A 55891-nucleotide genomic window follows, 5' to 3' on the forward strand; every position below is an offset into this window, starting at 1 on the left:
GCGACGAACAACGATGCCAGGAGTATCCCCGCTGGTTGCACACCTACAATCACCACCGCGGCCACACAGCACTCGGCGGTCAACCACCAGCCAGCCGTGTACCTAACCTCTCAGGTCAGTACAGCTAGCCTGGCACCGTGACCGACGAACTCTGCGTCGACCTGTCGGGTGCTCCGCAGACCATGCTCGCGACGCTGTACGCCAAGGCGCTGGACGCCGAGTCGCCGCGCTCGCTGCTGCACGACACCTGGGCGCGCGACATCGTCGCTCGGCTGGACTACGACTGGGCTAGAACGACGATCACGCCGCGGACTGCGCCGGCGGTTTCGACTCGCGCTGCGCACTTCGACACCTGGGTGCGCCAGTTCCTCGCCCTGCATCCGCGGGCGACGGTGCTGCATCTGGGCTGCGGTCTGGACAGTCGCTATTTCCGCATCGCTCCGGGACCCGACGTCGAGTGGTACGACGTCGACTTCCCTGACGTCGCCGCGCTGCGGGTGCGGCTCTACCCCACCGCCGAGCACTGCCACGTCGTCGCGGCGTCCGTCACCGACCCCGGCTACCTCGCCGACATTCCCGCCGACCGGCCGACGTTGATCCTGGGCGAGGGTCTCACGATGTACCTCACCCGCGACGACGGCATCGCGCTGCTTCGCCGGGTCGTCGACCGATTCCCTTTGGGCGAACTGCAATTCGACGCCTTCAATCGGTTCGGCATCAGGACGCAGTGGACCAACGCCGTCGTCCGACGCGCCGGTGCCACGCTGTACTGGGGGATCGACGGACCCGCCGAGATCCTCGCCGCGGTGCCGGGCACACGCCTGCTCGCCTGGCTCTCGGTGTTCGAGTCGGACTCGTTCCGCGGGATCCCCGGCCCGTACCGCGCGATGGGCAAGGCGATGTCGGTGCTACCCGCGCTGCGCTACATGGCGCAGTACCACCGCTACGCCTTCGGCCGGCCGGGTTGACGCCCGCGGATGCCCAGCACCGGTTGAATACGTCCGCCGCCATCGAAGTCCGGTCCCCACGGCCACCGACGCCTATCATCGGCCCAGACGAGCTGGATCGCTCTGATATCAGGACCTTCGACGGCGATGGCCATGTTCATGTGAGCGTCGGGGTGAGTCACTTCAACGAGTTCAAGTCGCGCTCCCGCGGGTAGCCAGACCTGGTTTCCCGGCACGGGTGTCTTCCCGGCCAGCGTCCGCCTGGTGAAGGTGTTCAGCACCCATGTCGCCTGATGCGCGCTCACGCCGGTGACGAGGAACTCGGGAAGGCCTCGCCGGTGCAAACCGATCGTGTACGCGTAGGGCGCTCGGTCGTCCTCGACGTACTGCACTAGCCATCCCTTGATGGAGATGTCGGCCCGGAGTGTGGCCAGGTAGTCGTCGAGTGTCTTGTCGGGGTTGTCGCATTGCCAGCACATGGCTCGAAGCGTGCGCTGCGACTCCGACGGAGATCGCATGTGCGGCGGCGGTTATCCCCAGTCCGCGATTAGTCCACAGCCCTAGGCGCTGAGCGCCTCCACCACCTCGCCGTACAGTCGCGCCTTGATGGCGCCCATGGTGAAGCCCGCCTTGGCAGCGCGCTCATCGGCCCGCGCCACGGCGATGTCGAGCACCTCGTCCTCGGTGCCCACCCCCGCGACGATCCCGGCGTGGTGCGCTTCCTCACCGCCGTAACGATGCGCGGTGGTCATCGCCTCGTGCGCGGTCGCGATGGGTAACCGAGCCCGGATCAACGCGTTCATGCCCGGTGTGAACGGGATGCCGAGATCGACCTCCGGCAGACAGAAGTAGCCGCGGTCCGAACGCATGACGGCCAGGTCGTGCGCCAGCGCCAGCATCGCCCCCGCCGCGAACGTGTGGCCCTGCAGTGCCGCGACGATCGGCGCCGGAAACGTCAGCACGCGCGCGAACAACGCGTGTACCTCACGCAGATTCGCTTCCGCCGCATCGGGATTGGCGCCCATGAAGTCGAGGTCCAACCCGTTCGAATAGAACTTCCCGACGCCGGTCGTCACCACCGCTTTGGGGCCCTCGACCGCCTCGACCTCATCCAACGCGGCGTTCACGGCCGTCAGTCGATCGGGATGGAAGCGGTTCTCGTCATCGCCGAGCGTCAGCACGAAGACGTTGCCGCGGCGCTCGAGGCTCGTCATGACGCCGCTTCGGCCTTCGCCTTGAGCCGTTGGAGCGTCATGCGGATGTGGTCGGCGTTGGCCGAGTCGCGGTCCTTGACCCCCGTCGCCATCCCGGCGATGCCCTTGAACCAGCCGGGCCGCTTGTCCCAGGTGCGTTCGGTGACCGTGCACCCCCCGTCGGCCGCCGCGATGTCGTACCGCCAGTGGGCGACGGGGATCACGAGGCTCTTCACGTCAAATGCGAACGCGCGGGCGGGTTCGGCATCGGTGACGGTGCAGGTGGTGGTCCACGTCTTGCCGCCGTTGCTGTTCTGCCCCGTGAAGACGGCACCCGGAGTGCAGGCACCGCCCTTCCGCCAGGTCATCGCGGTGGTTTCCTCGGCCAGTTCCGCGAGCGTCGGCAGATCCGTGATCAGCGCGTACACCGCGTCGGGAGCGGCGGCGATGGTGACAGTGGCCTCGGCGGAGGCCGGCCCGGAGTTGGTCATTCGGCGATCGTAGTCAGCCATTCCGGAATCCAAGGGCGTACCGCGCACGTTGGTCACAGCATGACCAGTCGCGACGTTCGCCAGCCCTCGGCAGCCCACCCCATCACCGTCGAACCCACGGGACGACGTGTCACCGTCAGGATCAACGGCGAGGTGATAGCGCAGACCGCCGCCGCCCTGACCCTGCAGGAGTCGACCTACCCGGCCGTGCAGTACATCCCGCTGGCCGACGTCACCGCGAGCGCACTGCACCGCAGCGACACCACGACCTACTGCCCCTACAAGGGCGACGCCAGCTACTACGACGTCACCGCGGCCGGTGAGACGGTGGCCGACGCCATCTGGACGTACGAGCGGCCGTACCCGGCGGTCTCCGCCATCGCCGGGCACGTCGCCTTCTACGCCGACAAGGCCGACGTGGACGTGGCCTAACCTCGACGATGTGACCACTACGGCGAGCGTCGAGTTCGACGGCGTCGCCGCGCCCGCGATGACGCTCTCACCGCTGCGCCGCGGCCCCGGCGACCCGTGCTACCGCGCGGTCGACGGCGTCATCTGGAAGACCACGCTGATGGCCAGCGGCCCGGTCACCGCGCGCATCGTGAAGTCGGCGACCGACACCGTCGACTGCGAGGTGTGGGGAAGCGGCGCAACGGAGTTCATCGAGCAGTTGCCCGCGTACCTCGGGCTGCACGACGATCGCACGGGCTTCGCGCCGACCGAGCCGACCATCGCCGCGGCCCATCGCAAGGCACCGCAGCTGAGGCTCGGGCGCACCGGCCGCGTCATCGAGGCGCTGATCCCCGCCGTGCTCGAGCAACGCGTCGCCGGTAAGGATGCGTTCCGAGCCTGGCGGCTGCTCGTCACCAAGTACGGCGCCCCCGCGCCCGGCCCGGCGCCCGCCGGGATGCGCGTGCCGCCGCCCGCGGACGTGTGGCGTCGCATCCCGTCGTGGGAGTTCCACCTCGCCAACGTGGACCCCGGCCGGGCCCGCACGCTCGTCGGATGCGCCCAGCGCGCGGAGTCGATCGAGCGCCTCACCGCACGGTCGCCGGAGGACGCGCGGGCCGCCCTGCAGTCGCTGCCCGGTGTCGGGATCTGGACCGCCGCCGAAACCGCGCAGCGCGCGTGGGGGGACGCGGACGCGCTGTCGGTGGGTGACTACCACCTGTCGAACGTCGTCGGTTCCACACTGCTCGGCCATCGCATCGACGACGCCGAGATGCTCGATCTGCTGGAGCCCCTGCGGCCGCATCGCCACCGCGCCGTGCGACTGCTCGAGGTAAGCGGAATGGCGCGCAACCCCCGGTTCGGCGCGCGCATGGCGATCCCCGATCTCAGTTCGATGTAGAAGATGTCGATTAACCCACCGTAGGCGCGGGTAGGACACACGGTGACCAAGCCGAAGGAGGCCACCCCATGCCCGAATTCACCCTGCCGGGGCTATCCGAGAAGAACGGCGCTGAAGTAGCCGAGCTGCTGCAGAAGCTGCTCAGCACCTACAACGACCTGCATCTGACCCTCAAGCACGTGCACTGGAACGTGGTCGGACCGAACTTCATCGGCGTCCACGAGATGATCGATCCGCAGGTGGAACTCGTCCGCGGATACGCCGACGACGCCGCCGAGCGCATCGCCGCCCTCGGCGGCTCGCCCCAGGGCACGCCCGGCGCGATCATCAACGACCGCACGTGGGACGACTACTCCGTCGGCCGCGACACCGTGCAGGCCCACCTCGCCGCACTCGACCTCGTCTACACCGGCGTGATCGAGGACGCCCGCAAGGCGATCGACCGACTCGACGATCTCGACCTGGTGTCTCAGGATCTGGTGATCGGACAGGTCGGCGAACTGGAGAAGTTCCAGTGGTTCGTCCGTGCCCACCTGGAGAACTCCGGCGGGCAGCTCGTGAACGCGGGCGCGACGTCGGAGAAGGGTGCCGCGAAGGCGGCCAAGAAAAAGGCTCCGGTTAAGTAGCTAGCCGGGAGCGGACCCGCGCCGTCGTCACGACGGCGCGGGCCCGACTCTCCGTTAAGACGATTACGAAATGTCAGTTAGTCGGCTCCCTCCAGTGCGTCGTCTCGAACTGGCCGGTCGGCCAGTTCCTCGTTCCTGCCGAACAGGAACGGGTATGCGATGCCGGCGATCGCCGCGCCGACAAGCGGAGCGAGCCAGAACAGCCACAGCTGCGCCGGTGCTCCATCACCGTTGAAGAACGCCACCGCCGTGGACCGTGCGGGGTTCACCGAGGTGTTCGAGATCGGGATCGAGATCAGGTGAATCAGCGTCAGCATCAAGCCGATCGACAAGCCCGCGAAGCCCTTAGGTGACCGGTCGTCCGTTGAGCCGAGGATCACCAGCATGAAGATCGCGGTCAACACCACCTCGGCGATCAGCACCGCCGTCATGGAGTAGCCGCCCGGTGAGTGGTCGCCGTAGCCGTTGGCGGCCATGTTCCCGGTGGCCGACCAACCGTCCTGCCCACTCGCGATCAGGTAGATGATCAGGCCGCCGACCAGTCCGCCGAGGACCTGCGCGATCCAGTACACCGGCAGCGCCACCCATTCGACGCGCTTGGCCAGTGCGGCGCCCAGCGTCACGGCCGGGTTGAAGTGGCCGCCCGAGATGGTGCCGAACGCGTACACGCCGGTCAGTACGGTCAGGCCGAAAGCCAGTGAGACACCGAGGAATCCGATCCCCAGCGAGGTATCGCCTGACATGAACTTGGCAGCGAAGACGGCGCTGCCGCAGCCGCCGAGCACCAGCCAGAGCGTGCCGATGAACTCGGCAGCCAATCGGTGAAACATCGTGGGTGCGGACATGGTGTCAGACCTTTCTCGGCCCCTCGCCCTTGAGGTGGCTGGAGGGTCAGAGTGACACGGCACACACATGTCAGCGCCCGTCGTTGCCGAATATCGGCTGAACGGTGACCGGCCGCTATCGAGCCGTTACCGTCCCTCCGCTTAGTGGCCGAGGCGCGCGCACACCCACTCGACCAGCGGTCGAGTCGCCTTCCAGTCGGCGCGGACCACACCGACGAGCTCGGGGGTGTAGATGATCGGCTCGAAGCCGTAGTGCTTGCCGATCGTCAGCGAGCGGTGCCGCAGCAAGTCGATCCGCGGGTGGTCGGCGTCGTACCCGCGCGGCGAGGTCTTGAGCCGATCACCGCCGACCTCGAACCCGGCCCGCCTCAGCTTGGCCAGGATCTTCTCCAGTTGCGTGCCCTTCGTCTCGTCCGCCATCGCCGCTCGGATCTCGGCCAGGTCCGCCGCGCTCGCGTCGTAGAAGCCTGCGCCGGTGCGGAATCCGCGGGCCGCGATCTCGATGTACCAGCCGCACGCCGGACCCGCGGCCACGAACGCGCCCTGGTGCGTCTTGTACGGAGTCTTGTCCTTCGCGAACCGAACGTCGCGGAAGGGCCGAAAGATCTTGGCCGCACCGAAATCCGGCTCGAGCGCATCGGTCAGCGCGACCATGGGTCCGCGCACCGCCGTCTGATACTGCTCCCTGTGCGCTTCCCAGAACGACTTCGTGTTGTCGACCTCCAGGTCGTCGTAGAAGTCGAGGGCCGCTTCGGTGAAGCCGGTGAATCCGTCGGCCATCATCAGGTCCCTTCTAGTAGCGGTAGGCGGTCAGTCGGGCGGTGATAGCGACTTTGCCGTCGGCCCCGATCGCCTGCGCGTCCGCGATGCCGCTGCTGCGACCCACCCGCAACGGGGTTCCCACGTAACGGGATTCGGCACCGGCGAGAAACGGCCGGATGAAGTTGACGCGCAGCGAGGCGGTGACGAGCGGATCGGAGCGCCCGGCGTTGACCGCCGCGGAGGCCACCACCTCGAGGCCGGTCGATGCGATGCCGCCGTGCACGACGCCCATGGTGTTGTTCAGCACCGGGTCCGGCAGCTGCGCCAACGTGACCGTGCCGCCGTCGTCGTCGTCGGCGGTGCCGGCGTTCATCAACTCGGCCAGCCCCACGGGCGGGGACACGGAGTCCGGCGGTTCGGCCGGGAAGTCGTCGGATCCCGCTGCCGGCGCCGCCACGAAGAACGAGCGAACCGTGCCTGTGCCGACCACGACGTCGGCCACGGTGAGCTCGCACTCGCCCAGCGCGGTCGTCGTCCGCGATCCCACGGGTCTCGCCCTGCCGAGTACCGGGACATCCGGATGGGCGGCGATCACGTCGACTGCCTCCGGGGACGTCTCCAGAGCCAACTCGCTGGACACCGCCCAGATGTCGGCGGTCCGGCGGCGATGGTTGACCAGTCCCGCCACGTGGTCGACGAGGACCGCCAGCGGACCCACGCTCGGGGCCCCGGTGATCGGGTTGACCAGGTGCGCGACCGGCATGGTCGCCACGCAGCCGTCGACGTCGTCGTACATCGTTTCGACGCCGAACCGGCCGATTGGGGTGTGAAGTGGGTGTCGCATCAGCCCCGAGCTTTCCGCGTCCCCGGTGGGGGTTGGGCGTCAGGGTCCTCCCGGCGGCGTCTCTAAGAAACCGATTTGGCTTTCCAGCAAACGAGAATCTTGAAGCATCCAGCGAAAACGTGGTCGTCCAGCAAAGGCTACGAAGCCGGGTACGTACGTGCGGTCACGCCGCACTCGGCGGCGTTCTTGGCTGTCTCTGACGCGGATGCGCTGAGCCGCAACGGATTTCACGTGCCGGTGGCTCGGTGCCGAGGTACCGCGGCACTGGTCGGCGGCCATCCTAGTTAGGTATGACTAAGTTGGCATGTCAGCCACTGTTTGTCATATCGTTTCACCACTCGCGGCGAATGGGACAAAAGCCCGTCGTTCAGTGCTGCACACTGGCACCCCTTCGCCCGCAGGCAGAAGCCGAAGCAAACGGCTGCCTATCAGGACTTTCGAAGACGGTGTGAAGGGGTCAGGTGGGATGCCGATGGGAGCAGTGCCCAGCGGGCTGTACAACCCCGCGTACGAGCACGACTCGTGCGGTGTCGCCATGGTGGCGGACATCCACGGGCGGCGCAGCCGCGACATCGTCGACAAGGCCATCACGGCGCTGTTGAACCTCGAGCACCGCGGTGCCCAGGGTGCCGAGCCGAACACCGGCGACGGCGCGGGCATCCTGCTGCAGGTGCCCGACTCGTTCCTGCGTCAGGTGGTCGACTTCGACCTGCCCGCGGAGGGCTCGTACGCCACCGGCATCGCGTTCCTGCCGCAGTCGTCGCGGGACGCCGCCGCGGCCTGCGAATCCGTCGAGAAGATCGCCGAGGCCGAGGGCCTGACCGTGCTCGGCTGGCGCGACGTCCCCACCGACGACTCATCGCTGGGTGCACTGGCCCGCGACGCGATGCCGACCTTCCGGCAGGTCTTCCTCGGCGGGGCGTCGGACATGGAGCTCGAGCGCCGCGCCTACGTCGTGCGCAAGCGCGCCGAGCACGAGCTCGGCACCAAGGGGCCGGGCCAGGACGGCCCCGGACGCGAAACCGTCTATTTCCCAAGCCTTTCCGGCCAGACCTTCGTGTTCAAGGGCATGCTCACCACCCCGCAGCTGCGGGCCTTCTACCTCGACCTGCAGGATGAGCGGCTGGAAAGCGCCCTCGGCATCGTCCACTCGCGGTTCTCCACCAACACGTTCCCGTCGTGGCCGCTGGCCCACCCGTTCCGCCGGGTCGCCCACAACGGCGAGATCAACACCGTCACGGGTAACGAGAACTGGATGCGCGCACGGGAGGCGCTCATCAGGACCGACGTCTTCGGGACCGAAGCGGATCTGGACAAGATCGTCCCGGTCTGCACCCCCGGCGCCTCGGACACCGCGCGCTTCGACGAGGTGCTCGAACTGCTGCACCTCGGTGGCCGGAGCCTCGCGCACGCGATGCTGATGATGATCCCGGAGGCCTGGGAGCGCAACGAGTCGATGGACCCCGCGCGCCGGGCGTTCTACGAGTACCACGCATCGCTGATGGAGCCGTGGGACGGACCGGCGTCGGTGTGCTTCACCGACGGCACCGTCATCGGCGCCGTACTGGACCGCAACGGGCTGCGGCCGTCGCGCATCTGGGTCACCGACGACGGGCTCGTCGTGCTGGCCTCGGAGGCCGGCGTGCTGGACGTCGACCCCGCGAAGGTCGTCAAGAAGATGCGACTGCAACCCGGCCGCATGTTCCTGGTCGACACCGCGCAGGGCCGGATCGTCTCCGACGAGGAGGTCAAGGCCGAACTCGCCGCCGCGGAGCCCTACCGCGAGTGGCTCGACGCCGGGCTCTTCCACCTCGACGAGTTGCCCCCCGGCGACTACGTCCGGATGCCGCACCACCGCGTCGTGCTGCGGCAGCAGATCTTCGGGTTCACCTACGAGGAGCTCAACCTGCTGGTGGCGCCCATGGCGCGCACCGGTGCCGAGGCGCTCGGCTCCATGGGCACCGACACCCCGGTCGCCGTGCTGTCCGCGCGTCCACGCATGCTCTACGACTACTTCCAGCAGCTGTTCGCGCAGGTCACCAACCCGCCGCTGGACGCCATCCGCGAAGAGGTCGTGACGAGCCTGCAGGGCACGGTCGGCCCCGAGGGCGACCTGCTGAACCCGAACGCCGACTCGTGTCGCCAGATCGTGCTGTCGAACCCGATCCTGCGCAACGCCGACCTGTCGAAGCTCGTGTGCGTCGACCCCGATCACGAGATCCGCGGCCACAAGCACGGCCTGCGCGCCGCCGTCGTCCGCTGCCTGTACCCCGTCGCGCGCGGCGGGCAGGGCCTCAAGGAGGCGCTCGACGACGTCCGCGCGAAGGTCAGCCAGGCCATCCGCAACGGCGCCCGCATCATCGTGCTGTCGGACCGCGAGTCCAACGAGTCGATGGCGCCCATCCCGTCGCTGCTGAGCGTCTCCGCCGTGCACCACCACCTGGTCCGCGAGCGCACCCGCACCCAGGTCGGACTGGTCGTCGAGGCCGGGGACGCCCGCGAGGTGCACCACATGGCGTGCCTCGTCGGCTTCGGCGCCGCGGCCATCAACCCGTACATGGCGTTCGAGTCGATCGAGGACATGGTCGACCGCGGTGTCATCGCCGACATCACCAGCGACAAGGCCAAGGCCAACTACGTCAAGGCCGCGGGCAAGGGCGTGCTGAAGGTGATGTCGAAGATGGGCATCTCCACGCTCGCCTCTTACACCGGTGCGCAACTGTTCCAGGCCATCGGCATCAACGAGCAGGTGCTGCAGGAGTACTTCACCGGCCTGTCCTGTCCGGTGGGCGGCATCGACCTCGAGGACATCGCGGCCGACGTCGCCACCCGCCACGCGCTGGCCTACCTGGACCGGCCCGACGAGCGCGCACACCGCGAACTCGAAGTCGGCGGCGAATACCAGTGGCGACGCGAGGGCGAGTACCACCTGTTCAACCCGGACACGGTGTTCAAGCTCCAGCACTCCACGCGCACCGGGCAGTACTCGATCTTCAAGGAGTACACGAAGCTCGTCGACGACCAGAGCGAGCGGTTCGCCTCGCTGCGCGGTCTGCTGAAGTTCCGCGAAGGGGTGCGCGAGCCGATCTCGATCGACGAGGTGGAGCCGGCCAGCGAGATCGTCAAGAGGTTCTCGACCGGTGCGATGAGCTACGGCTCGATCTCCGCCGAGGCGCACGAGACGCTGGCCATCGCAATGAACCGCCTTGGGGGACGGTCGAATTCGGGTGAGGGCGGCGAGAACGTCAACCGCTTCGACTACGACGAGAACGGCGACTGGCGACGCAGTGCCATCAAGCAGGTGGCCTCCGGTCGCTTCGGTGTGACGTCGCACTACCTGACCAACTGCACCGACATCCAGATCAAGATGGCCCAGGGCGCGAAACCCGGTGAGGGCGGCCAGCTTCCAGGGCACAAGGTGTATCCGTGGGTGGCCGAGGTTCGGCACTCGACACCCGGCGTCGGCCTGATCTCGCCGCCGCCGCACCACGACATCTACTCGATCGAGGATCTCGCACAGCTGATCCACGACCTGAAGAACGCCAATCCGGCTGCGCGCGTGCACGTGAAGCTCGTCTCGGAGAACGGCGTCGGCACGGTCGCGGCCGGGGTGTCCAAGGCCCACGCCGACGTCGTGCTCATCTCGGGGCACGACGGCGGCACCGGCGCCACCCCGCTCACCTCGCAGAAGCACGCGGGCGCCCCGTGGGAGCTGGGGCTCGCCGAAACGCAGCAGACGTTGCTGCTCAACGGACTTCGCGACCGCATCGTCGTCCAGGTCGACGGCCAGCTGAAGACCGGCCGCGACGTCGTGGTCGCCGCCCTGCTCGGCGCCGAGGAGTTCGGCTTCGCCACGGCGCCGCTGGTGGTCGCGGGCTGCATCATGATGCGGGTCTGCCACCTCGACACCTGTCCCGTCGGCGTCGCCACCCAGAACCCGGTGTTGCGGGAGCGGTTCAACGCCAAGCCGGAGTTCGTCGAGAACTTCTTCCTCTTCATCGCAGAAGAGGTCCGGGAACTCATGGCGCAGTTGGGCTTCCGCACCGTCAACGAGATGGTCGGACAGGTCGGTGCGCTCGACACGACCCAGGCGGCTGAGCACTGTAAGGCCCACAAGCTGGACCTCTCGCCGGTGCTGCACGAGCCCGAGTCGGCGTTCATGAACCAGGATCTGTACTGCAGCTCGCGGCAGGATCACGGCCTGGACAAGGCGCTCGATCAGCAGCTGATCACGCAGTGCCGTGAGGCGCTGGATTCGGGCACACCGGTTCGGTTCCACACGACCATCGCCAACGTGAACCGCACCGTCGGCACCATGCTCGGCCACGAGGTCACCAAGGCCCATGGCGGACAGGGGCTTCCGGACGGCACCATCGACATCACGTTCGACGGGTCGGCGGGCAACAGCTTCGGCGCGTTCCTGCCCAAGGGCATCACGCTGCGTGTCTACGGCGACGCCAACGACTACGTCGGCAAGGGTCTCTCGGGTGGCCGCATCGTGGTGCGGCCGTCCGACCACGCCCCGGCGGACTACGCCGCGGAGGACAACATCATCGCGGGCAACGTGATCCTGTTCGGCGCCACCAGCGGGCAGGCGTTCCTGCGCGGCCAGGTGGGCGAGCGGTTCGCCGTGCGCAACTCGGGCGCGCACGCGGTGGTCGAGGGCGTCGGCGATCACGGCTGCGAGTACATGACGGGTGGCAAGGTCGCGATTCTCGGACCGACGGGACGCAACTTCGCCGCCGGCATGTCGGGCGGAATCGCCTACGTGTACGACCCGAACGGGGCGCTGCCCGACAATCTGAACGCCGAGATGGTCGACCTGGACGAACTCGACGGCGACGACATCGAGTGGCTGTCGGACATGGTTCATGCGCACGTCGACGCCACCGATTCGGCTGTCGGCCAACGGATTCTGTCCGACTGGGATGGGGAGATCAAGCACTTCGTGAAGGTCATGCCGCGCGACTACAAGCGCGTACTCGAAGCGATCGCCGAGGCGGAACGAAACGGCGAAGACGTGGACACCGCGATCATGGCGGCCGCCAATGGCTGACCCGCGCGGCTTCCTCAAGATCACCAAGCGCGAGACCCCGGAACGCCGGCCCGTCCCGCTGCGGCTGAACGACTGGAACGAGGTCTACGAGGACTTCTCTCACGACGTCCTGCAGAAGCAGGCCGCCCGCTGCATGGACTGCGGGATTCCGTTCTGCCACAACGGCTGTCCACTGGGCAACCTGATCCCCGAATGGAACGACCTGGTCTACCGCGACCGGTGGCGCGACGCCATCGAGCGGCTGCACGCCACCAACAACTTCCCCGAGTTCACCGGCCGGCTGTGCCCGGCGCCGTGCGAGGCGTCGTGCGTGCTCGGCATCAACCAGGATGCGGTGACCATCAAGCAGGTCGAGGTCGAGATCATCGACAACGCCTTCGACCAGGGCTGGGTGGTGCCGCTGCCGCCGGACAAGCTGACCGGCAAGAAGGTCGCCGTCGTCGGCTCCGGCCCGGCCGGACTGGCCGCCGCCCAGCAGCTCACCCGCGCGGGCCACGCGGTGACGGTGTTCGAACGCGCCGACCGCATCGGCGGCCTGCTGCGCTACGGCATCCCGGAATTCAAGATGGAGAAGCGCCACATCGACCGCCGGTTGGCGCAGATGGAGGCCGAAGGCACCCTGTTCCGGCCGGGGGTGAACGTCGGCGTCGACATCACCGTCGCGCAGCTGCGGCTGAACTACGACGCCGTGGTGCTGGCCGGTGGCGCAACCGCGTGGCGCGATCTGCCGATCCCCGGCCGCGAGCTCGAGGGCATCCACCAGGCCATGGAGTTCCTGCCGTGGGCCAACCGCGTGCAACAGGGCGACGACGTCCTCGACGAGAGCGGCGAGCCGCCGATCACCGCGAAGGGCAAGAAGGTCGTCATCATCGGCGGCGGCGACACCGGCGCGGACTGCCTGGGCACCTCGCACCGGCAGGGCGCCGCGAGCATCCACCAGTTCGAGATCATGCCGCGGCCGCCGGAGACGCGCGCCGACTCGACGCCCTGGCCGACCTATCCGCTGATGTTCCGGGTGTCGTCCGCGCACGAGGAGGGCGGCGAACGCGTCTTCTCGGTCAACACCGAGGAGTTCGTCGGCGCGGACGGTCGCGTCACGGCGCTGAAGGTGCACGAGGTCGCCATGAAGGCCGGCAAGTTCGAGAAGGTCGACGGTTCTGATTTCGAGCTCGAGGCCGACCTCGTGCTGCTCGCCATGGGATTCGTGGGGCCCGAGAAGGACGGTCTTCTCACCGACCTCGGCGTCGAGCTGACCGACCGCGGCAACGTCAACCGGGACGGGAACTTCCAGTCGTCGGTGCCGGGAGTGTTCGTGGCGGGCGATATGGGCCGCGGGCAGTCGCTCATCGTGTGGGCGATCGCCGAGGGCCGTGCGGCTGCGGCGGGAGTGGACCGGTACCTGATGGGCGAGTCCGCGCTGCCCGCGCCGATCAAGCCGACGGCCGCCCCGCAGCGCTAGACACCGGGATCCCCCGCCCGCGAGTGTTGGGTTTCGGCACGCGTTCGGCGATTAGGCGTGGCGGTAACCAACGTTCGGCGGTGTGGGAGCGAGCCTCAATAACCACATCAGTCACATCAGAAACAGCATACGATTCATTCGGCGTGCCGACTGGTGTTAGCCAGATCACAGGTGTCTAATAGTCGAGCGGGGTTCGAGCGAAACGTGACCCCACGGTGCCGACAACGCCGACCGCTTGGAGCGAACGATGTACCTGAACCCGATGTCACGGACCCGGAATATTCGAATCGCCTGGTCGCTGTTCCGCCACCCGGTCCGAAGCCGGGAGTTTCCCGCCAAGCACGAGCGGCTGATCACCGCCGCAGAGATGATGCGCTACGGGTTCTGAGTCCCCGGCGGCGGTCGACGGGTCACCCCGCCAGTGGCTGCCCGAGTTTGCTTAGCCCGTTTATCTTCCTGACCGTCAGTTATTTCGGACGTCAGCCGGTCGCCAGACCTGAATCGCGGATCGCCTGCCCAAGTGGCTCCAGCACCGCCGGGTCGTACGGCGGGGGTAGGTAGATGATCGCGAGATCCAGACCCTCCGCGCCCAGGGCGATGGTGTCCTCGATGACCTTGCGGTAGTTGCGGTCCTCGCCGAGCCTCACGTGCGCGGACAGCGTGATCTCCTTGGGATCGCGGCCGATGTCCTTGCACCGGGCGGCGAGCACGTCGCGCTTCTGCGCGAACTCGGCGGGCGTACCGCCGACGAAGTTCCAGTGGTCGGCGTACTTCGCGGTGAGCGGCAGGGTGCGCTTCTCGCCGCTGCCGCCGATGCAGATCGGCGGATGCGGCTGCTGCGGTCCCTTCGGCTCGTTACGCGCGTCCTTCAGCTGGTAGTACTTCCCGTCGAACGTCGTGGTCTCGTTCGTGAGCAGGCTGGTGAGTACCTCGCAGGCCTCCTCGAATCGATCGAAGCGCTCCTTGATCGAGCCGAGTTCGATGCCGTAGGCGCCCGACTCCTCTTCGTTCCAGCCGGCGCCGATGCCGAGTTCGAGGCGTCCGTTCGAGATGACGTCGAGTGCGGCGGCCATGTTGGCCAGCACCGCGGGGTGGCGGTAGTGGATCCCCGTGACGAGCACGCCGACACGCAGCCGCTTCGTGGCCTGAGCCAGCGCGGTCAGCGTGATCCAGCCCTCGAGACAGGGCCCGGTGGAGTCGGAGAAGATCGGATAGAAGTGGTCGAACGTCCAGCCGGACTCGAAGACGTCGATGTCGTCGGCGACCTGCCAGATGGGCAGCATCTCGGACCAGGTGGTGTTCTGCGGTGAGGTTTTGAAGGCGAATCGCACTCTTTTCAGCCTAGACCGGGATCCCGGGAGCGGCGGGGCACACTGGAGGCATGGATCCCGTCGAAGCGCTGCGACAGATCGCGTTCTACAAGGACCGCGCCCGCGAGGAGTCCAGACGGGTGATGGCCTATCGCAACGCGGCAGACGTCATCGAGGCCCTGACCGAGGAGCAGCGCGAGAAGCACGGCCGGGCCAACAGCTGGGAATCGCTGCCAAGGGTCGGACCCAAGACCGCCAAGGTCATCGCGCAGGCCTGGGCCGGCCGGGAACCCGACACCCTCGTCGAATTGCGTTCCGCTGCCGGTGATCTGGGGGGAGGTGAGATCCGTACCGCGCTGAAGGGGGATCTGCACCTGCACTCGAACTGGTCCGACGGCGGCGCCCCCATCGAGGAGATGATGGCCACCGCCCAGCGGCTGGGCCACGAGTACTGCGCGCTGACCGATCACTCACCGCGGCTCACGGTGGCCAACGGGCTGTCGCCGGACCGCCTGCGCGAGCAGCTCGACGTCATCGACGAACTGCGTGAGCGCTTCGCGCCCATGCGCATTCTCACCGGCATCGAGGTCGACATCCTCGACGACGGATCCCTCGACCAGGAGCCCGAACTGCTGGACCGGCTCGACGTCGTCGTCGCCAGCGTGCACTCCAAGCTCAAGATGGAGTCCGCCGCGATGACGCGACGGATGGTGCGCGCGGTATCGGACAGCCGGGTCAACGTGCTCGGCCACTGCACCGGGCGCCTCGTCACCGGCGGCCGCGGCACCCGGCCCGAGTCGCAGTTCGACGCCGAGAAGGTCTTCACCGCCTGCGTCGAGCACGGCACCGCCGTGGAGATCAACTCGCGCCCCGAACGCCGCGATCCGCCCACCCGGCTGCTGAAGCTGGCGCTCGACATCGGCTGCGTCTTCTCCATCGACACCGACGCGCACGCGCCGGGTCAACTCGACTTCCTCGGCTACGGAGCGCAGCGGGCGCTCGACAACGACGTGCCCGCCGACCGCATCGTCAACACCTGGACGGCGGAGCGGCTGCTGGAGTGGGCCTCCTGAGTCGGCGCTAGTCCGGCAGCATCGGCATCTCGAGGCCGGGATCGCGACCGAGCAGCACTCCGCGGGTGACCGCGCCGTTGCCGAACCGCTGCCGGATCAAGTCGACCGCACCGTCGACCGCGGTGGTGTCCGGGGGGCTCGGCGGAAACGGCAGCTCCAGCTGCGCCGCCCCCTCGCGGTCGATGTTGGAGACCGCGAAACCCACTAGTGTGAGCCCTCTTTCGGCGATTAGCGGCGCGGCGGCGGCGACGAGCCCCCGTGCTGTCTCGAGGATGGCGTCGGTCGACGCGGTGGCCCTCGGCATGGTGTGCGAGCGCGTGACCCGGCTGAAGTCGTTGAAGCGCAGTCGCAACACCACGGTTCGGCCGGTCCGGTCCGACGTGCGCATCCGGCGGGTGATGCGGTCGACGAGGTTGATGACGACGGCGTCGATCTCATTGAGCGACATGGTGTTCCCGGCGCGGCCTACCGCGCGCTGGGCTCCGATGGATCGTCTGCGCACCCCGGTGACGACGCGCCTGCGGTCGATGTTGCGCGAGAGTGCGAACAGCTGGCGGCCCATCGCGCCGCCGACGATCGAGCCGAGCAGCGGCTCACCCAACTCGGCGACGTCCGCCACGGTGTGAACTCCGTGCGCCTGCAGCTTCTCCGCGGTCTTCGCGCCGACACCCCACAGCCTGCGAACCGGCAGGGGATGCAGGAACGCCAGCTCGCGGTCCGGCTCGACGAGGAGCAGCCCGTCGGGCTTGGCCTCCTGGCTGGCGACCTTGGCTAGGAACTTGGTGCGCGCGATGCCGACCGTGATGGGCAGGCCGACGTCGACGCGCACCCGCTCCCGTAGCCGTGCGGCGATCTCGACCGGAGTGCCCGAGACCCTGGCCAGCCCGCCGACGTCGAGGAACGCCTCGTCGATCGAGAGGGGTTCGACGAGTGGCGTGGTGTCGTGGAACACCTCGAACACCGCGGCGCTCGCCTTCGAGTACGCCGACATCCGCGGCGGGACGACGATCGCGTGCGGGCACAGCTGGCGCGCCTGCCGGCCGCCCATCGCGGTGCGCACGCCGAAGGCCTTGGCCTCGTAGCTCGCCGCCAGCACGACGCCGCCGCCGACGATCACCGGGCGGCCCCGCAGCGCGGGGTCGTCGCGCTGCTCGACCGAGGCGTAGAAGGAGTCGAGATCGGCGTGCATGATCGTCGCTCCGGACACGAACACATGTTCGCATGGGAGTCCGACGTGTCAGCCGCTCTGGCCGTAGATGCTCGCCAGCCAGATGTGCGTCAGCGTGTCGACGACCTGTTCGCGCTGCACCGCGCCCTCCTCATCGGCCAGCGTCGCGATCATTACGCGCTCGTTCATCAGGTTCAACGACGTCGCCAAATCGAGCGCGGGAATCGTCGTCGGTGCCGCGCCGCGGTCACGCTCCGACGCGATCAGCGCGGCAGTCTGGTGGATCCACTTCTGCATGAAGGTCGCCCACCACGTGCGAAGCTCCGCGTTGGTCGTCAGGGCGTCGGTGGCGGCGCGAGCCATGACGGGACTGTCCGCGAAGGCCTCGAAGAAGATCGCGATGCCCGCCCGGAACGCGCGCCGCGGGTCGGTCGGCAGATGTTCCATGGCGCCGTCGAATCCGCCGTCGGCCCGTTTGATCAGCGGGTCGATGAGTGACAGCAGCACAGCCTCTTTGGATGGAAAGTAGAAGTAGAACGTGGGGCGCGAGAGGCCGGCGCCCTTGGCCAGGTCGTCGACCGAGATGTCGACGAACTTCTTGTCCTCCAGCAGCTTCGCTGCGGTCTCGAGAATCGCCGCTTCGCGGTCGTCGCCCGACGGCCGGGCCGTACGTCGACCTCGGGCGGTGCGGGCTGGGTTGGCGGTGCTCACAACCCCCACTTTACAGGGTGTCGAGTTTCTCAACACACTGTTGACTAATTCAACACGACGTTGATAGCGTGTGATCATGACCGAACACCTCGATGTGCTGATCATCGGCGCCGGCATCTCCGGCGTCAGCGCGGCCTGGCATCTCCAGGACCGCTGCCCCTCGAAGAGCTACGCCATCCTCGAGCGCAGGCCGAACATGGGCGGAACGTGGGATCTGTTCAAGTACCCCGGCATCCGCTCCGACTCCGACATGTTCACGCTGGGCTTCCGGTTCAAGCCGTGGCGGTCGTCGCAGTCCATCGCCGAGGGCCCGGACATCCTGAACTACGTCAAGGAAGCCGCCGCCGAGAACGGCATCGACAAGCACATCCGCTACAACTCCAAGGTCGTGGCGGCGGACTGGTCGGACACCGACAACAGGTGGACGGTCACCGTCGAACGCGACGGTGCGGAGGAGAAGATCTCCGCGTCGTTCCTGTGGGCATGCAGCGGCTACTACAACTACGACCAGGGCTACTCGCCCGTCTTCGAGGGGTCCGACGACTTCACCGGTCGGATCGTGCACCCGCAGCACTGGCCCGAGGACCTGGACTACCAGGGCAAGAAGATCGTCGTCATCGGCAGCGGCGCAACGGCCGTCACGCTGATCCCCGCACTGATCGACAACGGCGCCGGCCACGTGACCATGCTGCAGCGCACCCCGACCTACATCGGTTCGCTGCCCGACAAGGACGCGTTCGCCGAGCAGGCCAACAAGTACCTGCCCCCCAACGTGGCGCACTTCCTGAACCGCTGGAAGGCGATCGCCTACGCCACCGGGCAGTACCAGGTGGCCCGCCGGTTCCCGAAGGTCTTCAAGAAGGCGTTGCGGCAGATGGCCGTCCACCGGCTGCCGGAGGGCTTCGACTACGACAAGCACTTCGTGCCCAACTACAAGCCGTGGGACCAGCGGGTCTGCCTCGCTCCCAACGGCGACATCTTCAAGAAGATCCGCGCTGGCTCGGCCGACGTCGTCACCGACACCATCGAACGGTTCGACGCGACGGGCATTCAGCTGACGTCCGGCGAGCATCTCGACGCCGACATCATCATCACCGCAACGGGTTTGAACATGCAGCTACTCGGCGGGTTGGAGCCCAGCCGCAACGGCGAGCCGATCGACCCGACGAAGACCATGACGTACAAGGGCCTGATGCTGTCGGGCGTCCCGAACTTCGCGATCACGTTCGGCTACACCAACGCATCGTGGACGCTGAAGGCCGACCTGGTGTCGGAGTTCGTCTGCCGAGTGCTGAACTACATGGACGCCAACGGCTTCGACACCGTCCAGCCCGAGCACCCTGGAGCCGCGGTCGACGAGGAGCCGTTCATGGACTTCACGCCGGGCTACTTCCAGCGCTCGATGCACCTGCTGCCGAAGTCCGGCTCCAAGGCACCCTGGCGGCTCAAGCAGAACTACATCCTCGACCTGCGGCTCATCCGCCAGGGCAAGGTCGACGAGGAGTCGCTGCACTTCACCAAACACCGTGCACCGGTGAGCGTTTAAGCGCTGACGACGACGATCCCGTCCTCGTCGCTGTAGGCGATCTCGCCGGGAGTGAACGTCACACCGCCGAAGGTGACCGCGACATCGCGGTCACCTTCGCCGGTCTTGGTGCTCTTGTGCGGGTTCGTGCCCAGCGCCTTGATCCCGATGTCGAGTGCGCTCAGCGCCACCGAGTCGCGCACCGCCCCGTGCACGATGACGCCCGCCCAGCCGTTGGTGACCCCGAGGCCGGCGATCAGATCGCCGACGAGCGCGCTGTGCAGCGACCCGGCACCGTCGACGACCAGCACGCCGCCGTCACCCGGTTCGGAGAGGATCGACTTCAGCAGCGCGTTGTCCTCGAAGCAGCGCACGGTCGTGATCCGACCCGCGAACATCGTTCTCGCACCGTAGTTCCGCAGTTGCAGGTCGCAGCTGCGGACGTCCGGGTAGATGTCGTCGACGAGGTCGGCGGTGGGGCGGGGTTCGACGGTCACTCCAGCAGACTAGCGATCACCACATCGTGCACGAACTGCGCCAACCCCGGTTCGACGTCGTCGTAGTACGCGCTGAACCGCGCATCGGCGAGGTACATCTGCACCAACCCGCGATGCATCTCACCACCGCACTCGTAGAAGCGCTCGATCGACGCCCGGTGCCGCGCCGCCAGGGCGTCGCCCTCCGGCGAACCGGGTACGACGCCCGCGCGCTTGGCGGCGGCCAGGTCGGCCAGCAGTTGGTCGCCGTCGGCCTTCAGATCGATCCAATCCTGCTTCGTCAACCGCGACACCCGCTGTTGGGACTGTCTCCACTCGTCGGTGTCACCCCACCGCCGCTCGGCCTCGACCGCGTAGTCCGCACCGAATGCGGTGGTCCCGAAGATCTCGACCTGTTCCTCCGCGGTCAGCTGAATACCGCTGCGATGTGCGTCCATCAGTTCCTCCACTGCCTTGATGGTGCGCTGCAGCCCCTCGGCCCGCTCGAGGAGCAGGGCGTGCTGGCGCCGCAGCCTGGCCAACCCGTCGACCTCGGGGTCGTCGAGCAGGACGCGGATCTCGTCGAGGGGCAGACCGGCTTCTCGGTACACCAGCACCACGTGCAGCCGTTCCACGTCGGCGTCGGTGTAGCCCCGATACCCGGCAGTCGTCCGCACGCTGGGCACCACCAGACCGATGTGGTCGTAATGGTGCAGCGTGCGGACCGAAACGCCGGTCATGTCGGCGACGGCTCCCACGGTCCTCGCGACTCTCGCGTCCATGTCGGCCACCCTGCACCCTGACGTCGCGTGAGGGTCAAGCCGACCTAGTCGTCGGAGCCGCGCCTGGCGACCAGCACGACCAGAATCGCAAGGACGGCCGCCGCGATGGCGACCGCGATCGGGAGGTTCGACCGCTCCGGTCCCGGCTGGGGGACGAGCACCGGGCGGCTCGAAGCCACCGCCGACTTCGCCTGTGCGGCAGCCTCCTTCGCGGGTGAGAGCGCCGAGACGACGGGTGCCGCACCGTTATCCGACGGGGGAGCCTGCGGGGGAGGTGGCGGCGCGGCCTTCGCGGCTGCCTTCTTCGCCGGTGCCTTCTTCGCAGGAGCGGCTTTCTTCGCAGGCGCTTTCTTGGCTGCGGGTGCGGCGGTCTTCTTCGCGACCGCCTTCTTGGCCGGGGCCTTCTTCGCCGGGGCCTTCTTGGCAGGGGGCGGCGGGGCGGGTTGCGCGCCCGTCTGGTCGCCGGGCTGCTGCTCCGGTTGGTCCTGCGCGTCCGGCATGGGCTGCTCCTTTGCAGAGGTCTCGTCCAAGTACTCGCTCATCCACGAGCCGGGCAGTGCAGCCCATCATGCCAGTCGGCGCCCATGGTCTAGCCCGTGACCGCCAGCGCGGCGGCCAGGACGAGCGCGACACCCATCCCGGCCAACTCGATACGGGAGCGCAGGTTGGACACGTCGGAACTGGCGCGGTGCGTGCGCGCGGCGGGCAGCCACATCGTGCGATTGCGCCACGCCAGCACGATCAACGCCGCGGTGACGACCACTTTCGCCGTCAGCAACCGACCGTAACCGGTCTCGTAGAGCGCCGCGGGGGACGCCAACACCACCAGGGCACCGACGGCGCCGCACGCCACCAGTACGGCGACGCAGGCCAGGGACATCCGCGAGAACCGCGGCAGCACCCGTGCCCACCGGCCACGCCGATCCACGGTGAGGACGAGTGCCGCCAGCGAGCCGCACCACAGCGCCGCCGCGAGCGCGTGCAGCGCGACGGCGAGCCCGCCGAGGGTGCTGGCCGAGAGGTGCCCGACGAGATTGCGGCTCGCCAGCCCCAGTGCCGCCAGACCGACAGTCGCCACCGACACCGCGGCGGTGCGCGGGAGGAACGCCGCGACCAGCGCGACGACCGCGGCGGCGGCCAGGCACACCAGTCCCGAGCGACCGAGCGCCGTTGCCGTGGCGAAGTCGACCGCCGTGCCGAACCCGAGCCCGACGACGGACGTGCCCGCCGACCGGGCGGCGTTGACCACCAGGCGCACCAGCTCCGCGATCGCCCAGACCGCGGCGCTCACCACCAGCGGTCCCGCGGCGCGCGCCGCCAGCTCCTCCCGATAGCGCGGATCGTCGAACCGCGACACCACGGCGAGCCCTAGCGTCAGCACCGCCGCGATATCCGCGACGACACGAACTGCACTGTCGCCCAACGAGTTCTGCGGCTGAGCCAACGCCCAGGCGAGCACGGTGGCGGCGACGACCACGGTCGTCGCCACCACCGCGCTGCGCCACCTCGTCACGATCGCCGTCGCGCCGCCCACAGCGCTCCCGCACCGACGATGGCCGCCGCCGCGACGACGAACGGCCACACCGGCAGCGCGTCGTCCGCGCCGGCGTCGGCCGCGGCGGAGGGTCCGGGGGAGCCCGTGCCCGCGACCGTCAGCCGAAAGGACCAGGCGCCGCTGACGACGTGGCCGTCGGCCGACGTGACGCGGTAGTTCACCGTGTACGTGCCCGCCGGACCGAGGGGCCGCAGTCCCACCGACGCCGTTGCTCCCGACACCCGAACGGAATCCCTGGTCGACCACAGATTGCCGTCCGGTCCGACCACGGTCATCGCCGCGAAGGACGTCTGAAGCTGCTCGTTGAACACCGCGCTGACCGCGGCCGGACCCTGCGCCAGCGAGGCGTCGGCGGCCGGATCGGTGGAGACGCGGGTGGCGTGAGCGGCGGCGGGTGCCGCCCCGACCAGCGCCAGCGTACCGACCACCACCGCGGCGAGCAGCCAGCGCACGATCACGCACGCCGTCCGCGGAACAGCGCGGCGGCGACGCCGAGCGCCCCGACGACGAGGGCTGCGCCCGCCAGCCACCGCGCGGTGTCATCCGCCGCGGGGGCAGCCGTAGCCGGTGGTGCCGCGGCGGGCGGTGCCGCGGCGGCGGACGCGGTCGGGCCGTGGTCGTGCTCCGCCTCTCCGGCGCCCGCCGTCAGCGTCAGAACGGGAGCGGGGTGCTCGGGTTCCCCGCCGCCGGGGAGCGGCGGCTGATCCCACGTCACCACGGCGCCGTCGGAGTAGGTCTGCGTCGCGGGCAGCGTCACCGACTCCGCATCGGGCAGGGTCACCGAGACGCGGAACAGCCCGAACTGATCGGAGGAGATGCCGACCGCCGGCGCCGCGGTCCACGTCACCGACCGGACGGTGCCGGAGCCGGCGTCCCTGTCGAGTCGAGCCGTCCAACCCGGCATCAGTTCGGTGCGAGCCGATGTGACATCGGGTAGCGCGACGCTGAATACGGTTGTCAAAGCTCCGGTTTCGGACTCGCCGGGAACTCGGAACGTGAGTACGGACGTGCTGCCGGGGGCGGCGCCCTGGGCGTCGACGTGGACGTGCGCCCACGCGGTCGCCGGGCTCAGCGAGAGCGTCGCCGAGAACAGCGCGACCGCCGCGGCGGTCGTGATGAGGGCGCGCGAGGACGCCCGATGAGTTGATGCCATGGTGGTGATTGCCTTCGATGGTCGGGGTTCGGATCGCGGGTCAGTGCGCGGCGACCGGAGGACCCCGATGAGATTTCGAGACGGCGAGCGCCAGCGTCGCCTGCAGTGGCTGATCGGCGGAGTACGCCACGGTGTCCGCGGCGGGCGGCGGCTCGGATCGAACGCGTGCCGCGATCGCCCGCACGGCGTGAGAGAGCGCCTCGCCCAGCCGGCCCGCGACCGCAACGAGCACCGCGCACACCACGATCGCCGCCGCGTGAGCGCTCAGCATGGCGGCGTCGGAGGTAGCGCTCGCCACGTGCCTGTGGCCGGAAGCGGCCAGCAGTACGTGACCCGTCAGCTGGCCCGCGGCGAGCAGTATCAGGAGGCCGGGCACGGTCGTCGCGGCCGGCGCGGTGGCGGCGATCGCCCCGACCGTCACCGCGAGCACCCCGAGCAGGATCACCCCGGCACCCGACGGTGCCGCTCCGCTCGCCCACGCGTGCGCAACCGTCGCGAGCGCGACGGTCAGCGCTCCCACGGCCGCGCCGCGGACACGAGCCGCGACGGTGACGGGCGAGTGCGTCACGCGGGGATCAGACCACGCCCAGCCGCGCCAGCAGGTCGCCGTCGACGCCGTCGAGCTGCTGGGAGATCGCGAGGTGCGCGGACCGGCGGCGGGCCGACGGCATGTTCTCGGCGGCGGTCACCGCAGCGGCGAGATCTGTCAGCCGCTCGTTGATCGCGGCGACGAACTGCTTGGTCTCGGCGTCCTTGGGGTTCTTCTCCGCGACCTGGCGCAGCGAGCGCTCCGCGCCCGCGATCCGCGCGGACAGCTCGCCGCCGGGGCCGGAGAACTGGCCGATCTGACTGAGCGGAACCCCGAGCCGATCGGCCTTGCGCTGCTCTGCCATGCCGCGGGCCGCGATCGCTGCGCGGTAGACGACGGGTACCAGCACGGGGGCCAGCATGCGCGTCACCGTTAACGTTCGGCGAATTCGGCTCGGCGACAGAAGCTTCCCTTCGCGGCTGGCCTTGAGCTGTGCCTCAGCAACCTTCAGCGCCGCTTTGTCGCTGGCCCGCTGGGACCTCACGTTCGCCTTGATGGCGGCGGCCTGACGTTTGGCGTCGGACTTGATCCGGCGGGCCTCGTTCTTGGCCGTCAGCCTCGCCTCGAGCTTCGCCTTGGCCTTGATGGCGCGGGCCTCCGCGCGCCGAGTCGCCCGGCTCTTACGTCGTGTGAACAGGGCCATTCCGACTGCCTCCCGGTAATCTCGTCGCGGCACGGCGACGTCGGCTCCGCTGGTGTGGCTCACACTATCGCCGGTCGCGCAGCGCGGTGGTTCCGCCCCCGCCTGAAGCCGGCTGTTCGGGCTCACAGCAAACACCACGCGCAGGTTGTGCAACAATTGACGGGTTATCGAAGTGGATGACCCGTAGTGCCGTGAAGGGTGGTGATGGCGTGGCTTCGCGCATGAGCATGGCCGCGGCCGCCGCGGTGATGGCATCGGGCCTGTTCGTGGGCGGTTCCAGCGCGTCTCTGGCGTTCGCCGAACCGGACACGTCCGCAGCGGGCGACGGCCCCGGCACCGGCACGGGCGGCACGTCGAACACGACTCCGGGCCAATCCGCGGACCCGCAACCCGAGAGCCCAGCGCCCGGTTTCCCCGATTCCGGTCCGCCCACCGCGGGCGGACCGTCCAGCGGCTCGCAGCAGCCGCAGTCGCACGTGGGTAACGGGCGCACCGGACTGCCCGCCGGAAGCGCGGGCGCCACGCCGGATTCCACGCCGCCCAGCAAACAACCCGAATCGCCTGGGGAGCAGGGTCCGCAAACGCCAGCGGCGAATCCTGGCGAACTCCCGTCGACCCCCGCCGAGGTCCCGGTCGACCCGGCCGCGGGCGAGCAACCGCCGGTCGTCGACGAAGAGGGGGGTTCGGGTGCCGGAGGCGGCAGCGGGCCGCCCACGGCTGACGGAGCGGCGGACCCCGCGCTGACCGCACCCGCGGAGACCGTCCCCGTCGTCACCGAACCGACCGAGCCGGCGGGCCCCGGTGAGGAGACCCTGCTGCCGGAGGCCGATCCCACCGCCCTGAAGGAAGGCGAGGTCGAAGAGGAACCACAGGTGCCGGACTGGTGCTGGTGGCCGCTCCCGACGTTCCCGACCCTTCCCAGCGGCGACGGCGGTAACGGCGCCGTTCCGCAGACGACTCAGCTCAACTTCGGTGAACTCCTCAACATCCCGCCGATGCAGCTTCCGCAGCTGCAGGTGCCCCAGTTCCCGGAGATCCAGCTTCCGCTGCTGCCCCCCGATCTGCTCAACCAATTGGCCCAGCCCGTCCAGCCGTTCATCGACGCCGTCACAGGGCTCGCGACGGCCGCGTCGGAGTTGCCGTTCACCACCATCACGCTGCCCGTGATCGTCACCCCCGGCGGCACCGCAGGCGGCGGCGGCGGTGGCGGCGGTGGTGGTGGAGCGGGCGCCGGCGGAGCCGGAACCACCGGAATCGGCCCCCGGCCGGGGATGCCCGAGGCGCCGCGAGTCACCGGGAAGCCCGGCGGAAAGCCGGCCTCGCCGCCCGAGCCCGTCCAGACTTCGCCCGACGTGCCCGCCTTCACCGCGGGCGCAGGCGCTGCCCCGGCCCCGTCGTACCGCGCCGGCTACACGGACTACCTCCGGGCGGCGGGCCTCGGCGAGGTCGCCGCGGTGGCGGTACCGGGTGTCACCGGCATCCTCGCCCTCGTCGGCGCCGGCGGTCTCCTGGGTTACCGCCAGGCCAGGGCGGGACACACCGTTCGAGCAAGTGGGACAGGCCGCTTCATGAGCTGACGGGATTGACGATTCTGCTCATCGCGTGTGCGGTTTCGCCCGCTTCGCCGAGGGCGGAGAGTCATAGTGGAGTCATCGAGCGAGAGGGGTGCACATGTCAGCTAGTCGTCGCGTTACGCGCGCCGTCAACGCCGTGCTCGACCTCGCTCCCCGTAGTGGCGAGGTGTCGCTGGCGCGCCTCGTCGACGCCGTTGCCGCCGATCGCGGCAGGCCCATCGAGCTGAAGATGGCCGAGCTCCCCTCGGGGGTGTGCGGTCAATGGCGGCAGTACGTCGACCGCGACGTGTTCCTGATTCAGGAGGGCCTGCCCGCGGGTGACCGCACGCTGGCACACGAACTCGGTCACCTGGTCCTCGGCCACGAGGGCATCTCGGTCGTCGAAGCCGCCCGCGACACCATGGAGTTCGCCAGCTCCGACCTGATCGGCTACATGCTCAATCAACGCACCGGGTGCATGGGCCCCGCGGGCGAGGACGCCGAGCAGGAGGCCGAGGACTTCGCGGCGCTACTCATCTACCGGCTCGGCCGGCTGCCGTCGGATCGTTCATCCATCGTCCAGGTGCGGCTCGGAGAGGCGTTTGGTTGATCATCTGGGTGATCGCCGGCCTCCTGGGGTTGGCGACTGGCCTTCGCATCGGCTGGGCGCTGGTGAACAAGCAGTCCCTGGTGAGCGCCGCGATGATCCTCGCGCTGGGCAGTCTCGGCCTGGTCGCGGCCTTGAACTGGCAGCCGCTGACGCTGCTGCTCGACACCATGCTGCGGTGGAACAACGTCTCGACGGTACTGAGCCAGGTAGCACTGATCGCATGCGCCGCGGGCAGTTGCGTGATGATCACGTCGGCGTCGTCGAGTCGCAAACCCGCGACCATCAGGCGCATCGCCACGATTCAGTACCTGATCGCCGCCGCCATCGCGGCGGTCACGCTGATCGCCTTCTTCCTCAGCCCGCAGCAGCCCGAGATGGCTCCGGAGGAGTACCTGCGCCGCACGCTCGGTGACGGCGGCAGCGCGTTGGCGTGGCTGCCGCCCCTGCTGTACGTGATGTTCGCCCTCAGCCTGGTGGTGTGGGCGGGTGTCCGGCATTCGAACCGCACGCGTCGCGGCCGCGCCCTGTTCGTCTTCACGGTGGGCATCGTCCTCATCGTCCTGGCGAGCGCGTTCTTCCTGCTGCGCGCCGCGGGCAGCACCGGGTTCATCGGCGTCGGTTCGGCGGCGACGCTGCTCGGCTGCGCGATGCTGGTGGTCGCGAGCGGGTCGTTGCTGCCCAGCATCGAAGACTGGTTCGGCGCGCGGCGGGAGATGCGGGTGATCCGGCCGCTGCTGGAGGAAATGCACGACCGGCATCCGAACGTGGGAATCGGCGTCCGCCCGCGCGGACCGCTGCTGTTCCGGGTCGCAGAGCAGATGTCGCTGATCTCCGACGCGCTGTACCTGGAAGCCACCCGTGCGCTCGGCGCCGACGTCGAGCGGGCTTCGCGCGCCCAAGACCCGGAGCTCGCGAAGACGTCGCCCAACGAGCAGGCACGTCGTATCGCCGCGTGGATTCACGCAGGCCGGGGCGGCGATCGTGACGCCGCAAACGTCAATTTCCCTGGCCCGAATTGGCTGCGCCAACCCGCGTCGTTCAGTGACCGGGAGTGGATTCTGGCGATCGCCAGTCAGTACCGGGCCCTCGAGAAGAGCGCCGACGTCGCGGTGGTGTGAACGCACCACCGCGACGATTTCGCCGGGCGCACCCGAGGCGCGCCCAGCGGGCTAATCGTCGAGGTGTTCCTGGCGACGGAGCTCGTCGGCCTTCTGGACGAGATCCTGCTGCGCCTCGGGGGACAACCCCACCGTGCGCGCCGCAATTCGGCGAATGCCCTCGTCACGCATGTTGGCCAGCCACGTGAGCTCCTTGTCGAGCTTCTCGTAGTACTCGTCGTCGGTGAAGTACGCGGGCTTGATCCGGAAGAAGTTGGCAAGGGCGGCCATGGTCGCCACCGACGGGTTCGTCCGATTGCCTGAACGCAGCTGCGAGAGGTAGGGAGCGGACATGGTGACGCCCTCGGCCTTGAGTGCTGCGATGACTTCCGCGGACGTGTGCGGGCCGCGTCCTGGCGGGTAGACGGTGTCGAACAGTCGGTTCAGCCTGGCGGCGAAAGTCATGCTCATCGAATAATCCTCCACTTAGCGTTACGTGCGGGCGTCGTTGTCGGCCTATTTGCTGATCATCGTAGCGAGTGATGCGCTGGAGGCCAAGTGCAAACCACCGAAAAGTCCACACCGTCCACCCCCGGTACCAGTCTCCACGTCATCTAGCAGGAAGTTTTCCGTACGGCGAAAGCGCACCCGCGCGCGTCCGCTAAGCAAATACTAACGCTTCGGTTGTTTTGCCCAAGTCACGGATAGCCGCACATTTGGTCATCGCTGCTCAGAGTCCGCCGCCGGCAATCAGTCATACGGCCGCTACAACGCATATCGTAATTTGCCCGTGCAGGGGACGATCGTCGGGGTCCGTCACCGTCGGCCAACTGTCCGTGCACGTAATCGGGTAGCCGCGGGCCATTAAACGCAGAGGTCAGTCCGGCACGCCACGGTAGCTGCGAAGGGCCGGGCGGAATTCTGGCGATGATCCCGTTGTGCGGGCATTGCTGTACCGGCGGAATCGCGGTGACCGCGAAGACCGCTACGCCGCGAGGAGCATGGCGAGTATGGCGGTATCCGGATGGCTGATCGGATCGACGCCCACCCTGCTGACCATCGACGTGATCGTCCCGTCGGACTCCGCCTCCACCCACGCGGCGCGGTGGTCGAGGCCGAGGTGCGGGATACCGGGCAGCAGGACGCACCCGGACGCGGCGCCGGCGCACTCCGGCAGCGAGGGCATGGTCTCCGACGGCGGATGGAGCATCAGCAGCGCGGGTGGTTGCCTGCTGGCGAAGTGGCCCGGTGGCACCGCCGAAGCGCCCACGACGGTCCCCTCGGCGAGGACGAGGCCGACCGTCCCCGGTTCCGGTTCGTCGGGCAGCTCCTCACGCACACCGAATATCGTTGTGGTGGAGAGCAATCCGGGCAGCGAGGCGACCCGAACCGCGACCATCAGGAGCTGGGCCCACTCCTTGGTGGAATCCGGCCAGCGGCCCGACACGACGAAACCCTTGAGCACACCGGCCGATCCGAAGGGAGCCACCTCGACGGCTCCGCTTGACCCTGTGTCCATCTCGCCTCCGACCTCTCGGATTTCCCGACGCGGCTATGGGTCGATGTTGCCAGAATGCGATAGGCCTGGTGGCGGCGCAAGCGGACACGCGTCAGCGCGTGCCGGGCCGTGTGCGTGAACGCCGCGGCCACACCACGCGGTAAGTGCCGGCGGCGGCGACGGGGCCGAACGTGTTCGAGTCACCGGCCATGGCCGCAGCGGGATCGTCGGAACGCGCTTCGAACGCCGCGCCGTAGTCGGACGGGTACACCTCGCCGACCCTTTTGACGAGCCAGCGAGTGGATCTGTGCGGGTCGCGGAACACGCGCAACTGACCGCGCCGGGGCTCGCCGCCGTACCGTGCGAGGACCAGTCGACCGGCTGCCAGCGTCGGACGCATCGAGTCCCCGACCACTCGGAACACGCGCAACGGCCACCGCGGTGGAGGATGGTTTTGGCCCACACCCAAAGGGTAGGTTTACAGCCATGCTGCATCGACTTCTACCCAACGCCACTGAAGCCCACGCCCACTGCGATCTGTACTGCGGTGTCTACGACCCCGCCCAGGCCAAGATCGAGGCGCTGTCCTGCTTGAAAACGCTGAAGAAGTATCACGACTCGGATGACGACCACTTCAAGACGCGCGCGATCATCATCAAGGAGCAGCGCGCCGAAGAGGTCAAGCACCACCTGATGGTGCTGTGGGCCGACTTCTTCACCAAGGACCACTTCGAGCAGTTCCCCAACCTGCACCAGCTGTTCTGGGACGGCGTGCACGGCGCGGGCGACGTGAAGAAGTCGCTCGACATCGCGGTCGCCGAGAAGCTGCTGAAGACCATCGACGAGATCGCCGACATCTTCTGGCAGACCGACAAGGCGAAGGACATGGGCGTCTACCCGCCCTCCTGACGACGGAATTCGAACGGGCCTACTCGACGGTGTCGAGTAGGCCCGTTTTTCGTGTCAGGGGGTCCAGCGGATCAGAACAGAACGATGGCCGCCAGGACGCCGAGCAGGACCAGCGCGATGATCCCTGCGCGGACGAGCGCCATCGTTTGGCCGCCGGCGTATGCGCGCCCTGAGGAGTGCCATTCGGACGGCGGCATGGCCGAGCCGGAACCCATCGGATGTGCTGCCATCAACCCCTCCTGACCTGCACGTTCAGTCGTGTCCTCCAGTGAGATCCATCACAACGGATCGTTGTGACGCCGATCATAGCCCGTTGTCCGGTCACGGGAAAATCGGCACCCTCCCCGCGCGGCCCGGCACTGCGAAGCGCCGGCTGAACGAGCGTTTGGTTAGCCCGTCAACACGTTTCGCTCGCCGAGGCGTCCGCCTGTTGAGAAGTCCGCGTGCCGCGGCGGCGAGTTATCCCCAGTCAATTTCCACCGACCTACGGAATCAGCGGTCGAAGGCGCAGCGCACCGTCCGGCGCCTGTGGATGAACCTGTGGAAACTGTGGATAGACGGACCATTGCTGTGGCGGGCGTCACTGCGATGCGTGCGCTGGCGCGCCGCGCGTGCCAGCATGGTCGCCATGAACGACAGCGAAGGCGGGGTCGTCGAGGCCGACGTCGCGGAGGTGCCCACCTCCTTCGACGAATCCGTGATTCTGCTCGACGTGCGCGAGGACGACGAGTGGCAGCGCGGACACGCGGACGGCGCCCGTCACATCCCCATGGGCGACGTGCCCGCGAGGATGGGCGAGCTCGATTCCGATGCCACGCTGTACGTGGTGTGCCACGCGGGTGGTAGGTCCATGCGCGTCGCGCAGTATCTGGCCAGGAACGGGTTCGACCCCATCAACGTCACCGGCGGCATGCTGGCGTGGTCGGGAGCCGGGCGGCGCGTCGTCACCGACGACGGCACCGACGGCACCGTGTGACGGACCGTAGGCTGGTCCGGTGATCCAGGTCTGTTCACGGTGCGGCACGCGATGGAACGTGCGCGACCGTCAACGCAGCTGGTGCCCCCGGTGCAACGGCACCCTGCTGGCGCCCACGGCGTCCGCCCCGGCCGCGGGCACCGATCAGCGTTGGGCGCCTCAGCACACACCCCTGTCCGGCCCCGCGCAGACGCCCCCGCGGCTGCCCGCCGGATACCGGTGGATCGCCGTCCGGCCCGGCTCGGGGCCGCCGCCCCGGCGCCGCAGGGTGACGCTGGGTCCGACGCCGCGCTACACGGCGATCCCGCGCTGGGGTCTACAGGACTACGTCGAGCCCGTCGGCGAGGCCGCCGGTGTCGCGACCGCCGCCGGCCCGTCGCCGCGCTTCGTGCGGATCGCGATTCTGGTGACGATGATCCTGTTCGGCCTGGCCGCGCTGGCCCACATCGTCCGCTACGTGCTCCTGCTCATCAACCGGTCGGTGCTGCTCGCCCCGGCCCTGGCCTTCGCCGCGACCTGGGGCACCGTTCTCCTCAGCGTGCTGGCGATGTTCGCGATGTTCTTCGTGCAGTGCGCATTGGCCTCCTGGCTCGTCGCGCGCCGGGCGGCGGCGTTCGCCCGCATCGAACAACCCGAAACGCGCGCGAAGTGGGAGCTGTACTGCGGCTGCCTGATTCCCGTCGCGAACCTGTTCTTCGCGCCGGTGTTCGTCATGGAGCTGGCCAGGATCGAGGCGCGTGAGCGGGAACTGCGCGGCCCCGTCGTGGTGTGGTGGTGCGCGTGGGTGGCGAGCTTCCTACTGTCGATGTTCGCCGCGGTGACGGCGCTGCCGTTCATCGCCAGGGACACGCAGAGCGCCGCCGACAACACGCTGCTGACCGCCGTCGCGTACCTGCTCGCGCTGGCCGCGCTGCTGTTGTTCCGCCGGGTGTTCCTCGGGTTCGAGAGCACCCCCGTCGATAAGCCGGTGAAGCGCTGGCTGGTGGTCGGTGAGACCGGGTCGCCGGGACCGGTTGCCGAGGAATCGGCGATTCCGGTTGAGGCCGAACGGCGAGACCCGGCAGCATAGGGCTCATGAACGCGGACGGCCCGGATCCCGAAGCGCTCGGCCACCCGTACGTGGTCGCGCACCGGGGCGCGTCCGCCCAGCGTCCCGAGCACACCGTCGCCGCGTACGACCTGGCTCTGCGCGAGGGCGCTGACGGAGTGGAATGCGATGTCCGGTTGACCCGCGACGGGCACCTGGTCTGCGTCCACGACCGCAAGATCGACCGCACGTCGAACGGGACGGGTGCGGTCAGCGAACTGACCTTGGCTCAGTTGCGTGAATTCGATTACGGCTCTTGGCATTCCAGCTGGCGATCGGACGGCAGCCACGGCGACACCGGGTTGCTCACGCTCGATGCGCTCATCGCGATGGTGCTCGACTGGAACCGGCCGGTGAAGATGTTCATCGAGACCAAGCACCCCGTGCGCTACGGCGCCCTGGTGGAGAGCAAGGTGCTGGCGCTGCTGCATCGATACGGCATCGCCGCGCCGCCGTCCGCCGGCCTGGCCCGCGCGGTCGTGATGTCGTTCTCGGCCGCTGCGGTCTGGCGGGTCAGGCGGGCGGCGCCGATGCTGCCGACGGTCCTGCTCGGCGAGACGTCGCGACTGCTCGGGGGCAGCGCCGCGACGACGGTCGGCGCCACCGCGGTGGGTCCGTCGATCGCGACGCTGCGCGAGTACCCCGAACTCGTCGATCGTGCGGCCGCCCACGGCAGGGCGCTGTACTGCTGGACGGTCGATCACTACGAGGACGTCCGCTACTGCCGCGACGTCGGAGTGGCGTGGGTGGCCACCAACCACCCCGGCCGCACCAAGGACTGGTTGCAGAACGGCCTGACCGGTGCGGGTCGGGACGGGACGGAACCCTAAGACCGCAGGACGGGTCCGCCCGACTACTGCCTGCCCGCGTCGATGACGTCCTGCGGCACGGCGGTATCGGTCGCCAGCGCCTCGAAGAGCCTGCTCGCGGTATCGCCGTCCCACATCACGACCGAACCCGAGCCGTTGTCGGTGTACTCGCCGATCGGCACCGTCGTCGTGGTGACGTCGCCGTGCAGCGCCCACGCGAGGCGGCCCAGATCCCACACGTGGGCGTCCTCGTCGACGGCGATGGCGGCCACGGCGGCGCGCGTCATCGGGTACCAGCGCAGCGGGTTCAACAGGACGGCCGGGCTGGCGGCGCGCTGGACGAGCGCCGACATGAACTGCCGTTGGTTGACCATGCGGTCGAGGTCGGCCCGCGGGGTGGCGCGCGTGCGCACGAAGCCGAGCGCGGTGCGTCCGTCCAGCTTCTGACAGCCCGCGGGCAGGTCGATCCCCGCCAGCGGGTCGCTGATCGGTTCCGCCGGACACATCGTCACGCCGCCGACGGCATCCACCAGGACCGCGAAACCGTCGAAACCGACCTCGGCGTAGTGGTCCAGCCGCATCCCCGTCGCCTGCTCGACGGTCTGCGCGAGGAGCGGGGCCCCGCCGAGGCTGAACGCGGCGTTGATCTTGTCCTGGCCGTAGCCGGGGATGTCGACGTACGAGTCGCGCGGAATCGACACCATCGTCGTGGGCGCATCCGAGCCGAGGCCGGGGACGTGCACCAGCAGGATCGTGTCGGTGCGGCCGGTGCCCAGATCGCCGCCGGTCGTCAGCTCGGCCTGCTGCTCCGGCGTCAGGTCCTGCCTGCTGTCCGACCCCACCAGCAGCCACGTCGTGCCCTTGCCCGCGGCGGGCCGGTCGGTGTACGCGGTGAGCGCGGGGATGCGATGCAGTGCGGTGTCCAGCCAGATGCCGAGGCCGCCGACGGCGAGCACGGACACCAGCAGCAGGCTCAGCACGATGCGCCCCCAGCGCCGCTTACGGCGCGGTTTGGCGGCCCTCGGGGGCGTCGGCGGCTTGGGCGGCTTGGCCGGCTTGGCCGGCTTGGGGGAGAGCGCCTTCGGCGGCGGGGCGGGCCGCCTGGCCGCGGGCGGCGGTGGCGGTGGCGGCTGCCGACGGGGAGGTGGCGGTGGTGGCTGCCGTACGGGTGGCGGCGGTGGCGGCTGGAGCGGGGGCGGTGGGAATGGGCGCTGGATCGGCGGCGGGGGCTGGCCCGACGGGCGGCGGATCACCTGAGGGGGTTCGTTGGGCTGCCGGCGGGGGTTCAGCCGATCGTGATCCACACGATGAATGTACGTCCGAAGGCCGGCGAATCAGTTCAGCCAGCCGAGGCGGCCGGCCAGCAGCGCGTAGCCGACGAACGCGACCGCGTCGATGAGGGCGTGCGCGACGATCAGCGGCCACAGCCTGCCGGTGCGCTGCCAGACGTAACCGAAGACGAGACCCATGACGATGTTGCCGACGCCCGCGCCGAAGCCCTGGTACAGGTGATAGGCGCCGCGCAGCAGGCTGGCGAGGATGAGCGTGCGAGTGGGGCTGACGTCGAGCTGGCGCAGCCGCGTCATGAGGAAGCCGACGACGATGATCTCCTCGGCCCAGCTGTTCGCGAACGCCAGACACAGCAGTACCGGGATGCGCCACCACGTGTCGGTCAGCGTGGACGGCACCACCTCGACGCCGATGCCGAGCATCCGGCCGACGACGTACAGCCCCAGTCCGGGTAGGCCGATGAGCGCGGCGAGGCCGAGCCCGCCGAGCAGGTCCGGCCGCCAGCGAAACCGGCCGAGCCCGATCTGCTTGGGGCGGATTCCACTGCGCCACAACAGGTACAGCCCGAGCGCACCCCACGCGAGCAGCTGCAGAACGAACGTGAGGTTCAGCAGGAAGTCGATGAAGTCGATCGGCGACCGCCGCCGGTTCAACGCGACGGACTGTCCGGAGAGGCCGAGGATGACGGCTTCGGCGAGGTTGACGAGCGCGGTGTAGGCACTGAGGCCGAAGGTGACCGCGAGGACGACCGCGATCTCGATGCGCAGGGTGCGCGGCGGCGGCGTGGCGTCGGGCGCTGCGGTCACCGCAGCAACGGTAGCGGCACAGGGCCCGATTCCCCGTCGCTGCGCTCGCCCCTAGATGCGGCGGGCGCGCAGGCCGTTGAGGAACGGGCAGCCCATGAGCACGCGGATCGCCTGGCTCAGCCCGGTGATGTCGTCGACGGGCTTGGTGAACGGCAGGCGGACGTCGTGGTCCCCGTCCTCGTTCTCGACGCGCAACTGGACGCCGTAGCGGTCCAGGCCGAGCGGCCGAACCCGGCCCTGGCGCAGCGGCGACGGCAACCGGTTGGCCAGCCGGTCGACGACTTCGCGGTGGGCCGACTCCAGATGCTGCAGCCAGCACGATTCGAGCGCGCAGAACGGGTCCGGCCGGGCGTCGAGCAGCGTGCTGACGGGGACGGCCTCGGCGCCGGTGGAGTCGGCGACGACGACCGACTCGATCTCCAGTCGGACGAGGGCGTACGGGGTGTCACCGCGGGCGGCTTCGGCCTCGCCGGTGTTCACTTGCAGCAGAGCGGGATTGGGGCTCTCGGTCGCGACGAGATCGAGCAGGTCGGATACCTCGTTGGACGCCACGTGGTGCAGTCGGCCGCGGATCCAGACCAGCGAGCGGACCGGTTCCCGCAGTGGCAGTGGTGCGTAATCGGTCATCTCGAGCACCGCCTGCACGCCGTGCCCGCCGGACGCGACGACCATGCCGTTGAGCAATCCGTTGGCGGGCACGGTGATGGCGAACGACCCGTCGGCCAGCAGGTGGTGCACCGGCGTGGCGGACGGTTCGAGACCCTCGACCGCGAGCATGGCGCCGCCGCCGCGCGCGCACGCGCTGCGGATTCGTTCAGCCGTGGTCGGTGCCTGCTCGGTCATGTGGTCGCCTTCCGGTTAATGAGGTAAGCCTAACTTAGGCTAGCCTCACCAAGCGCACAAGGTGCACCGCGGCGGCTTCGGGTCACACCGGCCAGCCGATAGGGTTGAGACGTGCCACGCGTCGCCTATCTCGGTCCCGAGGGGACGTTCACCGAGGCGGCGCTGCTTCAGTTGGCGGCCGAGGGCACCCTGCCCGCCGCGGACCTGCAGCCGCTGCCGTGCGACAGCCCCGAGGCCGCGCTCGCCGCCGTGCGGGCGGGTGCCGCCGACTACGCGTGCGTACCCGTCGAGAACTCGATCGAGGGCTCCGTGATCCCGACGCTCGACAGCCTGTCCACGGGCGCTCCGCTGCAGGTGTACGCCGAGCACACGCTGGACGTGTCCTTCGCGATCGCCGTTCGCGCGGGCACTCGCGCCACCGACGTCAGGACCGTGGCGGCGTTCCCGGTGGCGCTGGCCCAGGTGCGTCGCTGGTTGGCCGAGCACCTGCCCGATGCCACCGTCGTCCCCGCCAACTCCAACGCGGCGGCCGCCCAGGACGTCGTCGACGGACGGGTCGACGCGGGCGTCAGCACCGAACTCGCCGCCGAGCGGCGGGGCCTGGCGACCCTGGCGAGCGGCGTCGTCGACGAGGCCAACGCGCGCACCCGGTTCGTCCTCGTCGGGCCGCCGGGGCCGCCGCCGGCGCGCTCCGGCGCCGACCGCACGTCCGTGGTGCTGCGGTTGGCGAACGAGCCCGGTGCGCTGGTCGCGGCGATGACCGAGTTCTCCGTGCGCGGTATCGATCTGACGCGTATCGAATCCCGGCCCACGCGTGTCGAATTGGGGACCTACCTGTTCTTCCTGGACGTCGTCGGCCACATCGACGACGCGCCGGTGGCCGAGGCACTCAAAGCGCTGCACCGTCGTTGTGCTGACGTGAGATACCTCGGATCGTGGCCGACCAGGGCCCCCACCGGAGCCGTGCCACCCACCACCGACGACGCAGCCACGTGGCTGTCGACACTGCGGGAGGGAACCCGATGACGGGTCGTCTCGTCCTGGTCCGGCACGGCCAGTCGGTCAGCAACGTCCACCGCAAGCTCGACACCCGCCCGCCGGGCAGATCGCTGACCGACCTCGGTCACGAGCAGGCCCGCGCGTTCGCACGGCAGTGGGCGCATCCCGTCGGAATGGTCGCGCACTCGGTGGCGCGGCGCGCGACCGAGACCGCGCAGGGCATCGCAGCCGAACTGGGGCTGGGGACCATGACGCTCGACGGCATCCACGAGGTGCAGGTCGGCGATCTGGAGGACCGCAACGACGACGACGCCATCGAGCAGTTCAATTCGATCTACCAGCGCTGGCAGGAGGGCGAACTCGACACGCCGATGCCCGGCGGGGAGAGCGGGACCGCGGTCCTGGACCGGTATCTGCCGGTGATCAGCCAGTTGCGCATGCGCTACCTCGACGACCGCGACTGGACCGGTGACGTCGTGGTGGTCAGCCACGGCGCGGCCATCCGGCTGGTGGGCGCGGTGCTCGGCGGCATCGACGGCAGCTTCGCGCTCGAGCACCACCTGCCGAACACCGAATGCGTCGTGCTGAGTCCGATCACCGACGGCCGCTGGAGCTGTGTGCAGTGGGCGTCGCGCCTGCCGCCGTTCGAGCCCGAGGCGCAGGTTCATCCGGTGGAGGACGCGCTGCGCGGCGCCGACCCGATGGGCTGACGGCTAGATCGCCAGCCGGATCACGTCGGCGCAGTGGCAGTCGACCGCGTCGCAGTCGATGCGGTACGCGTGCGGCAGCTCGAGCCCGTCGCAGTCGGGTTCGGTGCACTCCGCACCCCAGCCCGCGTGGACGATGACGGTGCCGTGGCACTGGCCATCGGATGCGGCGTGGGACATAACGCCGTTGTAGCACCGCACGCCGACGAACTCACGCCGCCGCGCTGACCTACCCCCACCCCAACTCGTGAAGGCGTTCGTCGTCGATCCCGAAATGGTGGGCGATCTCGTGCACGACGGTGATGGCCACCTCGTCGACGACCTCGTCCTCGGTGTCGCACATGTCGAGCAGGGCGTCCCGGTAGATCGTGATGGTGTCCGGCAGCGAGCCGGCGTACGACGAGTCGCGGTCGGTGAGCGCGGTGCCCTCGTAGAGACCCAGGATGTCGGGTTCCTCGAGGTGCCGGGGTTCAACCAGGACGACGACGTTGTCCAGCGCCGCGGTCAGCTTCGGCGGTATCGCGTCCAGCGCGTCGGACACCAGCTCGTCGAACCGCTGCGAACTCATCCGAACCGGCACGGCGTTACGGCGGAGGCGGCGGGGCGCCGGGAGGCGGCGGGATGATCTCGCCGGGCGGCGGGGCCGGAGCCGGTGCGCCCGGTGGCGGCACCGCGTTGGGGTCGGCAGGGGGCGGCGCAGCGGGCGGCGGCGCGTTCGGGTCGACCGGCGGGGCCGGGGCACCGGGCGGCGGGGGCGGGCCGTTGAGGAAGGTGTTGCCCTGCGGGGGCGGCGCGGCCGTCGTCTCGGACACCGGTCCCGGCTGGCCGGGCAGGTGCTCGTTGCCCTGGCGGTCCTCGGTCGGAACCGTCTGGTTCGAACTCGAGTCCGACTGGTCGCTCATGTCGATCTCGGTCTGCGACGTCTGTGCGCCCGTCGGCATCGGAATCGGCGGCAGGTTCAGCCGCTCCTCCGGGATGTCGGGCGGCGCGACGACGGGCTGGCCGTTGATGAGCAGCGGCCCCTTGGCGCCGTTGAGCAGCGTCGACCACCCGCCGTTACCCAGCGTGGCGCCGATGCTGCACGACACCTGGCGGCTGCCCGCCGACCAGCTCGGCAGCGAGATCGTGCTGTAGATCAGGGTGAGCGTGGTGGCGCGCAGCTGGACCGGCGCGAGGTACGCGTCGGTGATCTTGGTGCACTCCTCCTTGACGAAGCCGTCCTGCTCGGCGTCGGGCGGGAGTGCGCCGGGGAAGCGCTCGCCGAGGTTGACCGAACCGGTCACCTCCATGGCGTGCGGTGCCGCGCAGTCGACGGGGATGTCGGTCGGCTGATTGGTGGCGGGATCGATGCCCAGGCAGGTGCCCGGCGACCACACCTTCGACTGGTCGATGTCGGCGACCTTGCCCTTGTAGGCCAGCTGCTGGTTGTTGGGGCCCGGCAGTTGCAGGCCGCACAGCATGCGGCGTTCACCCGACTGCTGCCAGGCCTTCTCACCCGACCAGAGCAGGCTGACGGTGTAGCGGCTGTTCGGGTCGTACTTCTGACCCAGGTACTGACGCGCGGCGGCCTGGCACTGCTCCTGGCTGATCTGCTGAATGCGCTCCGGGGCGGGCGGGGCGGCGTCGGGGCCGTACTCGCTGCCGGGGAACGTGCTCATGTCGATGGCCTCGGCGACCTCGAACCTGTGCTCGTCGGTGCAGCCGACGATCTGCGCGGCGTCCGGGGTGCGTTCCGGCCAGTTCAGGCAGTCGCCCGCCTTGACGTGGTTGAACGTCTCGCTGCCACGCGGCCCGAGCACCGCCGCGCTCGCGGTGAGCGGGCTGCTGCCGTCGGCGCCGCGCGGCAGCGCGGTGACCAGACCCGCGATGAGCAGGCCACCGAGCGCGGTGAGCAGCAGCGCGCGACGGGTGCCGTCGGTCTGCAGGCTCTGCCACCACGGGGCGCGACGAGGCGGCTTCTCCGCGTCGTCGAGGCCCACTGGGGTAGCCGGGGGTGCGTCCAACATCGATCCCATTGTGACAGGCGCGCCGAGTCCTGTGACAAGAGTTGCAGTTGTAACGTTATGGGGTTGCGATGTTGCACCAGCGACCCGACTCCGCGGCTGACACCGCCGAAAGTAGGGTTGCGGTCGTGATCGACCTCAAGCTGCTGCGCGACGACCCCGACAGGGTGCGCGCGTCACAACGGGCTCGCGGGGAGGACCCCGGTCTCGTCGACGCGCTGCTGGACGCCGATGCCGCCCGTCGATCCGCGATCTCGGCGGGCGACAACCTGCGCGCCGAGCAGAAGGCGGCCAGTAAGCAGGTCGGTGCCGCGTCCCCCGACGAACGGCCCGCCAAGCTCGCGCTCGCCAAGGACCTCGCCGAGCAGGTGAAGGCCGCCGAAGCCGAGCAGGGTGCCGCGGAGCAGGCGTTCACCGCGGCTCACATGGCGATCGGCAACGTGATCCTGGACGGCGTGCCGGCAGGCGGCGAGGACGACTTCGTCGTGCTGGAGACCGTCGGGACGCCGACGGAACTCGCCGACCCGAAGGACCACCTCGAACTCGGCGAATCCCTCGGCCTGTTCGACATGGAGCGGGGCGCGAAGGTGTCGGGATCGCGCTTCTACTTCCTGACCGGCTACGGCGCGCTGCTTCAGCTCGGCATCATGCAACTGGCGGTCCGGCTGGCCGGCGAGAACGGTTTCACCCTGATGATCCCGCCGGTGCTGGTGCGGCCTGAGGTCATGCAGGGCACCGGGTTCCTCGGCGCGCACGCCGACGAGGTCTACCGGCTCGAGGCCGACGACATGTATCTCGTCGGCACCTCGGAGGTGCCGCTCGCGGGGTACCACTCGGGCGAGATCCTCGACCTCTCCGACGGCCCGAAGCGCTACGCCGGGTGGTCGTCCTGCTTCCGCCGGGAGGCGGGCAGCTACGGCAAGGACACCCGCGGCATCATCCGGGTGCACCAGTTCGACAAGGTCGAGGGCTTCGTCTACTGCAAACCCGAGGACGCCGAGGCCGAACACCAGCGTCTGCTGGGGCTCGAACGGCAGATGCTCGCCGCGATCGACGTGCCCTACCGGATCATCGACGTCGCGGCGGGGGACCTCGGTTCCTCGGCCGCCCGCAAGTTCGACTGCGAGGCATGGGTTCCGACGCAGGGGACCTATCGCGAGCTGACGTCGACGTCGAACTGCACGACGTTCCAGGCGCGCAGGCTCGCGACCCGCTACCGCGACGAGAACGGCAAGCCGCAGATCGCGGCGACGCTCAACGGCACGCTGGCCACCACACGCTGGCTGGTCGCCATTCTGGAGAATCATCAGCAGCCCGACGGCAGCGTGCGCGTGCCGGAGGCGCTGGTGCCCTATGTGGGAAGGTCGGTACTGGAACCATGAGCGAGATCTCCACCTACACACTCGATGACGCCGAGCTGAAGACGTGGTTCGGATTCGGCGTCGCGGGCAACTTCGCGGGCCATCTCGAGCAGGCCGGTGAGGCGGTCGACTTCGCGAACGTCGAAAGTGCAGGGGGGGCTGGAGTTGACGCGCCGAAGGGCATCTTCCCCTGGTACGCACCGGGATACGACGGCTTCCTCGGCGAGTTCCCGCTGTCGCACGACGCGATCAAGCTGCCGCAGAGTGACACCCCGCTCAACCTGCAGATCGAGCCCGAGGTCGGCCTGGCCTGTGAGGTGAAGTGGCAGGGTGACACGGTGGTGTCACTGCAGCCGTTCGCGCTCGGGGCGTTCAACGACTGCTCGATCCGGCGCCCCAACGCGCCGAAGATCAGCCACAAGAAGAACTGGGGTCCGGCGTCGAAAGGCGTAGCGGCGCAGTTCTTCGACATCGGCGACTTGACGCCGGACGGGCCGACGGCGTCGCTGCGGCTGGTGTGTCACCTGCGCACCGCCGACGGTGAGGAACACGAGTACGGCGTCGACAGCCCGCTGCTCGGCTACTCGTACTACGGCGAGGTGCTGCTCGACTGGATCACCGAGCGGCTGGCCAATCAGAAGGGCTCGCCCGACACGCCGCTCGAGGACGTCGGCGCCCTGATGGTCGCCAGCGGTAGGCCGGAGAGGGTGCTGATCGGAATCGGCGCCACGCGGTACACCGAGTTGGGGGAGTCGACGTTCCTGCAGCCCGGCGACCAGGCCATCGTGCGGGTGTACGACACCGCGAGCGACGCGTTCTCCGAACTGCGACAGACGGTTTCGAGCTAGTCGATGACCGGCGATGAGCGCTTGCGCGAAGAGCGGACGACCTCGGCCGTGCGCGAGCTCTGGCGCTTCCCGGTGAAGTCCATGGGCGGCAGTACCGTCGACCGGGTGCGGCTGGACCGTCGCGGTGCGCACGCCGACCGGCTGTGGGCCGTCCGCGATATCGAGAAGGGGGTCACCGCCTCGGCGCGTCGGCTCCCGGTGCTGCTGGGCTGCGCGGCCCGCTATCGCGTCGAGCCCGCGGATGACGCCGGGCCGGGCAACGCGCCGGGGGTCGTCGTCACGTTCCCGGACGGCCGCGAGCTGACCGACGACGACCCGGCGATCCACGTCGCGCTCTCGGAACTGGTCGGCCGGGAGATGCGCCTGGTCGCGCTGCCGCCTGTCGACGACACCAGCCAGCACCGGATGACGATGTCCGACTCGATGGCCAACTTCCGAGCAGCCCAGGTGCGCAAGGACTTCGGGCTCGACGACACCGAGGCACTGCCCGATACGTCGGTGTTCTCGACCAAAGACGTCATCACGCTGGCCCGGTTCTCCACGCCGCCGGGAGCGTTCCACGACCTCAGCCCGGTGCACCTGATGACGACGGCGAGCCTGCGCGACCTCTCGCCCGGCGAGACGGGTTACGACGTTCGCAGATTCCGGCCCAACGTGCTCGTCGACGTCGGTGACGTCCAGCAGGAGTTCCCCGAAACCGCATGGGTGGGTGGCGAATTGAGTGTGGGAACGGCTCGCCTGCAGGTGACCATGCCGACCATCCGCTGCGTGGTGCCGACCCGCCCGCAGGCGGATATCGAGCTCGACAGGACCATCACCCGGCAGCTTGCCGAGCGCACCAACCGGTTCCTCGGTGTGTACGCCGACGTGACGACTCCCGGTGTCGTGAGGGTGGGTGACGACGTGACGGTGTCACTTGCCAAGCCGCCGAGCGTGATTCGGCGAGCGGCGGCCGCGGCGAACAAGACGGCCACCAGAGGTGTGCAGCGCATCCTCGAGGCCACCGTCCTGCGCGAGAAGGCTTAGCCACCAGCCCTTCCGCCCCACTTCCGCGAGCGTGCGTGTCTGTACCTGGACACGCCGGGAAAACCGTGTCGGTTGGCGCACGCTGGTGATCGACCTGGATTGCCGACGAAGTGAATTCACAGCTGTGAGCGTGCGCGCAGGTACATCACAGGCCCGGTGTGTCGGCGTACAGACACGCACGCTCGGGGAGGGACGTCACAACTAGTCGTCGGGCAGCAGTTCGTCGAGCACCGCGAGGAACTCCTTGACCCGCAGCGGCGTGAACGCCGGGCTGGGTTTGGTGCCGGGCACGTCGAGCACCACCAGCGTCGACTTGATCGGTCGCCACACGTCCATCGGCAGCCAGCGGCGCGGATCGTCGGACGGTCCCCAGATACGGAACCGGTTCATCAACAGGCCGAGCGCCTCCGCCCGATACCCCCGGATCGACTGCAGCGGAATGATCTTCGACGTGCCCGACGGGAAGTGGTAGCGCCGCAGCGTCAACGCGTGCCGATCCAGCTGAATCAGCCCGTCGTCGTAGGTCACCGCCGTCGTCATGACTGCTTCGCACTCCGCAGCTCGTGCCCCTTGGACGTCAGGCATCTGCCGGTATCGAGGTTCCACTGCCAGCCGTGCAGGTTGCACGTCAGCGTGCTGCCCTCGACGACGCCGAACTTCGACAGGTCGGCCTTGAGGTGCGGGCACCGGCGCTGGATCTCCCAGCCGTCCAAGGTGATCGACGCCGAGTCGTCGTGCGCCTCGGCGAACCAGCCGTCGGCGTAGGCGATGCGCTCGTCGGTCAGGCACTTGAAGAACGTGTACAGGTACTCGTTGTAACCGCCGACCCGCCACGCCGTGAACCGCGTCGACAGGAAGATCGTGTTCACCCAGTCCGGTTCGTCGTCGCGCAGCACCGTGCGCACCAACTCGGGGGCGATCTCGAAGCCGTAGCGGAACTTCTCGTGCGGAACCGGCTCGCGCACCACGCGTTTGGGGAAGTCGAGAACGACGGTCTCGGCGCCCAGCCGGAGCTCGACGGGATAGCCGATACCGTCGCAGATCTGGTCGGACTGGCTCATGATCGGCTCGAAACGCGCGCGCAGCGGTTCCAGCAGCGGCTCGCCGTCGGCGGGCGCCCAGCTGGCCTTCAGCGCCGCCAGCACGGGCGCCGCGCGCCGGGCGTAGGCCTCGATGTAAGCGGCCTTGCCGGTACCGAAGATCGCCTCGGCCTCGTCGTCCGGGATCGGGTGGACGAGCGAATCCAGTTGCGAACCGGTGAATTCCGCAGTCGTGCCGGGGATCATCAGCAGTCCGCGATCGTGCCCGTTGGCGCGCAGTTGATCGAGGAACACCAACTGGTCGGGGAAGATGTTGGCCGGGTCGCCGTGGTCGTCGTTGAGGTCGCGCAACGCCGGATCGAGGAAGCACGGCGGTCCCGCCGAGGGGATCACCCACGTCGCCCCCACCTGCGCGATGTACTGCCGGCAGCGGTCCATCTGCCGCTGGCGCTTCTGGGTGCCGAACGCCGCCTTGGCGCGGGCGGGCATGTCGTAGACCATCGGGTACCAGATGGCACCGGAGTACTGCAGCATGTGCACGTCGACGTGCCCGAACTCGGACTCGAGCACATCCAGGTCGATCGGGCGGGCGTCGTTCATGTTGAACGCGACTGTCTCCCCGTCGGAGACCACCAACCCCGAGTCGCCGATCGGGCCGTCGGCGGGCGCGCGCAGCGCGATGATCATCACGTCGAGATCGCCCTCGGGCCCACTGACGCGGTGCTTCACCGAATCGGTGGTCTCGAAGAACCGGTGGAAGCCGAGCGACTCCAACTCGCGGCGCAGATCAGGCACCGGGAAGTCCGGCAGCAGGACGACGGCGTCCTTGTTGACGTGTGCCCGCAGGTTCTCGGGGTCGAAGTGGTCGGCGTGCAGGTGGCTGACGTACAGGTAGTCGCAGTCGCCGAGCGCGTCCCAGTCGAGGTCGCTGTTGTCGGGGAACGGGAACCACGAGCCGAAGTAGGCGGGGTTGACCCAGGGATCGCACAGGATGCTTCCGGCCGCGGTGTCGATCCGGAATCCGGCGTGGCCGACGCTTGTGACCTGCACTTATTGCCTTCCCCGCGATGGTGACTTCGGGTCGAGTTTAGTCCCACGCGCGGCGGTAGTACGCCATGCGCTCGGTGTCCGCCGTCACCCCGTACGCGTCGAGTAGCACCGCAGCGAAGCCGTCGGGCCCGTCAGTGGGGTAGTTCCAGTCCAGCGACATCGTCGCGATCGCCAGGTCGGCCCACCGATCGGCGACGCCGAGATCGCCGAGATCGACGTGGCCGGCGAAGGTGCCGTCGTCGGTCATCAGGGTGTTCGGCGCACACGCGTCGCCGTGGCACACGACGAGCCGATCCGGCTCCGGTGCATCCGCAGGCACCCAGGACGGCCTGCCGAACGGGCAGTCCGCGACGGGCAGTGCGTCGTGCAGGTGCCGCAGGCCGGTCCCGATCGCCCGTGCCGCCACGTCCGCGGCGTCGACCCAGCGAGGGTCGACCGCCGTGCGCCCCGCCAGTGCCGCGGTGTGCAGCCAGCCGGGCCCCGACCCCAGCACCTCGGGCACCGCGGTGAAGCGCCGCGCCCAGCGCAGCCGGGGCACCTCGGCGGCGAGCAGATCGGCGTGCTCGTCGGGGTGGACCTTCACGTACTCCACGGCGGCCGCGAATCCGGTCCCCACAGCGAACGTCACCCCGCCGAGTTCGTTGACCCACACCGGCTCGACCCCTCGGCCCGCCGCGATCCGTGCGACGACGTCGGGCACCTTCACGGGGCCGGTGGGGAAGGTCACGGGGACAGCGGAACCAGCACGCGCGCCATGTGACGACCATACGGGTGCCCGGCGCCGTGGGCCTCGGACTACGCTGCGGAGTGTGGTGGAACCGGTATACGGGACAGCGATCGCGCTGGCCCGCCTCATCTGGCGGGCGCAGGGGCTGAAGTTCACGGTGACCGGCGTGGAGAACTTGCCGGTGACGGGCGGTGCCGTGGTCGCCATCAACCACACCAGCTACTTCGACTTCACCTTCGCCGGGCTACCCGCCTACGAGCAGGGCCGCGGTCGCAAGGTGCGGTTCATGGCGAAGAAGGAGGTCTTCGACCACAAGGTCAGCGGCCCTCTCATGCGCAGCTTCCGGCACATCCCGGTCGACCGCGACAGCGGTGCGGCGTCGTTCTCGGAGGCGTGCCTGAAGCTCAAGGAGGGCGAGCTCGTCGGGGTGTACCCCGAGGCCACCATCAGTCGCAGCTTCGAGATCAAGGAGTTCAAGTCGGGGGCCGCGCGAATGGCGATCGCCGCCGATGTGCCGATCATCCCGCATGTCATCTGGGGCGCGCAGCGCATCTGGACGAAGGGTCACCCGCGCAAGATGTGGCGACCGAAGGTGCCGATCTCGGTGACCGTCGGCGAGCCGATCTACCCGACGCTGCCGCCGACGGAGCTGACGGCGCTGCTGCACTCGCGCATGCAGCACCTGCTGGAGCGGGCGCAGGACGCCTACGGCCCGCATCCGCCCGGTGAGTTCTGGGTGCCCCATCGCCTGGGTGGCGGCGCCCCGACGCTCGCCGAGGCCGACCAGATGGATCGCGACGAGGCAGCCGAGAAGGCGGCGCGGCGCGCGCAGCGTGACACCGGTGACCAGACGGGCCCGGAGCCGGAGTAGCGCGACATGGAACCGGTCTTCCGCGGGATGGAGATCGCGGGTAGGGCGGTGGTGCGGGCCTCCGGCACCCAGCTCACCTTTCAGGGTCTCGAGAACCTCCCCGCCACAGGCGGTGCCGTGGTCGCGATCAACCACACCAGCTACATCGACTTCCTGCCCGCTGCGCTGGCCGCCACCAATCGCAAACGCCGAATGCGCTTCATGATCAAGGCGGAGATGCAGGAGGTCAGGATCGTCAACTTCCTGATCAAGCACTCCAAGACGATTCCGGTCGACCGGCGATCGGGCTCCGACGCCTATCCCGTTGCCGTGCAACGCCTCAAGGAGGGTGAACTCGTCGGGGTGTATCCGGAGGCGACCATCAGCCGCAGCTTCGAACTCAAGGAGTTCAAGTCCGGCGCGGCGCGGATGGCGATCGAGGCCGGGGTGCCGGTGGTCCCGCTGATCGTCTGGGGTGCGCACCGGATCTGGACCAAGGACCATCCGAAGAACCTGGGCCGCAAGAAGATTCCGATCACCGTCGCGGTGGGGTCACCGATCGAGCCGACGGGTACCGTCGATGAGGTGATGACCGAGTTGCGGACGCGGATGACGACGATCCTGTACGACGTGCAGGACCGCTACGCGCATCCCGCGGGCGCGTACTGGGTGCCGCGCAGGCTGGGCGGCTCGGCGCCGACGCCCGCCGAGGCGCGCGCCATCGAGGAAGCCGAACTCGCCGAACGGGCGCGCAAGAGACCGGAACCGAGCTAGTGCTGCCGGCCCTGATCGCGAGCGACGTCGACGGCACGCTGCTCAACGAGGACGAAGTGCTGACGCCGCGCACCCGCGCCGCCGTGCACGCCGCGGTGGCGGCGGGTGCCCACTTCGTGCTGGCGACCGGCAGGCCGCCGCGGTGGATCACGCCGGTGGTCGACCAACTCGGCCTCGCCCCGATCGCCGTCTGCGCGAACGGCGCCGTCGTGTACGACTCGGCGACCGACCGCATCCTGCAGACCTGGACGCTCTCGCCCGACGAGCTGGCGGAGTTGGCCGACGTGGCGGCGCGGGTGATCCCCGGCGCCGGCCTCGCGGTGGAACGCGTCGGTCGCAGCGCGCACGACGCGGCCACCCCGCAGTTCGTCAGTTCACCCGGCTACGAGCACGCGTGGCTCAATCCCGACAACACCGAGGTCTCGCTCGTCGACCTCCTCAGCGCGCCCGCGGTCAAGCTGCTGATCCGCAAGCCCCGCATGCCGAGCGGGGAGATGGCCGCGCTCCTCGCCGAACACGTTGGCTCGCACGGGGATATCACCTACTCGACCAACAACGGCCTCATCGAGGTGGTGCCCCGCGGGATCAGCAAGGCCAGTGGGGTCGACGCCGTCGCGCGTCCGCTCGGCATCGCCGCGGAGGATGTGGTGGCCTTCGGCGACATGCCCAACGACATGCCGATGCTGACCTGGGCCGGGCTGGGCGTCGCGATGGGCAACGCCAATCCCGAGGTGAAGGCGGTCGCCGACGAGGTCACCACCCCTAACGGCGACGACGGGCTGGCCCGCGTGCTCGAGCGCTGGTGGCTGTAGGAGATCTCAGCTCTGCGCGATCGGCGTGAAACGCTCCAGTTGCACGGGGGCGGGTGCGTCCGCGGTGGACGGCGGGAGTTCCACGGGGACACCGTCGATCACGCGGGTGACGGTGCCCTTCTCGCGGTCGAAGTTGAGGGTTCCGTGCTGGAAGTTCTGCACGATCCACTGGGGTTCCTGGATCTCGGCGCTGGTCGGCAGGCCGAGTGCGCCGCGCTCGAAGCCGAGCTTGCCCCAGGCCTCGTAGATGGCGCCGGTGACGGGTTCGGCACCGCTCTGCGGTGACCAGTACACCGCGCCGCGTTCGAACGTGACGTAGCGGGCGTCCGCGTTCCCGGCCGCCTCCGGTGAGGTGGGCTGGCCGAGCGGGCTGGCTTCGCCGCCCATCTTCGCCCACCGGTCGAAAATCGCTCCCCCGCGAAGGGATTCGGCGAGGCTCTCGGGGCCGAACGGGGCGTTGAAGCGCGCCGCGGTGTCGCGTATCAGGTCCATCTGGGCGTAGGCGGCGTTGCCGGGGCACTCGGTGTCGCCGACGTCGCGGTGGGTGAAGATCGTCGGCAGCGTCGCGATGCTGCCCCTGGGGAAGTGCGTGAAGTTGCCGCCCGCCGACACCAGTGCGACGGAGCCCCTGGGATCGACGCGGTCGAAGCCGAGTCGCCAGCCGATGAGGCGGGCCGTGGTGCGCAGTTGGATCGGAGTCGGCGGTACCGACGTGAAGTCGCCCAACATGGCGACGCCCCAGGTGTTCTCGTTGAAGCCACCGGTGTGGGCACCTTCGACGGGGCGGGTCATGCCGCCCGCACGTCCCTCGAAGACCTGGCCGTACCGGTCGACGAGTGCGTTGTAGGCCATGTCGCACCAGCCCAGCGTGCGGGTGTGGTACTCGTAGATCGATCGTACGATGCCCGCGGAGTCACCTGGTCCGTAGTCGTTGCTGCCCGCGGTGTGGTGCACGACGGCAGCCCGAACACCGTTGTCGTACACGGCGTTTCCACACTTGAGCGCTTCGTTGGCGCCCCACTGTGCGCGGTCGATGATCGCGGGTGGCTGACCGGGTGCGGATGCCGCGGTCGGCAGCGTGATGTCGCTCGGCGCCTCCGGCGGGCTGATGAGCACCGCGTTGAGGTTCGGCCCGAGCGGCGCCTCGGCGTTCGCGGGTACGTAGCCGAGACCGCCCTCGGAGGCGGTGGGCGTCGAGGTGGTCGCCGGCGCGCCCGCCGGTCGGGTGACGGCGATCTGCACGTGGGTGGTGCGGCCGACGAACACGGGTTCGGTGCCCGTCACCCCCGATGACTCCTCGCCGACGCCTCCGGATGCCTCGGCGGTGTACCAGGGGCCCCAGCTGCCGTCGGCCTTCGCGGCGCGCACGCGCGCCTCGGTGCCGCTCAGATCCGCGGCGGTCAGCGCCACGAGTGAGAAGGGGGTGTCCTGGCGAACGTCGCGGATCGTCTCGCCGCCGCCGACGATCAGCGGGCGTTCGACGATGAGCGGAGCGGCTGCCAACGGCGACTCGGCCGTCGGTTCGTCGGTCGGCACACCGTTGATCGCCCACGGCAACATGACGACCGTCGCCGCGAACGCGGTGAACAGCAGCGGTGCAGGACGGCGTGACGGCACGGCCTGATGTTACGTATGTGTCGGGTGTTACCAGTGTTGCGACACGGCAAACATTGTCGAGAAAAGTCGCGTGCACCCTGCCTGCAACGGCACCGCAGAGTCGGGGGATCGGCTTCTGCGGTGCCGTTTCGCGGCAGGTCTAGGCAGGCGCGGCGGCGGCCGGTGCGGCAGCGGCCGCAGCGGGAACGGCGCCCTGCATCGCCGACGTGATCGCGGGCATCACCATGCCCTTGAGCAGGTCGATCGCCTGTCCGGCGCCGAGGGTCTGCGCGGCGCTGCTGAGATCACCGAGCAGGCCGCCACTACCGGTCGACGTGGCGGCGGGCATGGCTCCCAGCGACGGATCGCCGAGGATCGGGTAGGAGCCCAGCCCCTGATCCAGCCCGATCGGATCGGAGATCGGGATCTCGCCGGCCCCCGTGAGGCCGGGAGTCAGGCCCGTAGGGCTGGTGAGCGACGGGTTCGTCAGGCCGGGGGTCGTCAGGCCGGGCGTCGTCAGGCCGGGGGCCGTCAGCGACGTGTCGGTCAGCGAGGGTCCGGTCGCGGACACCGGCGGCACCGTCAGGCCGGGAGTCGTCGCGGCGGGGGCCGTGAGCCCCGGCGTGGTGAGACCGGGCGTGGTCAGGCCCGGAGTCGTCAGCCCCGGCGTGGTGAGCTCAGGCGAGGTCAGCCCCGGAGCGGTCAACCCCGGAGCGGTCAGCCCCGGCGACGTGAGCCCCGGCGAGGTCAGGCCAGGCGAGGTGAGCCCCGGCGAGGTCAGGCCCGGCGAGGTCAGGCCCGGCGAGGTCAACCCGGTGGAGGTCGGCAGTCCGCCGGTCGAGCCGGTCAGGAGGCCGGTCGGCATCGGAGGCAGGTTGATCCCGAACTGCGAAAGGCCCTGCGACAGGGCGCCGATCAGTTCGTTGGGCAGATCGGTGACCAGCGCGGCCTGCACGAACTCGCGGTGCTGGGGGCCAGCCTCCGGCGTGCTGGAGGCGTCGGACAGAGCGGTCACTGCAACTGGACTTGCGACGGCCAGGGCGGCGACTGCGCTCAGGGCCGTCGATAGCTTGCGTCGACGTCGGTTCGGCACGGAAGTCTCCTCGGTGTCATCGACAGTCTTTTCGACTACGTGTGTTAAGTCTTCGGTCAGCCGGCTTGTCGAATCCATCGGTGGACTCGGTGAATGCCGACCTGCTCGATGGTACGGATGTGACTACTGAGTCTGGAGTGACGATGCGGAATCGTGAGCGAATCGCGACCTGCCGTCACCCGGCCCGACGCGCGGACGAGTTCGGGTCCGACCGGTCCGGTCGGATACCCTGACTGCCGATGTATGACCTCATTATCGTCGGCTCCGGGTTCTTCGGCCTGACGATCGCCGAGCGCGTGGCAACCCAGCTCGACAAGCGCGTGCTGGTCGTCGAACGGCGACCGCACATCGGCGGTAACGCCTACTCCGAAGCGGAGCCGCAGACCGGCATCGAGATCCACAAGTACGGCGCTCACCTGTTCCACACGTCCAACACCAGGGTGTGGGACTACGTGAACCAGTTCACCGACTTCACCGGCTACCAGCACCGCGTCTTCGCCATGTACAACGGGCAGGCCTATCAGTTCCCGATGGGACTGGGGTTGGTGTCCCAGTTCTTCGGCCGGTACTTCACGCCCGACGAGGCCAGGGCGCTGATCAAGGAGCAGGCGGCCGAGATCGCCACCGGTGACGCGCAGAACCTCGAGGAGAAGGCGATCTCGCTGATCGGCCGCCCCCTCTACGAGGCGTTCGTCAAGCACTACACCGCCAAGCAGTGGCAGACCGATCCGAAGGAACTGCCCGCGGCCAACATCACCCGGCTGCCGGTGCGCTACACCTTCGACAACCGGTACTTCAACGACACGTACGAGGGCCTGCCCGTCCACGGGTACACCGCCTGGCTGGAGAACATGGCCGCCGACGACCGCATCGAGGTGCGGCTCGACACGGACTGGTTCGAGGTCCGTGACGAACTGCGCGCGCAGTCGCCGAACGCGCCCGTCGTGTACACCGGTCCGCTGGACCGCTACTTCGACTACTCCGAGGGCCGGCTGGGCTGGCGCACGCTGGATTTCGAGCTCGAAGTGCTGGCGACCGGCGACTTCCAGGGCACGCCGGTCATGAACTACAACGACGCCGACGTGCCGTACACGCGGATCCACGAGTTCCGGCACTTCCACCCCGAACGCGAGTACCCGGCCGACAAGACGGTCATCATGCGGGAGTTCTCGCGGTTCGCCGATGACGACGACGAGCCCTACTATCCGATCAACACCGAATCGGATCGACGCCTGCTCGCGACCTACCGGGCACGGGCGCGCGCCGAGACGGCGTCGGCCAGGGTGCTGTTCGGCGGCCGGTTGGGCACCTACCAGTACCTGGACATGCACATGGCCATCGCGAGCGCCCTGAACATGTACGACAACACGCTCGCGCCCCATCTTCGAGATGGCAGTGCGCTTGTCGATCCGGACAACGGAGAAAGCAGTACCCCATGAGTGACGACATCCCGTCGGGCGCGCTCGACAGCGGCGAGACGAAGGCCGTCAGCCTGCTGTCGCGCATCATCCTGCCGCGCCCCGGCGAGCCCCTCGACGTGCGCAAGCTCTACATCGAGGAATCCACGACGAACGCGCGGCGCGCGCACGCCCCGACACGCACGACGCTGGAGATCGGCACCGACTCCGAGGTCTCGTTCGCGACGTACTTCAACGCGTTCCCGGCGAGCTACTGGCGTCGGTGGTCGACGCTGACCTCGGTCGTGCTCCGCGTCGAACTGACCGGCAGCGCGCGGGTCGACGTCTATCGCTCCAAGGCGACGGGCGCACGCATCACCGTCGGCGGCACCGAGGCGACGAGCGTCGACGAGAAGCCCGCGGTGGTGGAGTTCGAGATCGAACTCGACACGTTCGAGGACGGCGGCTGGATCTGGTTCGACGTCACCACCGACGCGAAGACGACCGTGCACAGCGCCGGGTGGTACGCGCCGGTGGCCGCTCCCGGCCGGGCCAACGTCGCCGTGGGCATCCCGACGTTCAACCGGCCGTCGGACGCCGTCAACGCGCTCGCAGCGCTGACGTCGGATTCGTTGGTGGACGAGGTGATCAGCGCCGTCATCGTGTCCGATCAGGGGACGAAGAAGGCCAAGGATCACCCCGGCTTCGATGCCGCGGCGGCAGCGCTCGGCACCCGGCTGACGATCCACAACCAGCCCAACCTCGGCGGTTCCGGCGGCTACAGCCGCGTCATGTACGAAGCGCTGAAGAACACCGACTGCGAACAGATCCTGTTCATGGACGACGACATTCGCATCGAGCCCGACTCGATCCTGCGGGCACTCGCGTTCAACCGCTTCGCCAAGACGCCGACCCTGGTCGGCGGCCAGATGCTCAACCTGCAGGAACCGAGCCACCTGCACGTCATGGGCGAGATGGTCGACGCGTCGAACTTCATGTGGACGAACGCGGTCAACACCGAGTACGACCACAACTTCGCGAAGTATCCGCTCAACGACGAGGACAGCGAGCGCAGCAGGCTGCTGCACCGCCGCATCGACGTCGACTACAACGGCTGGTGGATGTGCATGATCCCGCGGCAGGTCGCCGAGGAACTCGGCCAGCCGCTGCCGTTGTTCATCAAGTGGGACGATGCCGAGTACGGGCTGCGCGCCGGTGAGCACGGCTATCCGACCGTGACACTGCCCGGTGCGGCCATCTGGCACATGGCGTGGAGTGACAAGGACGACGCCATCGACTGGCAGGCGTACTTCCACCTGCGCAACCGGCTAGTGGTGGCGGCCATGCACTGGGATGGCAACATCCGCGGCCTGATCGCCAGCCACATGAAGGCGACGATCAAACACCTGCTGTGCCTGGAGTATTCGACGGTCGCCATCCAGAACAAGGCGATGGACGACTTCCTCGCCGGGCCCGATCACATCTTCTCGATCCTCGATTCGGCGCTGCCGGACGTGCGCGCGATGCGTCAGCAGTTCCCCGACGCCGTCGTGCTCGAGAGCGCGACCGCGCTGCCGACGCCGTCGGACAAGAAATGGCGCAGGAAGGTGAAGATCCCGGTGGGACCGCTGGCCATCGGCAGCCGGCTGACCCGCGGCGTGGTCCACCAGCTGCGCCCGCACGATCCGGTGCACCACCAGCGCCCGCAGATCAACGTCGCGACCCAGGACGCCCGCTGGTTCTCGCTGTGCAAGGTCGACGGCGTCACCGTCACCACCGCCGACGGACGCGGTGTGGTGTACCGCCAGCGTGACCGCGACAAGATGTTCGAGTTGCTTCGCGAGTCGACGAAACGTCAAGTGCAACTTGGCCGCAGGTTCAATCGCATGCGCAAGGTGTACCGAGAGGCGCTACCGGTGCTGTCGAGTAAGCAGAACTGGGAGACCGTTCTGCTGCCGTCCTCCGAAGCCGTCAGGTGAGCCTTCCCACCGCGACCCCGCACGGCGAGGACGCGATCCTCGTCGCCGTTCAGTCGACGCTCGCGGGCCGGCCGGGGGTGCTGCCGGGCGCGCGTGCGCTGTCGCACTTCGGTGAGCACAGTGCCGGCTGGGTCGGTGTCTCACTGCTCGGCGCCGTTCTCCAGCCGAGTCGCCGGAAGGCTTGGCTGACAGCGGGATTGGGCGCGTTTCTGGCCCACGCCGCGGCGGTCGTGATCAAGCGCGTCGTCAAGCGCACCCGGCCCGATCACCCGGCGATCACCGTCAACGTGGGGACGCCCAGCCGATTGAGTTTCCCGTCGGCACACGCGACGTCCACCACCGCGGCCGCCGTACTGCTCGGCCGGGTGACGGGCTTGCCGCTGCCCGCCGTGCTGGTGCCGCCGATGGCGTTGTCACGCCTGGTGCTCGGCGTGCACTACCCGTCGGACGTGCTGACCGGTGTCGTGGTGGGCACCGTGGTCGCGAAGACGGTGGGCGCGGCGTCGGAACGAGTGGCTGGGAAGGATGGCCGATGACTGAGGAACCGGCCGCGGCGGGCGCGCCGCCGAAGAACCTCGTCACCGGGGTCGTCAAGGCGGTGCGGCCGCGGCAGTGGGTGAAGAACCTGCTGGTGCTGGCGGCCCCGCTGTTCGCCCTCGGCGGCGACGTCACCGACGACTACCGAGGCGTCTTCATCAAAGCCGGACTGGCCTTCGTCGCGTTCAGCATGGCGGCCTCGTCGATCTATCTGGTCAACGACGCCCGCGATGTGGAAGCCGATCGGGAACACCCCACCAAGCGTTTCCGGCCGATCGCAGCCGGAGTGGTGCCGCAGGGCCTGGCCTACGGGCTGGCGGCGGTGCTGATGACCGGCTCGCTGGTCTTATCCTGGTTCACCGCAGCGAATCTCGCATTGGTGATCGCGGTGTACCTGGTGATGCAGCTGGCGTACTGCTTCGGGCTGAAGCACCAGGCGGTGCTCGACATCTGCATCGTCTCCTCGGCGTACCTGATCCGCGCGATCGCGGGCGGCGCGGCGACCGGTATCGCGCTGTCGCAGTGGTTCCTGCTGGTGATGGCGTTCGGATCGCTGTTCATGGTGGCGGGTAAGCGATACGCCGAGTTGCAACTGGCGGAGCGCACGGGAGCCAAGATCCGCAAGTCGCTCGAGGCGTACACGAGCACGTACCTGCGGTTCGTCTGGACTCTGTCGGCGACCGCGGTCGTCGTGTGCTGGGGGCTGTGGGCCTTCGAGCGCGACCGGATCGCCGGTGGATCCTGGTTCGCGATCTCGATGATCCCCTTCACCATCGCGATCCTGCGGTACGCGGTCGATGTGGACGGGGGGATGGCCGGAGAACCGGAGGACATCGCCATGAAGGACCGAGTGCTGCAGCTGCTCGCGGTCGCGCTGATCGGAACCCTGGGTGCCGCAGTCCTCCTCAGCTGACCCCGCGCGACGGGCGAGCAGCGTCAGGCCACGCGTAGTCGCGCGCTGGCCGGCGTTCCCCTACGACCCGAGGGTCCGCATCAGCCTGTGGATCGGCGTGCTGCTCGTCACCGTGCTGTTCGGTTGGGGGGCGTGGCAGCGG

The 55891-nt window shown here is 68.9% G+C and carries 61 protein-coding genes and 1 pseudogene (1 of these 62 cut by a window edge); 30 read left to right on the forward strand and 32 right to left on the reverse strand.

From position 1 onward, the window contains the following. Both NM203_RS26585 and NM203_RS26590 read left to right on the forward strand, forming a co-directional pair. Nucleotides 1–128 (forward strand): annotated as a pseudogene (locus NM203_RS26585) (IS481 family transposase); the annotation flags it as partial. Between the two features lie 9 nt (nt 129–137). Next, on the forward strand, nt 138–968 hold the full coding sequence (locus NM203_RS26590) for a class I SAM-dependent methyltransferase (protein WP_255063611.1): 831 nt from the start codon (nt 138–140) through the stop codon (nt 966–968). On the opposite strand, the gene NM203_RS26595 is transcribed toward NM203_RS26590, so the two are convergent. The 3 genes from NM203_RS26595 to NM203_RS26605 form a co-directional block, all read right to left on the reverse strand. After that, the gene (locus NM203_RS26595; protein WP_255063612.1) at nt 944–1426 is read right to left on the reverse strand and encodes a DUF4262 domain-containing protein; all 483 of its coding nucleotides are present in this window, start codon (nt 1424–1426) and stop codon (nt 944–946) included. The genes NM203_RS26590 and NM203_RS26595 overlap by 25 nt on opposite strands. 81 nt (nt 1427–1507) lie before the next feature. Then, nucleotides 1508–2161, reverse strand: coding sequence for an enoyl-CoA hydratase-related protein (locus tag NM203_RS26600; protein ID WP_255063613.1), 654 nt, complete (start codon nt 2159–2161; stop codon nt 1508–1510). Then, complete coding sequence (locus NM203_RS26605; protein ID WP_255063614.1) at nt 2158–2631, reverse strand: SRPBCC family protein; 474 nt, start codon at nt 2629–2631, stop codon at nt 2158–2160. The genes NM203_RS26600 and NM203_RS26605 overlap by 4 nt, the downstream gene beginning before the upstream one ends. Nucleotides 2632–2691: 60 nt before the next feature. Between NM203_RS26605 and NM203_RS26610 the strand changes: the two genes are divergently transcribed. The 3 genes from NM203_RS26610 to NM203_RS26620 all read left to right on the forward strand — a co-directional run bounded on the left by NM203_RS26610 (nt 2692) and on the right by NM203_RS26620 (nt 4608). Further along, entirely contained in the window at nt 2692–3063 is a 372-nt protein-coding gene (locus NM203_RS26610) for a DUF427 domain-containing protein (RefSeq protein ID WP_255063615.1), read from the forward strand. Nucleotides 3064–3121: 58 nt separating this feature from the next. Next, entirely contained in the window at nt 3122–3982 is an 861-nt protein-coding gene (locus NM203_RS26615; RefSeq protein WP_255063806.1) for a DNA-3-methyladenine glycosylase family protein, read from the forward strand. A 68-nt stretch (nt 3983–4050) separates the two neighbouring features. Next, the gene (locus NM203_RS26620; protein ID WP_255063616.1) at nt 4051–4608 is read left to right on the forward strand and encodes a Dps family protein; all 558 of its coding nucleotides are present in this window, start codon (nt 4051–4053) and stop codon (nt 4606–4608) included. A 77-nt stretch (nt 4609–4685) separates the two neighbouring features. Here NM203_RS26620 and aqpZ read toward each other — a convergent pair whose 3' ends face one another. The 3 genes from aqpZ to NM203_RS26635 form a co-directional block, all read right to left on the reverse strand. Further along, nucleotides 4686–5453, reverse strand: a complete 768-nt coding sequence (gene aqpZ / locus NM203_RS26625) for an aquaporin Z (RefSeq protein WP_255063617.1) — start codon at nt 5451–5453, stop codon at nt 4686–4688. Nucleotides 5454–5594: 141 nt separating this feature from the next. Beyond that, on the reverse strand, nt 5595–6236 hold the full coding sequence (locus tag NM203_RS26630; protein WP_255063618.1) for a DUF2461 domain-containing protein: 642 nt from the start codon (nt 6234–6236) through the stop codon (nt 5595–5597). Between the two features lie 10 nt (nt 6237–6246). After that, nucleotides 6247–7059 (reverse strand): PaaI family thioesterase, encoded by an 813-nt coding sequence (locus tag NM203_RS26635; RefSeq protein ID WP_255063619.1) that lies wholly within the window; start codon nt 7057–7059, stop codon nt 6247–6249. 472 nt (nt 7060–7531) lie between these two features. Between NM203_RS26635 and gltB the strand changes: the two genes are divergently transcribed. The 3 genes from gltB (at nt 7532) to NM203_RS26650 (ending at nt 13962) form a co-directional block, all read left to right on the forward strand. After that, entirely contained in the window at nt 7532–12115 is a 4584-nt protein-coding gene (gene gltB, locus NM203_RS26640; protein WP_255063620.1) for a glutamate synthase large subunit, read from the forward strand. Next, nucleotides 12108–13574 (forward strand): glutamate synthase subunit beta, encoded by a 1467-nt coding sequence (locus tag NM203_RS26645; protein ID WP_255063621.1) that lies wholly within the window; start codon nt 12108–12110, stop codon nt 13572–13574. The genes gltB and NM203_RS26645 overlap by 8 nt, the downstream gene beginning before the upstream one ends. 247 nt (nt 13575–13821) lie before the next feature. After that, the gene (locus tag NM203_RS26650) at nt 13822–13962 is read left to right on the forward strand and encodes a hypothetical protein (protein ID WP_255063622.1); all 141 of its coding nucleotides are present in this window, start codon (nt 13822–13824) and stop codon (nt 13960–13962) included. Between the two features lie 91 nt (nt 13963–14053). On the opposite strand, the gene NM203_RS26655 is transcribed toward NM203_RS26650, so the two are convergent. Continuing rightward, a complete protein-coding gene (locus NM203_RS26655; RefSeq protein WP_255063623.1) occupies nt 14054–14905 on the reverse strand; it encodes an LLM class F420-dependent oxidoreductase in 852 nt (283 codons plus the stop codon). Between the two features lie 50 nt (nt 14906–14955). Here NM203_RS26655 and NM203_RS26660 point away from each other — a divergent pair, with 50 nt between their 5' ends. Continuing rightward, nucleotides 14956–15957, forward strand: a complete 1002-nt coding sequence (locus NM203_RS26660; protein WP_255063624.1) for a PHP domain-containing protein — start codon at nt 14956–14958, stop codon at nt 15955–15957. A 7-nt stretch (nt 15958–15964) separates the two neighbouring features. On the opposite strand, the gene dinB is transcribed toward NM203_RS26660, so the two are convergent. Continuing rightward, the gene (gene dinB / locus NM203_RS26665; RefSeq protein WP_408633423.1) at nt 15965–17164 is read right to left on the reverse strand and encodes a DNA polymerase IV; all 1200 of its coding nucleotides are present in this window, start codon (nt 17162–17164) and stop codon (nt 15965–15967) included. 30 nt (nt 17165–17194) lie between these two features. Then, on the reverse strand, nt 17195–17836 hold the full coding sequence (locus NM203_RS26670) for a TetR/AcrR family transcriptional regulator (protein WP_255063807.1): 642 nt from the start codon (nt 17834–17836) through the stop codon (nt 17195–17197). A gap of 76 nt (nt 17837–17912) precedes the next feature. Here NM203_RS26670 and NM203_RS26675 point away from each other — a divergent pair, with 76 nt between their 5' ends. After that, complete coding sequence (locus tag NM203_RS26675; protein ID WP_255063626.1) at nt 17913–19382, forward strand: flavin-containing monooxygenase; 1470 nt, start codon at nt 17913–17915, stop codon at nt 19380–19382. Here the strand turns inward: NM203_RS26675 and rraA are convergent. The 8 genes from rraA to NM203_RS26715 all read right to left on the reverse strand — a co-directional run bounded on the left by rraA (nt 19379) and on the right by NM203_RS26715 (nt 24559). Further along, nucleotides 19379–19858: a ribonuclease E activity regulator RraA gene (gene rraA, locus NM203_RS26680; protein WP_255063627.1), complete on the reverse strand. Its 480-nt coding sequence runs from the start codon at nt 19856–19858 to the stop codon at nt 19379–19381. The genes NM203_RS26675 and rraA overlap by 4 nt on opposite strands. After that, complete coding sequence (locus NM203_RS26685; RefSeq protein ID WP_255063628.1) at nt 19855–20619, reverse strand: MerR family transcriptional regulator; 765 nt, start codon at nt 20617–20619, stop codon at nt 19855–19857. The genes rraA and NM203_RS26685 overlap by 4 nt, the downstream gene beginning before the upstream one ends. Nucleotides 20620–20663: 44 nt before the next feature. Next, nucleotides 20664–21119 (reverse strand): hypothetical protein, encoded by a 456-nt coding sequence (locus NM203_RS26690; RefSeq protein ID WP_255063629.1) that lies wholly within the window; start codon nt 21117–21119, stop codon nt 20664–20666. A gap of 89 nt (nt 21120–21208) precedes the next feature. Next, entirely contained in the window at nt 21209–22132 is a 924-nt protein-coding gene (locus NM203_RS26695; protein WP_255063630.1) for a CopD family protein, read from the reverse strand. Continuing rightward, nucleotides 22129–22626, reverse strand: coding sequence for a copper resistance CopC family protein (locus NM203_RS26700; protein ID WP_255063808.1), 498 nt, complete (start codon nt 22624–22626; stop codon nt 22129–22131). The genes NM203_RS26695 and NM203_RS26700 overlap by 4 nt, the downstream gene beginning before the upstream one ends. A gap of 2 nt (nt 22627–22628) precedes the next feature. Continuing rightward, entirely contained in the window at nt 22629–23327 is a 699-nt protein-coding gene (locus NM203_RS26705) for a YcnI family copper-binding membrane protein (RefSeq protein ID WP_255063631.1), read from the reverse strand. 40 nt (nt 23328–23367) lie between these two features. Then, nucleotides 23368–23895 (reverse strand): hypothetical protein, encoded by a 528-nt coding sequence (locus tag NM203_RS26710; protein WP_255063632.1) that lies wholly within the window; start codon nt 23893–23895, stop codon nt 23368–23370. A 7-nt stretch (nt 23896–23902) separates the two neighbouring features. Further along, nucleotides 23903–24559, reverse strand: a complete 657-nt coding sequence (locus tag NM203_RS26715) for a DUF6474 family protein (RefSeq protein ID WP_255063633.1) — start codon at nt 24557–24559, stop codon at nt 23903–23905. Between the two features lie 209 nt (nt 24560–24768). On the opposite strand from NM203_RS26715, the gene NM203_RS26720 reads away from it, so the two are divergent. From NM203_RS26720 to NM203_RS26730, 3 genes are all read left to right on the forward strand, one after another. Then, entirely contained in the window at nt 24769–26136 is a 1368-nt protein-coding gene (locus NM203_RS26720; RefSeq protein WP_255063634.1) for a hypothetical protein, read from the forward strand. Between the two features lie 94 nt (nt 26137–26230). Beyond that, on the forward strand, nt 26231–26722 hold the full coding sequence (locus NM203_RS26725) for an MDR/zinc-dependent alcohol dehydrogenase-like family protein (RefSeq protein ID WP_255063635.1): 492 nt from the start codon (nt 26231–26233) through the stop codon (nt 26720–26722). After that, nucleotides 26719–27840: a hypothetical protein gene (locus NM203_RS26730; RefSeq protein WP_255063636.1), complete on the forward strand. Its 1122-nt coding sequence runs from the start codon at nt 26719–26721 to the stop codon at nt 27838–27840. Before NM203_RS26725 ends, NM203_RS26730 begins: the two co-directional genes overlap by 4 nt. Before the next feature lie 51 nt (nt 27841–27891). Here NM203_RS26730 and NM203_RS26735 read toward each other — a convergent pair whose 3' ends face one another. The 3 genes from NM203_RS26735 to NM203_RS26745 form a co-directional block, all read right to left on the reverse strand. Next, nucleotides 27892–28290: a helix-turn-helix domain-containing protein gene (locus tag NM203_RS26735; protein WP_255063637.1), complete on the reverse strand. Its 399-nt coding sequence runs from the start codon at nt 28288–28290 to the stop codon at nt 27892–27894. Between the two features lie 514 nt (nt 28291–28804). Next, nucleotides 28805–29338, reverse strand: a complete 534-nt coding sequence (locus NM203_RS26740) for a peptidase (RefSeq protein WP_255063638.1) — start codon at nt 29336–29338, stop codon at nt 28805–28807. A gap of 91 nt (nt 29339–29429) precedes the next feature. Then, nucleotides 29430–29780, reverse strand: coding sequence for a S26 family signal peptidase (locus NM203_RS26745; RefSeq protein ID WP_408633424.1), 351 nt, complete (start codon nt 29778–29780; stop codon nt 29430–29432). A gap of 23 nt (nt 29781–29803) precedes the next feature. Between NM203_RS26745 and sodN the strand changes: the two genes are divergently transcribed. Then, nucleotides 29804–30226 (forward strand): superoxide dismutase, Ni, encoded by a 423-nt coding sequence (sodN, locus tag NM203_RS26750; protein ID WP_255063639.1) that lies wholly within the window; start codon nt 29804–29806, stop codon nt 30224–30226. A gap of 71 nt (nt 30227–30297) precedes the next feature. Here sodN and NM203_RS26755 read toward each other — a convergent pair whose 3' ends face one another. Further along, complete coding sequence (locus NM203_RS26755; protein ID WP_255063640.1) at nt 30298–30456, reverse strand: hypothetical protein; 159 nt, start codon at nt 30454–30456, stop codon at nt 30298–30300. A 398-nt stretch (nt 30457–30854) separates the two neighbouring features. Between NM203_RS26755 and NM203_RS26760 the strand changes: the two genes are divergently transcribed. Genes NM203_RS26760 through NM203_RS26770 form a run of 3 tightly spaced genes read left to right on the forward strand, consistent with a single transcriptional unit; the run spans nt 30855 to nt 33119 of the window. After that, the gene (locus tag NM203_RS26760) at nt 30855–31202 is read left to right on the forward strand and encodes a rhodanese-like domain-containing protein (protein ID WP_255063641.1); all 348 of its coding nucleotides are present in this window, start codon (nt 30855–30857) and stop codon (nt 31200–31202) included. Nucleotides 31203–31221: 19 nt separating this feature from the next. Beyond that, nucleotides 31222–32271: a DUF4328 domain-containing protein gene (locus NM203_RS26765; RefSeq protein ID WP_255063642.1), complete on the forward strand. Its 1050-nt coding sequence runs from the start codon at nt 31222–31224 to the stop codon at nt 32269–32271. A 5-nt stretch (nt 32272–32276) separates the two neighbouring features. Beyond that, nucleotides 32277–33119: a glycerophosphodiester phosphodiesterase gene (locus NM203_RS26770; protein WP_255063643.1), complete on the forward strand. Its 843-nt coding sequence runs from the start codon at nt 32277–32279 to the stop codon at nt 33117–33119. Between the two features lie 23 nt (nt 33120–33142). On the opposite strand, the gene NM203_RS26775 is transcribed toward NM203_RS26770, so the two are convergent. From NM203_RS26775 to NM203_RS26785, 3 genes are all read right to left on the reverse strand, one after another. Continuing rightward, entirely contained in the window at nt 33143–34348 is a 1206-nt protein-coding gene (locus NM203_RS26775) for an LCP family protein (RefSeq protein ID WP_408633427.1), read from the reverse strand. Nucleotides 34349–34432: 84 nt separating this feature from the next. Then, a complete protein-coding gene (locus NM203_RS26780) occupies nt 34433–35194 on the reverse strand; it encodes a CPBP family intramembrane glutamic endopeptidase (protein WP_255063644.1) in 762 nt (253 codons plus the stop codon). 51 nt (nt 35195–35245) lie between these two features. Continuing rightward, a complete protein-coding gene (locus tag NM203_RS26785) occupies nt 35246–36037 on the reverse strand; it encodes a DUF2470 domain-containing protein (protein ID WP_255063645.1) in 792 nt (263 codons plus the stop codon). A 111-nt stretch (nt 36038–36148) separates the two neighbouring features. Here NM203_RS26785 and pheA point away from each other — a divergent pair, with 111 nt between their 5' ends. Next, on the forward strand, nt 36149–37063 hold the full coding sequence (pheA, locus tag NM203_RS26790) for a prephenate dehydratase (protein WP_255063646.1): 915 nt from the start codon (nt 36149–36151) through the stop codon (nt 37061–37063). Next, nucleotides 37060–37746 (forward strand): histidine phosphatase family protein, encoded by a 687-nt coding sequence (locus NM203_RS26795; RefSeq protein WP_255063647.1) that lies wholly within the window; start codon nt 37060–37062, stop codon nt 37744–37746. The genes pheA and NM203_RS26795 overlap by 4 nt, the downstream gene beginning before the upstream one ends. A gap of 3 nt (nt 37747–37749) precedes the next feature. On the opposite strand, the gene NM203_RS26800 is transcribed toward NM203_RS26795, so the two are convergent. The 3 genes from NM203_RS26800 to NM203_RS26810 are packed head-to-tail and all read right to left on the reverse strand — an operon-like array spanning nt 37750 to nt 39758. After that, on the reverse strand, nt 37750–37923 hold the full coding sequence (locus NM203_RS26800) for a hypothetical protein (RefSeq protein WP_255063648.1): 174 nt from the start codon (nt 37921–37923) through the stop codon (nt 37750–37752). A 49-nt stretch (nt 37924–37972) separates the two neighbouring features. Further along, a complete protein-coding gene (locus tag NM203_RS26805) occupies nt 37973–38323 on the reverse strand; it encodes a metallopeptidase family protein (RefSeq protein WP_255063649.1) in 351 nt (116 codons plus the stop codon). 4 nt (nt 38324–38327) lie between these two features. Beyond that, nucleotides 38328–39758, reverse strand: a complete 1431-nt coding sequence (locus NM203_RS26810) for a septum formation family protein (protein ID WP_408633425.1) — start codon at nt 39756–39758, stop codon at nt 38328–38330. 116 nt (nt 39759–39874) lie between these two features. Here NM203_RS26810 and serS point away from each other — a divergent pair, with 116 nt between their 5' ends. From serS to NM203_RS26825, 3 genes are read left to right on the forward strand one after another with little or no spacing between them, the layout of a single operon-like run. Beyond that, nucleotides 39875–41128: a serine--tRNA ligase gene (gene serS, locus NM203_RS26815; RefSeq protein ID WP_255063651.1), complete on the forward strand. Its 1254-nt coding sequence runs from the start codon at nt 39875–39877 to the stop codon at nt 41126–41128. After that, nucleotides 41125–41955: a DUF5718 family protein gene (locus NM203_RS26820; protein WP_255063652.1), complete on the forward strand. Its 831-nt coding sequence runs from the start codon at nt 41125–41127 to the stop codon at nt 41953–41955. Before serS ends, NM203_RS26820 begins: the two co-directional genes overlap by 4 nt. Nucleotides 41956–41958: 3 nt before the next feature. Next, the gene (locus NM203_RS26825; protein WP_255063653.1) at nt 41959–42981 is read left to right on the forward strand and encodes an MOSC domain-containing protein; all 1023 of its coding nucleotides are present in this window, start codon (nt 41959–41961) and stop codon (nt 42979–42981) included. 201 nt (nt 42982–43182) lie between these two features. On the opposite strand, the gene NM203_RS26830 is transcribed toward NM203_RS26825, so the two are convergent. From NM203_RS26830 to NM203_RS26840, 3 genes are read right to left on the reverse strand one after another with little or no spacing between them, the layout of a single operon-like run. Further along, nucleotides 43183–43521, reverse strand: coding sequence for a hypothetical protein (locus NM203_RS26830; protein WP_255063654.1), 339 nt, complete (start codon nt 43519–43521; stop codon nt 43183–43185). Continuing rightward, complete coding sequence (locus NM203_RS26835; RefSeq protein WP_255063655.1) at nt 43518–45071, reverse strand: Rieske 2Fe-2S domain-containing protein; 1554 nt, start codon at nt 45069–45071, stop codon at nt 43518–43520. Before NM203_RS26835 ends, NM203_RS26830 begins: the two co-directional genes overlap by 4 nt. Nucleotides 45072–45108: 37 nt before the next feature. Then, a complete protein-coding gene (locus NM203_RS26840) occupies nt 45109–45798 on the reverse strand; it encodes a phosphotransferase (RefSeq protein ID WP_255063656.1) in 690 nt (229 codons plus the stop codon). An 85-nt stretch (nt 45799–45883) separates the two neighbouring features. Here NM203_RS26840 and NM203_RS26845 point away from each other — a divergent pair, with 85 nt between their 5' ends. Genes NM203_RS26845 through NM203_RS26855 form a run of 3 tightly spaced genes read left to right on the forward strand, consistent with a single transcriptional unit; the run spans nt 45884 to nt 48234 of the window. Beyond that, nucleotides 45884–46669 (forward strand): lysophospholipid acyltransferase family protein, encoded by a 786-nt coding sequence (locus NM203_RS26845; protein WP_255063811.1) that lies wholly within the window; start codon nt 45884–45886, stop codon nt 46667–46669. A 6-nt stretch (nt 46670–46675) separates the two neighbouring features. After that, a complete protein-coding gene (locus NM203_RS26850) occupies nt 46676–47422 on the forward strand; it encodes a lysophospholipid acyltransferase family protein (RefSeq protein WP_255063657.1) in 747 nt (248 codons plus the stop codon). After that, nucleotides 47422–48234 carry an HAD family hydrolase gene (locus NM203_RS26855; protein ID WP_255063658.1) on the forward strand — a complete coding sequence of 271 codons (813 nt, stop codon included), beginning with the start codon at nt 47422–47424 and terminating at the stop codon, nt 48232–48234. The genes NM203_RS26850 and NM203_RS26855 overlap by 1 nt, the downstream gene beginning before the upstream one ends. A gap of 6 nt (nt 48235–48240) precedes the next feature. Here NM203_RS26855 and NM203_RS26860 read toward each other — a convergent pair whose 3' ends face one another. Beyond that, the gene (locus NM203_RS26860) at nt 48241–49851 is read right to left on the reverse strand and encodes an N-acetylmuramoyl-L-alanine amidase (protein ID WP_255063659.1); all 1611 of its coding nucleotides are present in this window, start codon (nt 49849–49851) and stop codon (nt 48241–48243) included. A 139-nt stretch (nt 49852–49990) separates the two neighbouring features. After that, nucleotides 49991–50923, reverse strand: a complete 933-nt coding sequence (locus NM203_RS26865) for a hypothetical protein (RefSeq protein ID WP_255063660.1) — start codon at nt 50921–50923, stop codon at nt 49991–49993. A gap of 239 nt (nt 50924–51162) precedes the next feature. Here NM203_RS26865 and glf point away from each other — a divergent pair, with 239 nt between their 5' ends. The 5 genes in view from glf to zomB are tightly spaced (each overlapping or abutting the next) and all read left to right on the forward strand, a layout consistent with a single transcriptional unit that may run on beyond the window. Next, the gene (gene glf, locus NM203_RS26870) at nt 51163–52362 is read left to right on the forward strand and encodes a UDP-galactopyranose mutase (RefSeq protein ID WP_255063661.1); all 1200 of its coding nucleotides are present in this window, start codon (nt 51163–51165) and stop codon (nt 52360–52362) included. Continuing rightward, entirely contained in the window at nt 52359–54299 is a 1941-nt protein-coding gene (locus NM203_RS26875) for a glycosyltransferase (RefSeq protein WP_255063662.1), read from the forward strand. The genes glf and NM203_RS26875 overlap by 4 nt, the downstream gene beginning before the upstream one ends. Beyond that, nucleotides 54296–54835: a phosphatase PAP2 family protein gene (locus tag NM203_RS26880; RefSeq protein WP_255063663.1), complete on the forward strand. Its 540-nt coding sequence runs from the start codon at nt 54296–54298 to the stop codon at nt 54833–54835. Before NM203_RS26875 ends, NM203_RS26880 begins: the two co-directional genes overlap by 4 nt. Next, entirely contained in the window at nt 54832–55749 is a 918-nt protein-coding gene (locus tag NM203_RS26885; RefSeq protein ID WP_255063664.1) for a decaprenyl-phosphate phosphoribosyltransferase, read from the forward strand. Before NM203_RS26880 ends, NM203_RS26885 begins: the two co-directional genes overlap by 4 nt. Beyond that, nucleotides 55727–55891, forward strand: partial view of a terminal beta-(1->2)-arabinofuranosyltransferase gene (gene zomB / locus NM203_RS26890; RefSeq protein ID WP_308212854.1) — the 5' end (the start) only. 1923 nt of this gene lie beyond the right edge of the window; only the first 165 of its 2088 coding nucleotides appear in the window; it begins with the start codon at nt 55727–55729; the stop codon falls past the right edge of the window. The genes NM203_RS26885 and zomB overlap by 23 nt, the downstream gene beginning before the upstream one ends.

It is taken from the genome of Mycolicibacterium arenosum (genome assembly GCF_024320865.1).
Lineage (GTDB): Bacteria > Actinomycetota > Actinomycetes > Mycobacteriales > Mycobacteriaceae > Mycobacterium > Mycobacterium arenosum.

Coding starts and splice junctions, on each gene's coding strand:
- NM203_RS26595 (WP_255063612.1), bottom strand. CDS start 1,426: ATGTGCTGGCAATGCGACAACCCCGACAAGACACTCGACGACTACCTG.
- NM203_RS26600 (WP_255063613.1), bottom strand. CDS start 2,161: ATGACGAGCCTCGAGCGCCGCGGCAACGTCTTCGTGCTGACGCTCGGC.
- NM203_RS26605 (WP_255063614.1), bottom strand. CDS start 2,631: ATGACCAACTCCGGGCCGGCCTCCGCCGAGGCCACTGTCACCATCGCC.
- NM203_RS26610 (WP_255063615.1), top strand. CDS start 2,692: ATGACCAGTCGCGACGTTCGCCAGCCCTCGGCAGCCCACCCCATCACC.
- NM203_RS26615 (WP_255063806.1), top strand. CDS start 3,122: ATGACGCTCTCACCGCTGCGCCGCGGCCCCGGCGACCCGTGCTACCGC.
- NM203_RS26620 (WP_255063616.1), top strand. CDS start 4,051: ATGCCCGAATTCACCCTGCCGGGGCTATCCGAGAAGAACGGCGCTGAA.
- aqpZ (WP_255063617.1), bottom strand. CDS start 5,453: ATGTCCGCACCCACGATGTTTCACCGATTGGCTGCCGAGTTCATCGGC.
- NM203_RS26630 (WP_255063618.1), bottom strand. CDS start 6,236: ATGATGGCCGACGGATTCACCGGCTTCACCGAAGCGGCCCTCGACTTC.
- NM203_RS26635 (WP_255063619.1), bottom strand. CDS start 7,059: ATGCGACACCCACTTCACACCCCAATCGGCCGGTTCGGCGTCGAAACG.
- gltB (WP_255063620.1), top strand. CDS start 7,532: ATGGGAGCAGTGCCCAGCGGGCTGTACAACCCCGCGTACGAGCACGAC.
- NM203_RS26645 (WP_255063621.1), top strand. CDS start 12,108: ATGGCTGACCCGCGCGGCTTCCTCAAGATCACCAAGCGCGAGACCCCG.
- NM203_RS26650 (WP_255063622.1), top strand. CDS start 13,822: ATGTACCTGAACCCGATGTCACGGACCCGGAATATTCGAATCGCCTGG.
- NM203_RS26660 (WP_255063624.1), top strand. CDS start 14,956: ATGGATCCCGTCGAAGCGCTGCGACAGATCGCGTTCTACAAGGACCGC.
- NM203_RS26675 (WP_255063626.1), top strand. CDS start 17,913: ATGACCGAACACCTCGATGTGCTGATCATCGGCGCCGGCATCTCCGGC.
- NM203_RS26685 (WP_255063628.1), bottom strand. CDS start 20,619: ATGGACGCGAGAGTCGCGAGGACCGTGGGAGCCGTCGCCGACATGACC.
- NM203_RS26690 (WP_255063629.1), bottom strand. CDS start 21,119: ATGCCGGACGCGCAGGACCAACCGGAGCAGCAGCCCGGCGACCAGACG.
- NM203_RS26705 (WP_255063631.1), bottom strand. CDS start 23,327: ATGGCATCAACTCATCGGGCGTCCTCGCGCGCCCTCATCACGACCGCC.
- NM203_RS26715 (WP_255063633.1), bottom strand. CDS start 24,559: ATGGCCCTGTTCACACGACGTAAGAGCCGGGCGACTCGGCGCGCGGAG.
- NM203_RS26725 (WP_255063635.1), top strand. CDS start 26,231: ATGTCAGCTAGTCGTCGCGTTACGCGCGCCGTCAACGCCGTGCTCGAC.
- NM203_RS26735 (WP_255063637.1), bottom strand. CDS start 28,290: ATGAGCATGACTTTCGCCGCCAGGCTGAACCGACTGTTCGACACCGTC.
- NM203_RS26740 (WP_255063638.1), bottom strand. CDS start 29,338: ATGGACACAGGGTCAAGCGGAGCCGTCGAGGTGGCTCCCTTCGGATCG.
- sodN (WP_255063639.1), top strand. CDS start 29,804: ATGCTGCATCGACTTCTACCCAACGCCACTGAAGCCCACGCCCACTGC.
- NM203_RS26755 (WP_255063640.1), bottom strand. CDS start 30,456: ATGGCAGCACATCCGATGGGTTCCGGCTCGGCCATGCCGCCGTCCGAA.
- NM203_RS26760 (WP_255063641.1), top strand. CDS start 30,855: ATGAACGACAGCGAAGGCGGGGTCGTCGAGGCCGACGTCGCGGAGGTG.
- NM203_RS26770 (WP_255063643.1), top strand. CDS start 32,277: ATGAACGCGGACGGCCCGGATCCCGAAGCGCTCGGCCACCCGTACGTG.
- NM203_RS26785 (WP_255063645.1), bottom strand. CDS start 36,037: ATGACCGAGCAGGCACCGACCACGGCTGAACGAATCCGCAGCGCGTGC.
- NM203_RS26795 (WP_255063647.1), top strand. CDS start 37,060: ATGACGGGTCGTCTCGTCCTGGTCCGGCACGGCCAGTCGGTCAGCAAC.
- NM203_RS26800 (WP_255063648.1), bottom strand. CDS start 37,923: ATGTCCCACGCCGCATCCGATGGCCAGTGCCACGGCACCGTCATCGTC.
- NM203_RS26810 (WP_408633425.1), bottom strand. CDS start 39,758: ATGGGATCGATGTTGGACGCACCCCCGGCTACCCCAGTGGGCCTCGAC.
- NM203_RS26820 (WP_255063652.1), top strand. CDS start 41,125: ATGAGCGAGATCTCCACCTACACACTCGATGACGCCGAGCTGAAGACG.
- NM203_RS26825 (WP_255063653.1), top strand. CDS start 41,959: ATGACCGGCGATGAGCGCTTGCGCGAAGAGCGGACGACCTCGGCCGTG.
- NM203_RS26830 (WP_255063654.1), bottom strand. CDS start 43,521: ATGACGACGGCGGTGACCTACGACGACGGGCTGATTCAGCTGGATCGG.
- NM203_RS26850 (WP_255063657.1), top strand. CDS start 46,676: ATGGAACCGGTCTTCCGCGGGATGGAGATCGCGGGTAGGGCGGTGGTG.
- glf (WP_255063661.1), top strand. CDS start 51,163: ATGTATGACCTCATTATCGTCGGCTCCGGGTTCTTCGGCCTGACGATC.
- NM203_RS26875 (WP_255063662.1), top strand. CDS start 52,359: ATGAGTGACGACATCCCGTCGGGCGCGCTCGACAGCGGCGAGACGAAG.
- NM203_RS26885 (WP_255063664.1), top strand. CDS start 54,832: ATGACTGAGGAACCGGCCGCGGCGGGCGCGCCGCCGAAGAACCTCGTC.